Below are 49283 nucleotides of genomic sequence, written 5' to 3' on the forward strand. Positions count from 1 at the left end.
ACCTTTTGATACAGCTTGAATATCGCGATCATACATTGCTTCACCATAGGCTGGTGGAATTGCATATTCGCCGATATTGGTGGCTTTAATCTGATATTTGAAGGTTTGTAAATTATCGCTAGCGGTGGAACCATAAATAATCACACGATCTTCCCGCACATCAGTGTAATCTGGATACCAAGTATAGTTACCTGTTGCGATAGGTGAAATCCATTGTTCACCATCATAGTCATCATATTCCTCTTCGCTGTCTTCATCGTTCTCACTATTGTTAGGTGAACGATTTAAGGCATTTTGTTGCACAACTTCAAAACCAGCTGGTAGTAGATCGACAATGGCAATATTCGTTTGTCCTTCTTTGGATAATGAACGGATTCTTACAGTAACATTAATAATATCACCTAATTTAACCGTGCTTATTTCTTTACCATCTTTATCGGTGTATTCTCGATAAACTTCGAGACCTTTAGTTATCGGCTCTTGTTGAACAGTGCGATCATAACCCTTTTGCGATAACAGATACCAAGCTGGTAAATTTTGCATATTATGGAAACTGATAGCCGATGATTCATCACTAAATTTACTTTTAGCTAACAATTTTTTCAATTTTGCGATCGTTACATTTTTACGCTCATTTTCATTTGATTGTATGGTACTAGTAATCGTGAGATCATCTTCTTTTAAGTCAAGTTCCTTGATTGATGATATGTAGCTGTCTAAAGCTAACATTGTCATTGCTGCTGAATGGGTTGTATAACGTTCTTGATTCAACATTAAGGCAATATTTTCAAGCGCTTGAGCAGGTATATCTTTTACTTTTTCATTAAAATGTTTAGCAATCAAGTAAATTTTACCTGTATCCATTACTAATGGATCATAAAAATTATTTGTCCACCAGGCTTTATTATAAGCTTTGTCTAGTTGTTTCCAAACGGGCGATAATATTTTATCCGCTTGCTTATCCATTTTTAGCATTTTATAAGACGATGCTAAATATAAAGCAGTAATATCAGTTTCCCACCATTGATTCTTATTGTTTTTGAGATCTTCCATAATTGAAGCAATGTAATTTGTCGTAATGATATTTTGTCTGGTTAACAAATAAATAGCATAAGCACGTAATCGTAGATTATAGCGACCAGTCAAACTTCCCTCAGCCACTCTTTTGGTATATTCATTAGCTTTTGTGAGTAAATCTTTTGGTAATACTAATCCCGCTTCCTTTGCCTCAAGTAAAAAATTAACCGTATATAGCGTTATATATGGATCAACGTTATAGGTGGCATACCATAAACCAATAGCGCCTTCGCTATTTTGACGGCTTTGCAGTTTTTGTAGTACCCCATTAAAAGGTAATGTTTTGTCGGTGACCAAGTTAAATTCAGGGTGCTTATTACCAATTAATAATGGTAAGGAACGACTGACAATTTGTTCTGAGCAATAGTATTCATAATTGTCCAGATAATCAGTAAGACCTTTAACTAAAATCATCGGTGAGTAAGAAACGGCCGCATCTTGTTCAGCAAACTCTGGATACATTTGGCGTATCTCGTTAATTGTCTGTGTTTTGCCATCCATACGACCCATTATTGTTTTTAAACGATAAGGATTGATAGGTCGTACTGAAGTACTTACTTGTCTCGATATTATTTTATCTTTATACGTTGCAGTAAATTGCAAATCACCACTACCAAGAATATCAGTCGCTTTTAGACGGTAAGTTAAAGTACCTTCTTTCATCGATGCAAGTTTGATCGTCTTGCTTGGTTCGTCTACGACCATTAAATGTGGTGTTGTAGCGAGTTTAACTTTAATTGGAATTTCTTCATTTCCTATTTCGGTTAAGTTATTTGCTACCATTAAACTGATTTCAAATTCATCATTAGGTGTAACAAAATAAGGTATATTTGGACTTAATACAAAATCATTACGAACAGTGGTACTAGTTTGTGCCGTTCCGATGGTATTTTTACCGACAGTAACAGCCATAATGCGTATTTTACCACTAAAATGTTCTGGTATTTTGTAAGAGAGATTCTTTTGGTCTTCAACATCTATGATTCCTGACCAATAAACTACCGGTTCATCTGTTTTACGCTTGAATGGATTTAAATGACCATTTAACATATCTTGGTCCTCCTTAAGCATATCATCACCACCTGGGGCGGATAATTTTAACAAACGATTATATTCCGGCAAAATCAGATCTAAAATTTGATCTGTTCTAACAGATAGTGTTTTTTTACGGATGAAGCTTTTCAGTGGATTCTTTAATTGATAGCCCGCAACTTGTAAAATACCTTCATCAACTGCAAATACAACGACTCGTTGCATACTATTTGTTGTAACGGTGATAGGAATTGTCTCACCAGGTTTAACCTGTTCAGGAGCAACTAAAGTCACTTTTTCGGTAAATTTATCGTTCGTTATTGTGAATGGAACGACCCCATAACTTAATGGGCTCATAAAGATTTCTTCTGAATTAGGATCCCGAACAAATTGTACATTAATGTAAGCGTTGCCTTCCACTTCTTTTGGTAAAGTAATTTTTTGTATGGAACTGGTCGTATCTGTTTTGAACCATTTCCATGCATAAACTTTATCGCGTTCAATAGTGATGATACCACTGCCTGTATAAGGTGCGGTAATTGACACTTCTATTTCATCACCAGGTTTATATTTGGTCGCATCAATCTTTAATGCAAGTTCTGCATTACGATCCAAAGAACGCGTAACATTGCCCGTGCCTGCGATAGAGTAATCAACTTGATAGACAATTTCATCGTGGTTATTTTTTATCTGTAAAATAAAGTTACCTGGTGTATCAGTTGGAATCTGATACGTGGTTCCTTTGTCGTTTATTTCAAAAGGTGTTTCTGAAATGACTACATTTTTTCGTTCTGATTCATATTTAAAGACTCCAGATGGTTGTTTTACCAAAACAGAGAGATATTTTTTCTCTAAAGTAATCAGTTTTAAATTATCTAATCTAATTTTTTCAAGTTCTGGATTAATAGCGATCAGATTTAATAAACGTTTAGTATCACGTTTAATATAATCTAATATACCATCAGCTTTACCTCCAACAAGATAATCTGCAGAAGAAATTAAAATAGTATCTGTTGCCGCGACACTTCGACCACTGTTAGGCTCAAAAACGTCAGCTAAGAAACGTGCTTCATATTGACCATCAAAATTTTCAACATTTAAGTTTACCGTAGCTTTGCCTTCTTCATTGGTATAGGTATCTTCGAGATCAACTTTGAAATCACTTTGATTGTTACCATACCTAAAGAAATCATAATCAAGGTATTGTTTAAAATAAAATTTAGTTGGATATAAATGTAAGTTACTTTCAACTAATCGGTCTTGCGCTGGTGTTCCAAAAAGATTATTTGCCGTAATTTGTGCTTTAAGTTCAGATTGTTTAATCCATCCTTTTTCACTTCGTGGCGTAATTTGTACTTTAACTGCTGTTTTATCAGGTTCAAATTCACGAATGATGACGGATGTTGAACCTAAATAAGTACGATCGTCTTCGTGGTTAGGCTTACTCAAATAAAGATATATATTCCAGTTACCTGTAGGTGAATTATCTTCTGTTTTGTATGAAATTTCATTGAATCCATATTCATCGAGTTTTATTTTTTTCGTTGTTAAAAGATTATTTTTAGGATCATAAATATCCGCTTCTAAGCGAATACCTTTTAATGATTTATTCCAATCATCGGCCTTAATTATGGTACCGATGTGAAATGTATCACCTGGTCGATAAATACCTCGGTCAGAGAAAAGATGTGCGCGAAGTTCACCACGATCCAGTGTTTCATATTCTCCACCAACATCAAATCTTGAATAATTGAGTTGTCTATCGTAGCCTCTATACCCCTTAGATATTGGTAAGAATGACATGTCACCATCTTTTTCAATTAAAAATAATAGCGGTTTAATTCCTTTGTAATATTCTGACAAAGGAGCAAAATGGACATGTCCAGTACTATCCGTTTGTTGAGCAGTAATTTCAATACCATTAGCACCCAACAGCGAAACTTTAGCATTTTCAATTGGATCTCCATTACTGATAGATTGCACAAACAGATCATAGGATTGATCAAGTGATTTTTTATTAATGATTCCTAAATCGGTCACGATAATAAAGCGCGAATCATAATAAGCGTACTTACCATTATTATCAGGATTGTCAGCATAAAGATTTAATAAGAAAATGCCACGTATAGCACTATCATTTGCAATATCCTTTTTAAGATAAGGTGTTAGATCAAAGTCAGTATATTTGATAGATTGTGGATTACCTTTGATTTCTTTCTCAATAGCGTATTTTTCAACGAAATTATCAGTATTTAAATAATCAAAACGCATTTGACTAAATTCATTAACATTATCCGAAACTAAATGTTGTAATTGTGAAGGAATGACTCGCTTAAGTTCTAACTTTAATTTTTTAGTATTACGAGTAACAACCGGGATTTTTTTCTCTCCTGATAAACTTAATAAAGATCCAGCAGATGCAAAATTGACAATTTGCGGATACCGTTTTATACGCAAGATTTTTTTATAGCCCTCTTTAAAGGCATAGCCACCTTCGGAGATTAAAGAAGGATCGATGGTAATATAGAGTTGCTGTGATTGTTCACCATTGATTTCAAAGCTAAATTGATTTTGATAAGTTCTGGTATCGCCGGTCTCAACATATTTTGTTGGTAATATTTTTGATTTATTTAAGGTATTTTTTCCAACAAGGAATTTTGTTTTATACTTACCATCTATTTTATCATAGTATTCTTCACTATATTTGAAATTAGCAAGCGGTAATTGCCATACTTTTATCGCTTTTTGTAAGTCATTAGCTTTAATATTATAGTTAGTTTTTATCGTCAATATTTGGCGTATTTCGTTTTGCGATATTTCGACTAATGAAACTTCGGCTGAATTAATATGAAGATGATATTTATTAGGGATTAGGATATGATCCCATCTATCTGATTCTGTTAGGTTTCCGCCTAAGCTACTTGTTATACCTTTTGTAATATCGAGGATTAAATATTGATCTCTTTCCGCAAATTCCAAAGGTTCACTTTTAATATAAGCGATGGTATTAGTTGAATTATAAGTTGTAGTTAAATGAACATTTTTTATGAATTTTCTGGTATTGTTTTTATCTTCAGTTGTTTCATAAAGCGCTAACTTGAGATTATTTTCAAATGATTTTTTATCAACAGGATGCGAAAAATGAACTTCAAAAATGCCTAATTTTTCAGTTGCATCAACTGGATTTTGATAAAATTCCTTGTTCTTTATATTTAAAATAAATTCTTTTGTTGTGAATGTAAAAGATTCTTTATTTTTAGCGATTAAATTATTGGCATCCAATAACTTTGAAGCATCCATTGTCACGGTATATTTTTCAGCTATATTCCATGTTGTTTCAGGTGTGAAAGAGATAGTTCTAGGATCATTCCACTTCCATGTACCCTTGATTTCAGGGGTAATTTGGATACCTTCAGTTATTTGTTTACCAATTTTGTCAATTGGAGCAGGTGAGCGTTTATTACCTGTAAAATGGATTTTTAAAGAATTATAATAAGGGTTTTGGTCGATAATAATACCGCTCTCGGTTGGTTTAGTAAAATCTACACCATACGTATTGATAATGATTGGAGCCGGCTCGATCGGTTTTGGTCTATTTAAATACCAATGATATGCATAATTACCACTTACATACGCCACAATACTCAGATAAATAACGCTTCCTATTAGGGTACTATGTTTGCTTATAGTTTGAATGGTCGTTTGGTAAACAACTTTTGAACGGGGATACCATTTGGGAATGGACCAGTCAATTTGACCAATTATCGGGCTGAAGAACCATAACATTCCTTTCAAGATTAATAATAAAAAATATAAAAAATATAAGCAAGCTTCTAAAATAATGTGAAGTAAAAGGTATGGCAGACGCAAAATGAATCGTATGGTATCCATTATATTTCCTGATCATCAATAAAATTTTTTTTAATTTGGATTTATAAAGTTAAAACTTAACATATACTTAACATATTAAGTTTTTTATTAATATCGATTTAATGAAATTTAACTAACCGATTTAGCGTTAGTATAAATTATATTCACTTTTTATAAAATAAAAAATTACTTTACAGCAGTAAATACCGCACGCATAGGTGCAGGATAACCTTCAATAGTTTTAGTATTATCGATAGGATTTAAAAAGTCAGCTAACGAATCCGATGTCATCCAATCTGTTTTTCGCTGTTCTTCTAAACTAGTGACTGAAACATCAACGATCTTAATATTGTGAAAGCCACATTTTGCTAACCAAATTTTCATTGTTGGAATTGATGGAATAAAATAGACATTTCGCATTTGAGCATAGCGTTCACCCGGCATTAATACTTGATTTTCTGCACCATCAATGACTAACGTTTCAAGAATTAGTTCACCATTAACTTTAAGTTGCTCTTTTAATTGATACAGATGATCTAATGGTGATCGGCGATGGTATAAAACCCCCATAGAAAACACAGTATCAAATGCAGCTAATTTCGGCATGTCTTCAATACCTAGCGGAATAAAGTGGGCGCGTTGGTCATTACCTAATAATTTACGGATAGCTTCAAATTGACACAAGAACAATGGCATTGGGTCAATACCAACTGCTAATTTGGCACCAGCACCGATCATCCGCCATAAATGATAACCACTATTACATCCTACATCTAATACTGTTTTATTAGCAAGACTACTAATAAAGGGAATAAGTCGTTGCCATTTCCAATCGGAACGCCATTCTGCATCGAGGTGAATATCATAAAGTGAGAAAGGGCCTTTACGCCAGGGTGATAAGGACATCAATAGATGAATTATTCTTTTTTGCTCTCCTTCCGAAAGGGGGATGCGATTTTTTGCCGTTACGCTGTGCAATAAATCGACATATTCAGGTGTGAGATTAGGTAAATGTTCAATGCAACGAAGCCATTGATGAAATCGATGATCCATGTTTTGTCTTTGCCAATGAGCTAATTGAGCCGGTAAGGTTTCAAGCCAAGGGGCAAGATGGTTTTTTGCAATAATCTGATAAAAATTACCAAAATCAATCATTTGTTTATTCACTTTAATTTATTTAGGTTAAAAATTCGTTGCTTTGTTAAAAACTTTGATTTTTACTATTGATATAAATACTTTAGTTAATTGAAGCTATCTAACTTCACGGTTATTAGCACAATTAAGGTTATTTAATCGCGATCATTGAACCAAAGTTAAAACATTGATACCAAGTACTGATGTGATTAAATCCTGCTAGCTTTAAACGTTGCTCATGCGTAGTAATCGAATCAGTAATCATGACATTTTCAAGCATACTCCGTTTTTGACTGATTTCTAATTCACTATAGCCATTGGCGCGTTTAAAATCATAATGCATATCAAACAGTAATTGATCAATGATAGGATCAGTAAAACTAAATTTTTCGGATACAACTAAAATTCCACCAGGGATAAGTGCTTGATAAATTTTATCGATCAATTTTTGCCGATTTTCAGGTGTTAAAAATTGTAAAGTAAAATTAAGTACAATCATCGATGCGTTTTGCATTTCGATGTCACAAATATCGCTACAAATTACTTTTACGGGGGTAACGGCTTTATAAGCGCTTAAATGGGTTTGGCAGCGTTTAATCATGGCTGGTGAATTATCAACGGCATAAATTGTACAATCGTTATAATCAAGGTTGCGTCGTATTGATAGGGTCGCGGCACCAAGAGAACAACCAAGATCGTAAATATTAGTACCTGATGTGATAAATCGTTTAGCTAACATGCCTATCATAGCGAGAATATTAGTGTAGCCAGGTACTGAGCGTTGAATCATATCTGGAAAAACTTCTGCAACTTTTTCGTCAAATGTCCAATTACCCAATTGTTCGATGGGGTTTAAAAAAAGTGTGTCTTTCTTATGTTCCATTATTAAATAATATTAACTGCTTATAAAATTCTGTTATGATAACACTATTCTTGGGTAATAGATGTAATTTTTATGGATTGGAATTTAATATTTGATGTTTTAGGCAGTTTTTTGGTTGCACTATATCTTGGTTTTAGATCAATCAATTTATTTAATATTCATCATGAAGGATACATTAATACTTTAGCAAAAAAACTTTATTGGTTAATTATTTTTATTGGTGCCTTCTCGTTTTTAGGTTGTTTACATTTCAGTAATTTATCAGATTACTGGCTACCATTAATTGGCTATCTATTATTTTCAATCATTATTTGTTTCTTTTGGGGAATAGTAATAATTGATATTATACGTTTTATCCGGCGATTTATTTTCCAGCGAGCTGATAACAAGAATATTGTCATTCAAGGGCTATTTATCGGCATTTCTTTCTCTTTATTTTTAATTGGACTCTATTGTTCAAGCCAGCCTAGGGTTGTCACATACGATATTAATGTGGATAAGCCCGCTAACGTTGAAAGTTTAAAAATCGTCCAGATATCTGATATTCATTTGAATGAAATTACCTCGAAAAAGTTTATTCAAGATATGGTTTCCCATATTAATGATCTTAACCCCGATTATGTGTTTTTTACCGGTGATACCCTTGATGGTAAAGTAAAACCTTTTATAGATAAAAAATTAGCGGAAGACTTTCGCCAAATTCATTCGACTTATGGTACTTTCATTATTTTTGGTAATCATGAGCATTATGGTATTGAACGTGATCATTACAATACCACTCAAGATGTTATTAATGCTTTCAAGGATGGAAATATGAAAGTTTTATTAGATGATGTTTATTATGATGAACAAACGGGAATTTCGATCATTGGCCGCGATGATCTTTCAGAACATCGTATGGATTTGCCATTCCTTATGAACTTTGTCGATGAAGATAAACCCATTATTTTATTAGATCATCAACCTGCCGATTTGATTGAACCCGAAAATCTTGGTATTGATGTTATGTTTGCCGGGCATACTCATGGCGGACAAATTTTTCCAATGACATTGGTTGTCAATGAAGTTTATCAAAATCCTTGGGGAATTTATCAGCCTAAAGATAATAAGCGTTTTACCAGTATTGTGACTTGTGGCTATGGTTTATGGGGACCTCCTATTCGATTAATGACACGTGCAGAAATCGTGGTTGCTGAATTACATTTTAAAAAACAAATAGAAAATAAGGATTAATTGTGTCTTACCAATTTATATCCAATGACTTGGCATTACGACAACTATGTACAAAGCTTCAAACGTCACATAGCTTAGCATTAGATACTGAGTTTATACGAACTAAAACATTTTATCCGCGTTTAGCACTGTTACAGGTTTATGATGGACAAAATTTAGCAATAGTTGATCCTTTATACATAGAAAATTGGCAACCTTTTATTGAAATATTAAAGAATAATTTGATTGAAAAATATTTTCATGCTTGTAGTGAAGATATTGAAGTGTTTAGCCATTATTTTAATATTGAATTAGAAAATATACTGGATAGTCAAATATTAGCGTCTTTTTTAGATAACCCACTGAGTACTGGTTATGCTACATTGGTCAATAAATATTTAGCTATTAAATTAGATAAAAGCGAAACCCTAACGGATTGGCTACAACGACCTTTAACTAAGAAACAATGCCAATATGCAGCAAATGATGTGTTTTATTTATATCCTTTAATACTCAAGTTAAAGTCATTATTATTTGATAAAGGGTGGCTTAATGCTGCTTATGAAGAGTGTCAAAATGTTGTCCGCCGCCGTTATTTACCCATTCAACCAAGTAATGCTTACTTATCGATTAAAAACGCTTGGCAACTTCGGCCAATTCAATTAGGTTATTTAAAAAAATTAGCCAGTTGGCGCTATGATTATGCTAAAACACACGATATAGCATTAAATTTTGTTATTCATCAGGAGATATTATGGCAAATAGCGCGTTATCAACCTAAATCTTTAGCTGAATTATCTTCTTTAGGAATGAAAGGTAAAGCATTACGTCTTTTCGGTGATAAAATTCTCGCTATTTTACATCAGACATGCGAATCTGCTGAACCCATCAAAAGATTAGTTGATTATCCAGATTATAAAATATGGTCGAATTTGATTAAGCAAGCCGCCAATGAAATATCTATGCAAACGGGACTCAATTTAGATTTATTGGTATCTAAGAGGCAAATCGAACAATTTGTTAAATGGCATCATCATGAAATAACTGAACAACCAGAATTATTAACTGGCTGGAGAGGCCTTTTATTTAAACAACGTTTAATGACAAATAATTAATTTGGGAGACCTAGCGATTGAAACTATCAATTTTATTCAATATTAACAGATATATATGTGTTAGATAATATAATAATGTGCTCCGTGTTCCTAGAACATTACCAGCTATAATATATTAATCATTAATATTCTAAAGTAATCTGTTTTACTTGTTTTCGATACTAGGTTTAAGAATACTGTGAAATGATCTACTTGAATGTTAACCATCATGTTCTAAGCATATTATCTTCACTATCACTATCTATTTTAACCAGTTAAATGTCATAATGCCTAAAATAGTCATGACTAACGATCCAATAACATGCATTAAAATTGTTATACAACCTAATCCTATTTGACCTCGTTGAAAAAATAATATTACCTCAACCGAAAAGGTAGAAAACGTAGATAACCCACCACAGAAACCAGTCATAATCAATAACCGCCATTCAGGCGTAATATTTGGATGATTAGTAAAAAACATCAGAGCATAACCAATTATATAACCAGCTAACAAGTTTGATAATAAAGTACCAAATGGGATAGTTAAAAGTGGATTGAATCGAGTAGATAATAACCAGCGACTTAACCCCCCCAAGCTTGAACCAATAATAATTGCCACGATGGCTTTTAACATAAGTGTCTATCCTTTATTATCTCGTTATTTTATAGGGATATTATTATACGATGTCATGCAATAGAATAACATGCTTTAAGTAAATAATATGTTGGTAAAGATGAATTATCACTTTGCTGTATGAGGTTATTAAAAGAGAAAAAAATGCTAAAATAACCTTATTACTTTTTTTAACAGGAATCGATATATGTTTACCGGTATTGTACAAGGCGTTGGGAAGATCATCAAAATTGTTGATCATGATAAACTACGTACTATCCAGGTGGAACTTCCACATCACTTAACTAAAAATATTGCAATCGGCGCTTCGATAGCAAATGATGGGTGTTGTTTAACCGTAACCCAAGTTACAGCTAATAGCGTGAATTTTGATATTATGCAAGAAACGCTTGCCATTACCACATTAGGTAATAAAAAAGCGGGTGATTTTGTTAATATTGAACGTAGTGCTAGATATGGTGATGAAGTTGGTGGACATATTATGTCAGGGCATATTTCTTGTACGGCTAAAATCAAAAATATCATGACAACAGCAACTAACTGTACTATGCGATTAGAGATGCCGCTGGTATTTATGAAATATGTCTTATATAAAGGGTTTATTGGTATAGATGGCGCTAGCTTAACGGTTGGCGAAGTTAAAAATAATCAATTTTTGATTCATTTAATTCCTGAGACATTAGCCATAACTACCTTAAAATATAAACGAGAGGGGGATTGCGTAAATATTGAGATTGATTCCCAAACGCAAGCTATTGTTGATACGGTCGAACGAATTATAGCTATGCGAGAAGATCGAAATTGAAGCGCTAATATTTGCATCAGGATATACAATTGATATCCTGATGCGATAGACTAAGTTCTTACGTTCTAATGACAAGACTAAAATAAACGGCTCTTTTTATGGGGCGATTCCATGATAAAGGTTTTCTAATTAGTAAACACAACCATCAGCAAAACAGACTATATCAATCTAAAATATTATCTTTCACTGGACAAATATAAATGTTGGATATTTTCATATTGTGATTTACTTACTATCTATCCTAAATGCTTTACATTCGCAACTCTTACACCCTGTTTGCCATTTTTTTCCACTATCATTTATTCCATTCCTTTCGCTATTGCCACCTCATCAATAGCTATCAAAAAATCTATTATGTCTAAAGTTATTGGAGATTTTGTAGCGAGAAGATGGATCAACCGAATTACTATTAATATAAAATTGTTTATCAATTGTTGAAAATAAAATATTACTCTCAATAGTATCATTATTAATCAAAAATAAGGGGTAATGGATCCACCGGTCTGCTTCAGATATTTTTGTTTCATCGAGCCAAGTTTGGGGATTATATAAAGCACGATCAATTAACACTGTTTCGTATTTATTATTATGAATTTTAGCAGATAACATTGCCAATGCTTTAACTGGAAATTGAATATGACTTTCATATTCTAAGTTTGGATCAGCACTTATTACAGATTGGGGGGCATCTATTATATCTAGAATTTTTTTTAACATGGTTGTAAAGCTTGGTTTATGATCAGACCATTTTATTTTATATGCCGCACTTAGTTTGCCATTCGTAGTGTCGAGAGAGATATTAGCAATATCTACTTCAATTTTGTTTGTTTGGTGGTTAATCTCCTGAGCGTGGTTTATATTAACATTACAGGTAAAATTGACTTCGCTATTAAATTGTCCAAGATTTTGTTTGCCATAGATAATTTGATCGATATCAAATTGAATATTCTTAATACTATTCATGCAATTTTTACCATTAGCATTAGTCTTTAAGCTAATATTGTTTAAATCTAAATTCTCCTCTCCAACCAATAGGCTTAAATTGTTCAATTGTAAATCTAAGTTAGTGTTAATATTTTGTTTAACCAAATCTACCATTTGGCTGCCGGTTAAGTATAAATCATCAATATTCAACTTTAAATTAAAGAAATGACTAGCAGTGAAAAGTTGAAACTTTTCAATATTCAAATTGATATGTTTTACAGACTTATTCATATCTGTGGTTTGATTTATTGTTAATTTATTTGCGCTAGAAATAAAGGTATTTCTTTCCATTCCATCCGATTTATAATCAATAGCAGGTGTCGTTAAAATGGTCGTAGTATTTCCACTTAAATCAATTTTGGTTTCCATAGTTAGTAACGGTTTATTACCTACCATATTTTGTAATTCTTTATTAAGTACATTTTTTTTTAATTGATAGGTGATCACTGCTTGTTTTGGAATAACATCACCGTTTAAAAAGCTGTAGATTGGCAATGGTCCATGGAATATAGTTAGCGCATCGTTAAAATTCATCAGTTCTGTTTCAAAGTCATAGCCTAATTCAGTTAGCTCAGCGCGTTGATGAAGTTCTAAACCATAAGTTTGGTTGAATGATAGTTTAAGCTTAATGTTACTGCTAAAAATGTTTTGCTCATACTCAGCAATGGATAATTTGACTTCAATATCATCAAACGAAGATGATGTATCTTTTAAAAATGAATTAAATTCTCTCTCGATTTGTGGCAATTTTTGGGTAAATTCACTCCTTATTTTATTACCAAAATACCAAGAACTTCCAGTGTATGCTATTCCTAGAGTGGCTAAAATTCCTAGGGTAATTAATTTTTTTTTCATTATTTTTTCCTTTTGTCATTCATCCTTTGTTATTTTTAAATTGCTCTAATAAACTCTCAATATAATCTATGCGTTGTTGTCTATCTAAACTGGTCTTGAGTAATTTTAAGCGATTTTGTCCGTCTAAACGGTAGCTTCTCGGATCGGTTTGAATAAGACTGATTAGATAATCGATAGCAATTTGATTTGCTGTTCCGAATTCAATATAACCACCTTTTTCCGTTAATTCTAACTTTGTAATCCCAAGTTGGTGAGCAGTTAGACGAAATTTTGTCGTTATTAATAAAAAAATGACTGGATCGGGTAGTTTGCCAAATCGGTCGATCATCTCGATTTTAATGTCAGTAAGCTGATCATTGTTTTCGACGGATGCTATACGTTTATATAGAGATAAACGAGTATTGACATCGGCAATGAAATCATCGGGAATTAACGTAGGTAACCTTAATTCGATTTCCGTTTGTTGATGATTTAATAGTGATTCTAAGGAGGGTTCTTTGCCTGATTTAAGTGATTTTACGGCTTCATCAAGTAATTCAATATATAAATTAAAACCTATTGATTCGATTTGGCCACTTTGATCTTCTCCCAACAACTCACCTGCACCACGTATTTCCAAATCGTGGGTAGCTAAAGCAAAACCTGCACCTAAATCTTCAAGTGAAGCAATTGCTTCAAGCCGTTTTTTGGCATCTTTGCTAAGCGCTTTCGGTGATGGTGTTAATAAATAAGCATAAGCTTGATGGTAAGAGCGACCAACTCGTCCTCTTAACTGATGGAGTTGTGCTAAACCAAATTTATCAGCTCGCTCGATAATAATCGTATTGGCATTGGGAACATCAATGCCCGTTTCAATAATAGTAGTACATATTAATAAGTTGTATCGCTGATGATGAAAATCATTCATTACACGTTCTAGTTCTCTTTCATGCATTTGTCCATGACCGACAGCAACTCTAGCTTCAGGGATTAGCTCTTGTATGTTTTCGCGTATTTTTTCGATATCAGCGACGTCATTATGTAAATAATAGACTTGCCCACCACGTAAAATTTCTCTTAATATCGCTTCGCGAATAACATAATTATCATATTCACGTACAAAGGTTTTCACAGCCAATCTTCTGGCGGGTGCTGTGGCAATAATGGACAAATCACGCATACCACTCATTGCCATATTTAGGGTTCTTGGAATTGGCGTTGCGGTTAAGGTTAGGATATCGACATTGGCCCGCATTGCTTTAATACGTTCTTTCTGTCTGACACCAAATCGATGTTCTTCATCAACTATCAATAAACCTAAATCACGCCATTTCACATCGGCTTGTAGTAGTTTATGTGTGCCAATTACAATATCCACTTTGCCTTCTTCTAGCGCTTGAATAATTTGTTGCTGTTGTTTTACGGTTTTAAAGCGTGATAAGGATTCAATTCGAATCGGCCAATTTGCAAAACGATCACAGAAATTTTCATAATGTTGTTGTGCTAGTAGGGTGGTGGGAACTAAGACGGCAACCTGTTTATGATTGATGACCGCTAAAAATGCTGCCCGCATTGCTACTTCAGTTTTACCGAAACCGACATCACCGCAAACCAGTCGATCCATGGCATAGGGAGAACACATATCACCGATCACTGCGCCAATGGCATTTAATTGGTCATCAGTTTCCTGATAATGGAAGCTTTGACAAAATAGTTCATATTGTTCTCGATCTTGCTTAAATGCAAAACCAGGTTTGGTTTCACGTTGAGCATAGATGTCCAATAATTCGGCTGCTACATCACGTACTTTTTCGGCCGCTTTAAGACGTGCTTTGCTCCAAGCATCAGTACCGAGTTTATTTAAAGGCGCATTTTCCTCATCCCCACCTGAATAGCGACTGATTAAATTTAATGATGAGACAGGCACATAAAGCTTTGTGTTATTAGCATAGAGTAATATTAAATATTCAGCAGTAATACCACCAGCTTCTAAAGTTGTTAATCCGGCATAGCGTCCAACACCATGCTCTAAATGAACAACGGGTTTTCCTGGTACTAGTTCAGCCAAGCTGCCAATTAAAGCATCGGTATTAATCGATTGTTTGCTCTCTTTTCGACGACGGATAATACGTCGGCCAAGGAGTTCATTTTCGGTAATAAGGGCAAAATTGTCAACGTGGTCAATAAATCCATTTTCGCTTGCACCAATCATTAAATAAAACTGTTTAGATGATAGAGGCGTGATTTCTTCGAAACGCTGTATCAATTTTGGAAAGATTTTAATACGATGAAGAATATCTTGTAATGCTTCACGGCGACCTTCTGATTCAACAGAAAAGACGATATTACCTGAAAAATTTTCAATAAATTGTAAGAAATTCTGGTAAGGTTCTTTCTGTTGGATTTGAATTGCTAAATTAGGTAATAGATCATAATTCAAATTTGTGGCATTTTTACCAGTTAATCGCTGTTGACTTAGGATTAGCCGTGGATATTGCTTAAATTTTGAAAATATTTCATCAACTTTATACCAAATTTCGTCTGGTCTGAGTAATGGGCGCATCGGGTCAACATTGCGACTGTCAAAACGCGCTTTAATATCTTGCCAGAATTTTTCAGCAAAACTTGATAATTGTTCGGTGGTGATTAATAAAGTATTGGTTGGCAGATAGTCAAATAAAGAAATCAGCGGTTCATTAAAAAACAACCTTTGCCAATATTCGATACCTGTAGGTAAGATATGTTTTGATACTTGCTGATATATACTTTCTGAATCAAGTCGAACTGGAAATTTTTCTCGCCATTGTGAACGAAATAGTTCGATCGCCGACTGGTCAAATGGAAATTCATGTGCTGGCAATAATTGGATCTGGTCAAATTCTTGCTGAGTTCGTTGCGTTTCAACATCAAAAATACGAATACTATCAATTTCATCATCAAAAAAGTCGATGCGATAGGGTGCTTGACTTCCCATTGGAAAAACATCAAACAAAGCGCCACGAGTTGTATATTCACCATGTTCCATTACCTGACTTACATGTCGATAGCCGGCATTTTCAAGTTGCAAAATTAATCCTTCACGCGATAAACGTTGTCCTTTTTGCATTATAAATACATGACCAGCCAAATAGGAGTTTGGACAAACTTTTTGCATTAAGGTATTGATTGGAATTATCAATGCACCTTTAGAAAGATGGGGTAATTGATAAAGGGTCGATAAACGTTCAGAAATAATATCTTGATGCGGTGAAAAACTATCATAAGGCAGTGTTTCCCAATCTGGGAATAATAATGTTGGAAAGCTAGTATTATATTGTTTTAATTCATCTTTCAAACGTGTCGTTTGTTGCATGTCATCGGTAATTATGAGAACCGGACCTTGATGCTGGGCAAGTACTTGAGCGCAAAAAAGAGAAAAGGCTGCCCCCACTAATTGCCCATACTCTTGTATTTGGCCAGATTTATGGGGTATTTTTATATTAGACATAATAAATTATCAAAATAAATCGTTAATTAATGTCTAATTATACAGTAAACGTTAAAAATTACAGTCAAATTTGATGGTTAAATTTGCATCTCTTTTATAGCGTTATTTAAGTTATTGTATATTTATACATATTTTAAGGTCTGAGCTATTTCTAGTTCATTATTGACAATTTAAAATATTCCATTGTTAGCTAACACTTGATATCAGGTTTATTTGCCGATATTATGAAGTCATTTTTATCACAACATCAAAGCAAGAAAAACTCATCTTTTTGATTTTAGAGAAATAAATATGTTTCATCCATTGCCGTTTTATATCGGCTTACGTTATGCTTTTAGTCGAAAAGCGGACAATTTTGGTCGCTTTGTTTCTTGGCTATCTATGATTGGTATTATGTTAGGTGCATTTGGCTTAATTGTCATTATGTCAGTTATGAATGGCTTTGAAAATGAGATGCAAAGAAATATTTTACAATTTATTCCTCAAGCGCAATTGACAACAGCGGACCATCGTTTGTCATTAACAACTTATCCCAGTTCAATAGTTCCTGCAAATAAACACATTATGCACATCACACCCTTAGTAACGGGTGATGCAATAATTCAAAGTCCAAACAATTTAACCATGAGTACGATGATTGGTATTGATCCTCAAGAATTTGATCCGATTGTTCCTTACTTGTATGATGGGAAATTGTCAGACTTAAAACAAGGAAAATATAACATTATTGTGGGTAGTAAGCTTGCTGAGTCATTAAATGTCTCTGTAGGTGATAAGTTACGATTAATGGTGACAGATGCTAGCCAAATTACACCAATTGGAAAAATACCCAGTCAAAGAATTTTTAAAATTAGCGGAATTTTCTCAGTAAATCGTGATATTGATCAGTCAATTATTTACCTTAATATCCATGATGCTGCCAGATTACTACGTTATCCTGATAATACCATAACCAGTTGGCGGTTAATGCTAGATAATCCATTAGCTATCGATAATATTGTTTCACAATCATTACCAAAAAATATGCAATTTGAAGATTGGCGTGAAAAGCGTGGTGAATTATTTCAGGCAATCAGCATGGAAAAAAATGTTATGGCTCTATTGATTAGTTTGATTGTTATTGTAGCAGCCTTTAATATCATTACTTCTTTAAGTTTGTTGGTGATGGAAAAACAGAACGAAATCGCGATTTTGAAAACACAAGGTTTAAATCGTCATCGAACAATGCTAATTTTTATTATTCAAGGTGCTAGTTCCGGAATTATAGGTTCGGTAATCGGATGCTTATTTGGTTTGATTGTTGCTTTGTATCTCGCAAAATTTGGATTAAGTTTTGCAGGAATTCCACTACCTTCAGATGTCAATTTTCAGCAAGTGCTGACTGTTTTTTTAGCCTTATTTCTATTATCAATTTTTGCTACTCTTTATCCTGCTTATCGTGCAGCTAATATTCAACCGGCAGAGGCATTGCGTTATGAATGATGTATATACTATGGAATGTCAACCGTTAATATCGACGTTAAACCTTTGTAAAAATTACCAAGAAGGTAAAGTCATTACTGAAGTATTAAAATCGATCACTTTTGATATCTATCCCAATACCTTAACATCCATTATTGGCAGTTCAGGCTCAGGTAAAAGCACATTACTGCATTTGTTAGGTGGTTTAGATAGTGCATCTTCGGGTGATATTTTATTTAGATCTCACTCAATTAATCAACTATCTGAAAATGAAAAAGCAAAATTACGTAACAAAGAAATTGGTTTTGTTTATCAATTTCATCATCTACTTTCTGACTTTAGTGCGCTTGAAAATATTGCTATGCCTTTAATGATAAGTGGAATTCCCAATCAAGAAGCTCAAGAACGCGCTTTGGCAATGTTGGAAGCGGTTAATTTATTACATCGTGCTAAACATCGCCCTTCGGAACTTTCGGGGGGGGAACGTCAACGTATTGCTATTGGTCGCGCATTAATTAATCATCCGTCGATTGTTATGGCAGATGAGCCAACGGGTAACTTAGATCAAGCCACTGCCGAATCTATATTTGAATTACTGATCGATTTGAATCAAAAACAAGGTACAGCATTTTTAGTCGTTACTCATGATTTACAATTGGCGCGAAAAATGCAGCAGCAATTTGTTATGACCTCAGGTTCACTATCATTATTAAAACAACAAGGATAATGCTATGTTGGCTTTGGTTTTGGCAAAAAGATTTAGAAAAGGGCGTAAACAAAGTGCTATGTTATCCCTGATTTCGGTTATTTCGACCGCCAGTATTGCAATTGGTATTGCTGCATTAATTATTGGGTTAAGTGCTATGAATGGTTTTGAACGGGAATTGCATAACCGAGTATTATCCGTAATTCCACATGGTGAATTTTTTGCAGCAAATGGACGATTAACTAATTGGCGAACTGTTCAACAACAAATTGATCAAAATCCAGAAATTATTTCATCAGCTCCCTTTATCCGTTTTACCGGATTATTGGAAAATGGTAATAAATTAAAGGCTGTACAAGTACAAGGAATCGATCTTGAACAGGAAGCACAAACTAGTCGCTTACCAAAGTATATTTTAGCTAATCGATGGCAAGAATTTAAACCAAATAGTAAACAAATTTTAATTGGTATTGGTTTAGCTCAATCATTGGCGGTAAAAGAAGGGGAGTGGATTACATTAATGATTCCCTCTTCTGATTCAGCAGGACAATTAAAACAACCTAGACGTATAAGATTGCAAGTGGTAGGTATCATGAATTTTAGTGGCAGTTTAGGTAATGAGCTTGCTTTGCTTCCTCTGATTGATGCTCAGAAATATTTACAAATAGGTGACACTGTCACGGGTATTCAGGTTAATGTTAAAGATATTTATCAAGCCAATTACGTTATTAATCGCATTAAGTTAAATCTCTATCAACCGATTTTAACCTCCAGTTGGGAACGTAGCTATGGTTATATGTACCATGATATTCAAATGATTCGGCAAATTATGTATCTTGCTATGATTATCGTTATTAGTGTAGCATGTTTTAGTATTGTTTCAACTTTGGTTATTGCTGTTAAGGATAAACAACGAGAAATAGCTATTCTTAAAACATTAGGGGCGAATAACCGACTGATTAGCCAAACATTTATTTGCTATGGCGTTATTTCAGGATTAATTGGAAGCTTAGTTGGTGTAGTATTAGGGGTAAGCATTTCCAGCCAATTATCACAGATAGTGAAAGGTGTAGAAGTATTACTTGGTCATTCGTTGCTCAATAGTCATATCTATTTTATTGATTTTCTGCCTTCAGAAATTCACCTAAGTGATGTAATCATAGTATTTTTTACTTCATTATTATTAACATTAATTGCCAGTTATTACCCAGCCAGAAGAGCCTGTAACGTTGATCCGGTTAAAATTTTAAATGGTTATTAATTTACTATTTCATTGGTTTATTTGTTGCTAAATTCAATAAGAAAGTCATTAAGTGATTTGTTTTTTCCCGAATTGATGGCAATCCGGATAGGTTTAGGCATTCTACCCTGGCCTGTCCAGGTTCTGAAATTGCCTGAATCATCAAAATATTTATATTTTGGTGGACGAATAGGTCTGACTCTGTGAATTTTTCGGAAAGAAGGAAAATCGGCTTTTTTTAACAAATCATTTAATTCTATTCCATCTTGTTTCATTTGCTGCAAATAGGTTTCGAGTTTTTTATCATATTTGATAACATTTTCTAGAGCAAGTTTGTTATGTTGATAACGTTCTTGGATAATTTGATTAAGTTTTTGATATATATCTTCTAAAAGCTCCAGCGACAAATTTTTTGTTTGAGCTCTTAAACTACGAATATTATTGGATATTAGGATCTTTTTAACCATAACAATTTTTTTATTTTTATTCTATTATAAAATTTAACTGCCAGTTTTTATTTTCTTGCCAATAGGTTTGTTCTTGCTCAAGATCAAGTAAAATCAATTGATTTTTTTCAGCAAAATTTCGCTCAATTATTAAATCAAGATGGAAAATATTATCATTTAAAGTCATTAATTTAAATACTTTTTCATCTAATGTCGCACAGCGTTGATTGTTGATTAAAACCGCTAATCTTAGAATTTGTAACATCACAATTACGTGTTTTTGTTCAAATAAACTGAAATTAGGAATATTTTCCAACTTGAATGCTTTGCGATGATAACGTATTAATGTTGCCATTAAAAATTGTTGTTCTTCATTAAACCCTGCCATGTTGCAATTTTTTATGATATAGGCAGAATGTTTATGAATATTGGAAAAATTAATACTTAATCCTATTTCATGTAGCCATGCAGCCCAATAAAGTAAAGATTCTAATTTTTCATCAATTATTATCTTGGAAGATTGTTGCCATTGGGAAAATAGCCATTTGGCGATATCAACCGTTTTGCTAGCATGTACAACATCAATTTTATAATGTTTAATTAAGAAACTGACCGTTTTTTGACAGATATCTTGATTTCCTTGGTTATGATTTGTTAATTCATATAATACACCTTCTCTAAGAGCACTATGAGTGTAATGAAGTTCTTGTAAAGCAAATGCATTAAATACACCATAAAATATGGCAAGGCCACTTACAAAAATCTGTTTTCGTTCGTTGGATAATGATGGAAAATCAATTTCAGAAAAGGTTTTAAATTCTAAAATATAGGCTACCAGATCATCAAGACGTTTTGGCGTAATGATGCCATCAGTTACTCCTAAATCAAGTAATATGTTATAAATACTTTTGATAGTACCTGATGAACCAAAAGCAACCGATACGTTTTTGCTTTTAACCGATGTAATCAATTTTTCGACTTGTTGTTCGGCAGCTAATTTTGCCCGTTCAAATGATGCTTTATTAATAATTTGTTTGGGAAAAAATTGTTTAGCAAAGGTTACACACCCCATAGGGCGACTTTCGACAAAAGACGGAATTTGGTCTTTTCCAATTGCAATCTCAGTCGAACCTCCGCCAACATCAATAACTAATTTGACATCAGACTGCTTAACTGATTCACTGTTAATTGCCCCTAAATAAATTAAGCGTGCTTCTTCTTGTCCAGAAACAACTTCAATAGGAAAGGGCAGAACACGGGCCGCTTGCATTAAAAATTGATAACGATTTCGGGCTATTCGTAAGGTATATGTACCAATGACTTTAACATGAGATGCAGGAAAATTTTTTAATCGTTCAGCAAATAAAGTTAAACACTGTATACCACGTTGAATAATCTCAGCACTTAACTGATTTTGGTCATCTAATCCCGTTGCCAATTGAACATGCTGTTTATTTTTATAAATGATTTGCAGTGAGTTATCCATTTTCTTAGCAATGATCATATGAAAACTATTCGAACCAAGATCCACAACAGCATATTCATTAAATGTTTGTTTTAAATCTTTCATTCAATTATCCTTAATGCTGGTTATCATTTTCTAAGCGATTTAAGTATTCATAGATAGCTGTTTGTGAACGTACTCGTTTTTTATTGCCACGTTGAAGATAAGCATTTTTAAGATCTTGATCGATAATCCTCGCTTTAACATTATCACTTGCTTGAATCATAAAAATATCTTGAATGATTTTCTTTAAGGAGCTATCTAACACTTTCACACCCACCTCAACTCGGTTATCAATATTACGTGGCATCCAGTCCGCAGACGAGATATAAGTATCTTTTTGACCATTATTTTCAAAAATATAGACGCGTGCATGTTCAAGAAAGCGATCAACGATACTGGTAACAAAGATATTTTCACTTAAATTAGGTACTTGTGGCTTAAGAATACACATCCCACGAATAATCATCCTCACTTTAACACCAGCGCTTGAGGCTTCATATAATTTATTGATCATCTCTTTATCTGTCATAGCATTAAGTTTTAAATAAATGCCACACGGTTTACCTGCTTTTGCATGGTCAATTTCACGTTGGACAAATTGCATAAATTTTAAGCGGGTATTTTGTGGTGAAACTAATAGATAATTGAATGTGACAGGCTTAAATGGGTTCTCAATAAAGTTAAAAACTTTTTTAACTTCTTCTGTAATCATAGGATCGGCGGTAAGTAATGAAAAATCTGTATATATTTTAGCGGTTTTTTCATTGAAATTTCCCGAACCGATATGGGCATAGCGCATAATTTTATCGTTTTCTTTACGTTCAATAAGAAATAATTTGGCATGAATTTTTAGTCTAGGTTGAGAATAAATGACTTTAACGCCTGAACTCATTAAGGTTTTTGCCCAGTGTATATTAATTTCTTCGTCAAATCGTGCTTGCAATTCAACGACAACTGTGACTTTTTTACCATTATTCGCAGCATTGATTGCGGCTTGTACAAATCGTGAATCTTTTGCTACCCGATAGATATTGACCCGTATGTGGGTAACACTGGGATCAAATGAAGCTTGACGCATGATTTCCAGCACATGGCTGAATGAATAATAAGGATAATATAGTAAAATATCTCGATCACGAATTGCATCAAAGGCATTGCGAAATTTTTTGAAACGGTTGTAAGTTAGACTTGGCAAGACTTTATTAAGTAAATTAATCCTACCAATACATGGAAACTCCATTAAATCTTTCAAATTTGGATAACGACCACCTTGCATCGCATCATTTTCAGTTAATTTTAATTTAGATAAAAGTAACTCCATCAATGTTTTAGGCATGTCTTTTTGATATATGAATCTTACTGGTTGTGCGGTGATGCGTTGTTTTAATCCTTGTGACATTAATTCTAATAAGCTATCCATTTCGCTACTAAGTTCATATTCTGCATCACGATTAAATTTGATTGAGTAAGCATTGAATTGCGTCGCATCGAAGAAAATTTTAAAAATATCAGGCAAACAAAAGCGTAAAATATTATCTAAAAATATTAGGGATTTATTTTTGGACGCGGAATCTGACGGGAGTAATACAAAACGTGAAACTTTTTCGGTAGGTAATTCTAAAAGTGCATATTTTATATCATTATTGTTAATAATTTCCACGGCAAGATAGGAATGATCATCTTTTAAAAATTGAATCAAGTCCGTATGACTATCGAGTAATATAGGGTTGATATATTGCCGTAAATTTTGTTTATAAAATTTTCTAATCCATTCTTCCTGAAGTGAAGTAAGTTGGCGTTCATTGATTAAGAAAATCTGATTTCTTGCCATTTCTAAAAGCAATTCATTATAAAGTGTTTCAAATTTCAATTCCGCTTGAATCACTTTCTGATGAACTAATTTAAGAATATTTTTGGCACTAGATGCATTACCTTTTTCTTGTTCAATTAGCACATTGCGTTTTAAATTAGCAAACTGAACTTTATAAAATTCATCCAGATTATTTGAATAAATTCCTAAAAATCTTACTCGTTCAATAAGTGGATTGCTAAGATCAGCCGCTTCTTGTAACACGCGTTCGTTAAACGCTAACCAACTTATTTCTTTTTGAAAATATAAATTTTCACTATTCATATTACTTTTAGATTAGTCTCTTAATCAAATTCTAACATGATTATACTTATAATATATTGATTTTGCACTTCGAATGTGATTTTAAATAAGATAAATATTGATTAAATACTGTTTAAATCGATTTAAAATTAATTCATTCAATTTATGTTAAGAACGTAATTTATAATTTATTAAATCACAACGATTAAATGGTTATTATTTGATATTAAAAATATAAAAGCACTATCGCAGTGGATAGTGCCTTAGTTTAGTACTATGCAACTTATTTACAAGCATAAGATCTGTCTCTAAATCCTGACCATGAACTCATATAAGAAATCATACCATCTAAGATAGAAACAATAATTGCTTCTTCTCCACCAAATCTATTCTTTCGTGTTTCGTTGACAAAAAACCAACCAGATACCCACTTAGATTTCGGGTAAGTGTCAGATGACTTAGCACCTTGTTGAACCAATCTTCCCCATTCCCCCAATACACCATTTCCAATCCCTCTTATAAATACATTAAATTGAATATCTCTATTTTGTACATTAATATCTGATGGGGTCTTATCAAAGTCCAAAGAGTTTTTGGAGTACCAAGTGTTGGCATTCAAGTCGTTACGTCCAACGAGTGATTTATTCTTTTTTGTGCATTTTTCGTTAAATTTGCTAACCTGATTCTCCGCTCGGGATGAGATTAGTTCGCCTGGATAAACCCACAACGAAATTTTAAATTTATATTTGAAGGTATATTCTGAATTTGATTTGAGAGCTGCTGTTATGATGATCTCATCTTCTGGTTGTGATTTGTCAACAAATGTAATCATACCATTTTTATCAACCGTAAATGTACCATTATTATAACTAATAGAATAATTATAATCTTCTTGTGATCCCCCCATTACCAATTGGAATTGTGCTCCATCAAATCCGGTTGTTGGGAAAGTTTTATCTGAAACAGTAGGTTTTACTTTAAAACCGAGATTAGCAACATAATCTGCTGTATATCCTCCACCGAATCGCTCATTTGGTCGATCTTGTTTAGAGCCATTAATACCAATGCCTGTGGGATTCCAAGCATCAGCATCAGTATAGTCCGCTCTAACGGCGCGCCATTGTGTATTAGGATCGACAATTAAACTATTAGGTTTTGCATAACACATGCCAACAAACGCAAGTTGATAAGCTTTGATTATAGAAGCTTGCTGAACAGGATCACTTGTATTGGGATGACCATATTTTGTGTGAACCTGAATATTTTTGCTGATAATTTCCAATGTTAAAGGCATTGCATATTTATTGTTATGGCATCCAATATTCTCGTAATCATTGGCGTCTATCTGTGTTTGGTTATTATCCCGCCAGATAAAGGTTAACTCTTGAGTAACCGGAATGTCAGCAAAACCATCCCCATCAGCATCATAATATTCACCAGTTGAATCATTTATCGCTTGACGTTCAGTAAAAAAAGTTTTCATCTTAAAATCGTTAAGATTAGTCATTGGGTTATCAAAATATAGAATTGAATCACTTTGTATATTACCGATAGATTCACTATAATCTGTTTGGTTATAGGTAAATCCTAATTTATTTTTAACTGAATCAGTTATAAAAAATTCTGGTGGATTGCCTTGAATTGATTTTGACGACGTCGAAGAAATTAATGCATTTGCTATATTGATATTACTGAAAACTAATAAAAGTAAGACAGGGGGTATTTGATAAATTAATTTTGGTGCGATAACAGTTAGCAATTTTATAATATAGTTTAATTTTATGAAGTTTGGGCTAGTATTATTTTTATATATTTCCATTCTAATATCTTCTTTTTATTTTTTTGATTTATTAGCTAAATACTGATTAAAATTATTGTATAAAGCGTTTATTAGAATCTCATCATAAGATTGTATGCGAAAGAATTCAAGTAGGCTGTAAAGTATTTGTTATTATTGTAATATTGTCTATAATCAGTTTGCTATAAATATTGATCTTTATTTTATTTTTGGCAGAAACTTCTTAAGTTATTATAAATAAATTTTTACAAATTTCCGATCCTTTAGTATCTAGCATAATTGCTGCTTTTAAGCCAGTCTCTAACATCACTTCACGTCAATTTCTAATCTAATCGCCTTGTTAATATAGTCACCATGTGAAAAGTTTAACCGCATAACATTAATCGCTGTATTTAAAGGTTTGGTTAGCATTTCTTTAGACTCTGATTTAAGTCCGATGATATATACAATTTTAGTTCTTTCGTAATGATTTCAGCTGTTAAGTTAATGTAAAAAATAAAATATTTATGGATTGTTTAAAATTAGGAATAAAAAAACAATGACCAAACATTGGTAGAATTAAATTATGGTTGTCTGTGAAATAATTACAAAGCTAAAAACACTGTCGATAAGGTTACCTGTTTTTTTGTTGATAATGTTTTCGCAAGATTAACTCGTAAACATTATAAATTATTGCTGCTTATTACATAACATTAATATATTGATTTGGCACTTCGAATATGGTTTTAAATAAGATAAATATTGATTAAATACTGTTTAGATTGATTTAAAATTAATTTATTCAATTTATGTTAAGGACGTAATTTATAATTTATCAAATTACAACGATTAAATGGTTATCATTTGATATTAAAGATATAAAAGCACTATCGCCTTGGATAGTGCCTTAGTTTATTACTCACGAACTGCTTGACAAACAAAAGATTTGTTCGAAAATCCGTTCCATAGACTTGGAAGAGAAACCATTCCATCGTAGCTGGATACTATTATTGGTTGAACTTTTCCACCAGTTTCTTTATTCTTTATAAAATCTCTGTTATAGTACCAAGCATATCCCCATTTAGATTTTGGATAAGTATCAGATGTCTTTTGACCTGGTTGAGCCAATCTTCCCCACTCAGTTATTACCCCACCGATAGACCTTGTCATTACATTATATTCGAAGTACTTAGTACTGCCACTTAAATCCCTATAAGTGGCCAACACTTTGTTATCGTTGATACATAATTGCTTCATCTCTTCAATTGTAAAATTAAACGATTCATCATCAAATATTTTCATCGGATATAGCCACTTGGCAATTTTGAAATTATATTTGAAGGTATAGTTTGGATCCGATTTGAGAGTTGCTGTCATGATGATCTCATCTTCTGGTTCTGATTTATCAACAAATGTAATCATACCGTTTTGATCAACCGTATATTTACCACTATTATAACTAATAGAATAATTATAATCCTCTTGTGATCCGCTCATTACCACTTGAAATTGTGCTCCGTCAAATCCTGTATATGGGAAATGACTAAGTGTATTATTTCCCGGTTTAAATTTAAATCCATGATAAGGGACATAATTTTTCGCATATCCTCCGCCATAAAATAGCACCGATTCAGTTTGACTGGCGCCATTAATATTAACGCCAGTGGGATTCCAACCAGAAAGACCGGTTTTGTCGGCTTTAACGGCGCGCCACTGTGTAGTAGGATCGACAATTAAACTATTAGGTTTTGCATAACATATGCCAACAAAAGCAAGTTGATAAGTTTTAATTATAGGCTGAACAGGATCACTGGTATTAGGATGACCGTATTTTGTGTGAACCTGAATATTATTGCTGATAATTTCCAATGTTAAAGGCATTGCATATTTATTGTTATGGCATCCAATATTCTCGTAATCATTGACGTCTATTTCTTTATTGTTATTATCCCGCCAGATAAAGGTTAAATCTTGAGTAACCGGAATGTCTGCAAAATCATCCCCATCAACATCAAAATAATCGCCGGTTAAATCATTAGTTGTTCTACGTTTAGTAAAAAAGGTTATCATCTTAAAGTCGTTAAGATTAATCATTGGCTTATTAAAATATAAAATTGAATCACTTTGTACATTACCAATAGATTCACTATAATTCTGGTGATTATATTTAAACCCTAATTTATTATTAACTGAATCAGTTATAAAAAATTCCGGTGGATTGCCTTGAATTGTTTTTGATGATGTTGTAGAAATTATTGCATTTGCCATATTAATATTACTGAAAACTAGTAAAATTAGGGCTGGGGATATTTGATAAATTAATTTTGGTGCGATAACTGTTAGCAAATTAATAATATAGTTCAATTTTATAAAGTTATGGCTAGTATTATTTTTATCTATTTCCATTCTAATACCTTCTTTTTATTTTTCGATTTATTAGTTAGAATCAACTAATTTAAATCTTATCATAATCATTGTTCAAGTTAGCTATTGAGGAATTTTTCATTATTGTGATGTTGCAGCAAGGTATTGTCTATATCGGTTTGATATAAATATTAACAATATATTTACAAATACATATAGAAATTAACATGAATAATCTATAAAAAAGAAAACCCGATGAAAACATCGGGTTTATTCACCAAAAAGATTAATAAGTTAAGTTAGTTTTATGAATGATTAGACGCGGTGAACAGAAGTTGTATTGGTAGTACCACTGGGAACTAATGCACCAGATACCATTACCACGATATCGCCAGATTTTACATATCCTAATTTAACGGCCATATCTTTTCCTAAACGATAGAAATCATCAGTTGATTTTATAGCATCGATAAGAACGGGTTCAACCCCTTTAGTGAGCAATAATTGATTGATGGTTTTTTGACTGGAAGATAATGCTAATATTTTTGCTTTTGGGAAATAGTGACGTACTTCTCGAGCTGATTTTCCGCTACGGGTCGCAACAATAATTAACGGCGCATTTAATCTTTCAGCAATTTCTACTGCACCACAACAAACCGCTCCAGTAATTCTAAGTTTTTCAAGTGCTTGTAATTCTAATGAAGCTGAAATTGTTTTATCCGTACGTTTACAAATTGTTGCCATAACTTGCACAGTTTCTAAAGGATATTTACCTTTAGCGCTTTCACCAGATAGCATTACGGCATCAGTGCCATCTAAAATTGCGTTAGCGACATCGCCAGCTTCAGCACGAGTAGGGCGTGGATTTTTAATCATGGAGTCAAGCATCTGGGTGGCAGTAATAACCGGTTTAGAGGCTTTAATACATTTTTTGATCATCATTTTTTGGGCGAAAATCACTTCTTCAACTGGAATTTCCACACCTAAGTCACCGCGAGCTACCATGATACCATCTGAAGCTTCTAAAATTTCGTCAAAATTATCCAATCCTTCTTGATTTTCAATTTTTGAAATGATCTTAATGTCTTCACCGCCATGGTTGGCTAAATGTTTACGAATATCTTCGACATCAGAACGTTTACGAATAAAAGATGCAGCAATGAAATCAACGCCTTGTTCACAACCAAAGATTAAATCTTGTTTGTCTTTTTCAGCTAATGCAGGTAATTTAATAGACACGTTTGGTAAGTTAACACCTTTGTTTTCACCTAAATCACCGTTATTTAAAACTTTACAAATTACTTCATTACCTTTGATTTCTGTAACTTCCATGGCAATCAAACCATCATCAACTAAGACTCGATTACCGACACTTAAATCTTCAGCAAAACCTTCATAAGTAACAGCTACACGTTGAGAATTACCAATTACCGATTTGTCCGTGGTAAATGTAAATGTTTGACCAGCAACTAAAGAAACATCGTTACCACCTTCAAGTTTAATAGTTCGAATTTCAGGTCCTTTAGTATCTAGCATAATTGCTGCTTTAAAGCCGGTTTCTTGCATTACTTCTCGTAGATTTTTAATTCTACCGCCATGCTCATCATAGTCACCATGTGAAAAGTTTAAACGCATTACATTCATACCTGCATTTAAAAGTTTGGTTAACATTTCTTTAGACTCTGATTTAGGCCCAATGGTACATACAATTTTAGTTTTTTTCATAATGATATCTGCTATTAAGTTAATGTTAAAAATCAAATATTTGCGGATTGTTTAAAATTAGGAATAAAAAAACCAATGACTAAGCATTGGTAGAATTAAATTATGGCTGTCTGTGAAATAATTACAAAGCTAAAAACAATGTCGACAAAGTTACCTGTATTTTTTGTTGATAATGTTTTCACAAGATTAACTCATAAACAATATTAATAATTGTTGCCTATTATATAGCATCAATTTTTTTTATAAAGAATTTTATGATGTTTATTCAACTAATCTTATTATAATTAGAACAATCTTTATACCATTATTGATAATAATAATTAATTTAAATGCGAATAATTAAAAGAAAAGATGTTTCCCTTTAATTAAAAAATCTTACATTAAATCTTTAAGTTCGAAATATAAATCATTGGTTTTATCTTTCAATTGTAAAAGGGTATTATCATAGCCTTGTTTAATTTCAACAGTTGCCCCATTTTTGAACATTTGATAAATAATGGTATCTAGATTATTCAATTGCTGATCGTCGCACAATTTTTGAGTAGAAGAAAAATCAGCACTTTTAATGACATCTCGATTTAAAGAAGCTTGTCCAAAAAACTCATTGCACATTTTTCCGTTATATGTCAGTTTTTCACTAAACTCGATGAAGGCTTGTTTTTCTGGCGCTACTTCTTCACCATTTGCTTTAATGAGAGTAAAACGATGATGTTGTAATTCAACAGTTAGGATCGATTGTTTATCTTGTTTATCACAACCATTTAGTAATACAGTCGTTGCGAGTAACACAAATAAACCATAAAATTTTTTCATAATTTTATTCCTCATCTAGCAAAATAAGTTAAAACGATTAAACCAATATAACATTACCATAAATCATTTAAATGAGAGTTAACGTTTTGCAAATTTCCCATTACTTAATTGAACTTTTGCAATAATTATTAATTAACTTAAAAAATTTATAACAACTTTATAAATACAAAATATGCTTTATTTTTATCAAATACAAGAAGAATTTCATAAATTAGGTACAAATTCTTAATAAAAAATTTATATTAAATAATGAGTTATGTTTTTAAGGTGGTGACATACAATAAAGCTGTTATTAAACATAATATGAAACTAGAGAAGAGCAAAAGTGGTATCAAAACATAAGGAGTAAGACAATGATAGATGATGATTAAGCATTATTTTTCACTATGTGATGTACAACCGGGTTAACATATTAACCATTAGCAGCAATTACCTAGTTATGCATTATAAAAAAGTTTGGTTAAAAACTTTGGCGAATTTGGTTGATTTATTCAAAGTTGAGCTGGATAAAATGGAATTTTTTATGAAACTGCGACAAAATTATTCTAACAATTAGTTATTACACATGGCGATTATTTAGTGGTTGAGTAAGTTATATCAGCGAATGGTGAGCAATTAAAATTTGCTATTTGTGATAGTCAGCGTTATCTTGGTTGTCAAATAAGAAAAGGGTAATATTGTAGAATAAACTAGAAATATAATTTAGCTGACAGTTGGTTTTTATTCAATTATTTGAGCGTAAACAGCGTTGCATACTAAACCTATTCAGCTCGGTAAGATGGAGATAAAAAGTGAAAAATATGCTTATTGTTATGATCTTTTTTCCTTTATTTTCTTGGGCTTCTATCGTGCCAAATTGTTCTGATGAGAAAGTAACCAATCGGATAAAACAATATATAACAGATAAAATGATAGCGGTCTTTTTGCAACAAGATCCAAGTTTAAAAATGATAATTTAAAATATGCTTTTCATATTTATGTTAACAATATAATAACTCAAAACATGGATAAAAAACTAGGTTCATATATTTGTAATGCTAATCTTGAAATTTATTTTTTAGATAAGGAATTTGCTAAATTTCCTATTAGCTATCGTGTAAAGGATCCTGAAAATAGTGATGAAGGTTTTTACCTTACTTTACGGTAAAATTTTTAAGTTAATACACCGCCCATAAATCAGCACTTTTTATATATTTTTTAACTTTTTTCAAATTATCTAAATTAAAATATAAATTTGGTTGTGATAATTTTGCTTATCCCCTAAGAGCTTATCGACAATCTAGAAATTTTCGGAATTATTTTAATATACTTATTATCAATTTTGCTTACTGCTATGAAATTCATAACAATAAGTTAATGGTTGCTCTACTTGTCAATACTTGAAAAGTAATGCCACATACTATTGTTGTTAAGGCATAACCCTAACCGCTACATTTTTGTTTAATTAGCGGCACTATATAATAATTTCAATAAACTAAATAAAATTTGTTATAATAATTAACAAATTTAAATAATTTATGAAGATTTGATCGATTTAAATTATGCCTTATTATCAACATATAAAAGAATTATTTGGTAAATTAGAATCAGTAACTCTAAAACAAAAATCAAAATTAAAAAAAGAGTTAATACTTTTATCAAAGCAAAAATCTTGCGATGAAGTTGCTTTCTTAGCCATTAAAGAACAAATTGAAATGGCCAATTGCGAATTTGCCAATCGCCAACAACGTATTCCAAAATCAATTAATTATCCAACTGAATTACCTGTAAGCCAAAAGAAATCTGAGATTTACAATGCTATTCGAAACAATCAAGTAATTATTATAGCAGGGGAAACAGGTTCAGGTAAAACGACACAGATCCCTAAAATTTGTTTAGAACTGGGATTAGGCGTAAAAGGGTTTATTGGTCATACCCAACCAAGGCGTTTGGCTGCTCGATCGGTTGCTATACGATTGGCCGAGGAATTGAAAAGCGAAGTAGGCGATCTGGTCGGTTATAAAGTTCGTTTCAGTGATAATGTACAAGAAACAACACTGATAAAACTGATGACTGATGGAATTTTATTGGCTGAAGTTCAACAAGATCGTTTATTAACACAATATGATACCATTATTATTGATGAAGCCCATGAACGAAGTTTAAATATTGATTTTATTTTAGGTTATTTAAAGCAGATTTTAAACAAACGTCCTGATTTAAAAGTCATTATCACTTCAGCGACTATAGATGTAGAACGGTTTTCACGCCATTTTAATCATGCACCGATAATTGAAGTATCAGGACGTACTTATCCAGTTGAAGTCCGTTATCGTCCTTTCGTCAATGATGAAGATAGTTCTGATGATTTTCAAGCAATAATTAATGCAATTGATGAGTTATCAGTTCAAGATAAACTTGGTGATATTTTGATTTTTCTCACCGGAGAAAGAGAGATTCGTGACTTAGCCGAGGTGTTGAATAAATTAGATCTACAGCATACGGAAATTGTACCATTATATGCTAGATTATCTGCTTCAGAACAGAATCGCATTTTCCAAACACATAAAGGACGACGTATTATTTTATCTACCAATGTTGCTGAAACTTCGTTAACAGTACCTGGTATAAAGTTTGTTATTGATCCTGGTAAAGCACGTATTAGTCGTTATAGTTATCGTACTAAAGTTCAACGATTACCTATCGAACCAATATCACAGGCATCAGCTAATCAACGTAAAGGTCGATGTGGACGAACATCAGAAGGTATCTGCATTCGCTTATATGATGAACAGGATTTTCTTAGTCGTCCTGAGTTTACGGAGCCAGAAATATTACGTACGAATTTAGCATCCGTAATTTTACAAATGATAGCGTTAGATCTGGGAGATATTAACGCATTTCCATTTATTGAAGCACCGGATAAAAGACATATAACCGATGGTAGTCGAGTTTTAGAAGAATTAGGTGCAATTTATAGTAAAAAAAATCGTCTTCATTTAACTAGAATAGGGCGAATATTAGCACAATTGCCAATAGACCCACGTTTTGCTCGGATGTTAGTTGAATCTCGCCAACATGCTAGTGTTAGAGAAATTATGATTATCACAGCAGCTTTATCGATACAAGATCCGCGCGAACGCCCGTTTGATAAACAACAAGCAGCAGATTTGAAACATCAACGTTTTGCAGATAAAAATTCTGATTTTATAAGTTATCTTAACTTATGGAAATACATTGAGGAACAACAGAAAAGTTTAACGAATAATCAATTTCGCCAGTTGTGTCGCAAAGAATTTTTAAATTACTTGCGCATTAAAGAATGGCAGGATGTTTATACTCAGATTAGACAAACGATAAAACAGATTAATTTTCCAATTAATACTCAAGATAGTGATTATCCAGCCATTCATAAAGCCATATTAAGCGGATTACTTTCTCATATTGGTATGAAAGATTTGGAAAAACTAGAGTATCTTGGTCCAAGAAATATGAAGTTTTCAATTTTTCCAGGTTCTGCATTGTTTAAAGTATCACCAAAGTGGTGTGTTGCTGGTGAATTGGTTGAAACAACTAAATTATGGGGTAGAAATATTGCTAAGATTGAGGTTGACTGGATTGAACCTTTAGCTGGCCATCTTATCAAAAAGCAATATAATGAACCACATTGGTCAAAAAAGCAGGGTACAACCCTAGCGATTGAAAAAGTAACGTTATTTGGTTTACCAATCGTTTCTAATCGATTAGTCAATTATAGTCAAATTGATCCTAAATTAAGTCGTGAATTATTTATTCGACATGCTTTAGTAGAAGGTGACTGGGACGGTAATTATGATTTCTACCATAAAAATTTAAAACTAATTGAAGAAGTAGAATTACTTGAACATAAATCACGTAGACAAGATATTTTAGTTGATGAATCTACTTTATATCAATTTTATGATGAGAAGATACCTTCGACGGTAATATCAGCAAAACATTTCGCCGTTTGGTGGAAAAAAGAAAATTTACGTCATAGCGATTATTTGGTGTTTGATAAAAAAACATTAATTAACCCTAAAGCAATTAAAGTCTCGGATCAAGATTATCCTGATTATTGGTTATATGACAATAATCTTAAATTAAAGTTAAGTTATCATTTTGATATTGGTGGTAAAAGAGATGGAGTAACCGTTACTATTCCATTAACTATTTTAAATCAAATTGAAAATACAGAAGTATTTCAGTGGCAAGTCCCTGGGTTTCGTCAGGAATTGATTATTGCCTTAATAAAATCATTACCTAAATCATTACGTCGTAATTTAGTGCCTGCACCTAATTATGCTAAAGCCTTTTTAGAAAGGTGTAGTTCTTGTCAACAGGACTTTTTATCAACACTTGAAAATGAATTTAGGAAAATGACGGGGGTCTCCATAACTAGAGAAAATTGGCAATTATCAGCAATCGATGATTATTTAAAGATGACGTTTAATATTGTCGATGAAAATAATCAAACCATTATTATGGGTAAAGATCTTCAATCTATTAAACAACAATTGAAAGATAAAATCCAAAAAGTGTTAAGTAATGTAACTCAAGTAACCAATAGTGAGATTGAGAAACAACATCTTACGCAATGGGATTTTGGTGATATCCCATCAGTTTATGAGAAAAAGCAAAAACATTATACTGTTAAAGCATACCCAACATTAATTGATGAAGGTGATTATGTAGCTATTAAATTAGTTGATAGTCAACAGGAACAGTATCATTTAATGTTAGCGGGTATTCGGCGATTAGTTTATTTAAATATTCCGTCACCAATCAGATATATGCATGAAAAACTTCCTAATAAAGTTAAACTCGGGTTATATTTCAATCAATTTGGTAAAATAGATGACTTAATTGATGATTGTATTTTTTGTGGAATCGATTATTTAATTAAACAGCAATCTGATGGCTTTATCTTTCAACAACATTTATTTCAACAATTATTAGTTTCGGTAAAAGGTACCATTAATGAATTAGTGGTTGAAATAGCCAAGCAAGTCGAAAAAATTTTAACCTTAAATTATGAATTAAATAAAAAACTGAAAGGTCGTGTTGATTTAAATATGGCATTATCTTTTGCTGATATAAAACAACAATTATCACATTTAATATATAAGGGTTTTGTGGCTGATTTAGGATTTCAAAAGTTGCATGATGTTTATCGTTATTTACAGGCTATTGATAAACGTATCGAAAAACTATTTATTGATCCCAAACGTGATAGCGCTAATTTAATGATCATTAATCGCGTAGTTAAGCGTTATACTGCGTTAATAAATAATCTGAGGCAATATAAAGGGCAGGAAGATAAAATTGCTCAGATCCGTTGGATGATTGAAGAGTTGCGGATTAATCTATTTGCTCAACAAATTGGAACAGCATTTCCTATTTCTGAAAAAAGAATCAATCAAGTTTTTGATGAATTTAATAAATAAAGAAGAGGGCAGAGCCTCTTCTTTTAGTTTTATTTATATAAGAAACGCAATGTCAACGGTAAAGATCAACATATATTGTTTTATTAGGTCCTCTGCTATCTTGAGCAATGCGTGATATGTGGTAGTATTTTGCGCCTTTTGCTAACGCTTTTTTACCAGCATTAAATGATATTTCTTGTTCAGAAACGTAATAACCTTTAAATTTGATGGTATCAAATGGTACCATTTTTGCTGCAGTCGCATCATTTAATTCTTCAATTTTAGAACCATCCGGTAAGGTAACAGTATAACGTGATGATCGTTGCTGAGGAAGAATAGACGGTTGAGTACTGTTTTCATCAGTTTTTGCCGTATTAGTTGTTGTGCTATTAATTGCCGCAATCTTGGTGTCTGTTTCAACTGAAGTGTTTTGATTCTTGGCTTTAGTTGTTGTTACATTTTCAACGGTATTATTAAACTTCTTAGCATAGAATTGTTCATTGAATGCTGTAGAGGAATAATAACCTGGGCGCTCAACTTGCATTGCAGCCTCTCCACCTTGTGCTAAAGCAAGCTGGCCGGCTTCAGAATCATAAGGGATTGCATTTTCTGGTTGAATTTTGCGCTCGGGAGCATCTTTTTTAAATAAATAAGCGGTAATGTTTTGGTTACCACCATTATCTTCGATTGAACGATCGATAAAGAAAGCATAAGCCTGTTTTTTAGCTGCTGCTTTTGCTACTGCGGTATTTATTTCATATTGAGTCGGAAAATAACCGCGCAATCTAACAATGTCAAAAGGTTCAAAATGTATAGCTGTGTCTTTAGGATACTCTAAAACCCCAGAAAAATTTCTAAAGTTATGTTCCGTTTTATCAATAGACTGGGCATCAGATTTATATAATTTTGCATAAACGATACGTAGTCCATCATTGCTTGGTGCTACATTGGTACTTGTGATATAAAAATAAGCAGCGCCTTGTTTATCTGCCGCTTTGGAAATTGCTCGCACTTTATCTAACTCGCTGTAATATAAACCACGAATAGAAATTTCTTTAAACGACTGTAATGAATTAGCTTTTTCTGGGGTGAGTTCCTGAGCTGCAAATACTATATTGGAAGATAAAGTAGAGAATAACAGGGCAGCCAGACAAGATTTCTTTAATTGTTTCATATAAAATTCATTTCCCATTTTTGTGACAATGTCACTTGTGATATTCTGCAAACTTTATTAATGCAGATAGATCCTTAATCGAAATATATTTTCCTCGTGCTGTTAGAATATTTAAATCTTGCATACGAGTCAATATACGACTTATGGTTTCTATCGTTAATCCTAAATAATTTGCTATATCACTACGACTCATGGAAAGTTTAATATTTAAAGAAATATGCCCACGGCGTGCATATCTTAAATAAAGTGAATAAATAAAGGTAGCTACTTTTTCTTCAGCATTTTTCTGGGAAAAACATAAAATTAATTGTTGATAATCTTGAATGTCTTCACTCATTAGTTTCAAAAGTGTGTTTTGCATATGTGTATTTTGAGAAACTAACCCTATCAGTTCATTATATTTTAGTTCACAAACTAAGGTATTCGTCAAAGCACAAACAGAATTATTATATTTTAAATTATGAATACTATTTAAACCGATGATATCACCAGGAAGATAAAACCCATTTATTTGCTCTTTACCATTAACTGTAATATAGGTTTTTACGGCTCCACTATTAATAATATATATTTTATCCAAAGGTGTACCTTCATCAACAATCACTTGATTTTTAGCGATTTCCTTTTTGCGATTAATAAAATTATCGAGGGTGTTTTCAAGCAACTTTGGTATACAAATAGACGGGCCTATTCGGCAAAACTCACATGAAACAGAATAACTTTTACTGCGTATTGGTTTATATATATCGTGCATAAAGAATCTATATCTTGTTGTGAAATATAATTTTTATGCGAACGAGAGTAACATTTTTTATTAGGTTTTTAAAGGATTCATATCAATATTAACGAATATTTTTAAATTTTATTAATAATTTGAAAAAAATACAGTGATATTTGGTCGGTTAAATTATGTATTTTTAGCCTCAGATGATTCAAGTTATATAACGGCAGAGACCTTTGGCGTGACAGGGGGAGCTCATATCAACTGATGTGAGTATATGTTAAGGGCTATTTATAGCCCTTAACGATAATAGGTAAGATTCTGTATACAAAAGAGATATAAAAAGAATCAACATTAAAGTTTTATAATTAAACAGATTGAATTTCAAACAAAAACTTGAAGGATATAAAGGATTTAATAGAAAATATAAAGTAAAGCTTAAATTATTAATTAATAGTCTATTTAACATAATATACATTATCTTAACTTTTCTATTTGATTTGTTTATATTTTTAAAAGAGTGGGGGGCGTTTTTTTCTGTATTACATTGAAAGATTTTTGATTTTTGCGAACAATTAGATGTTAAAGATTATGGTTATCAATTATCTTTAATAGCTCAAATGATTATTAACGCATTTTGGGCGAGTCTTTCCTTCCCATTTGACCAACAAAAAATTCACGAAACTTAAACTATAGTATTTCAGAAATAAATAATTAATGATATTTCATAACACTAACGTACAAAGTTAAATTATTATTTACATTTCTATTGTTTTCAATTTTAATTTTATGTGGTCTAATATTTTTTACAAAATAAATATCGAAGAAATTTTTTATGGCTAATTTCATTAACAAAACATTTGGTGGGTTAGAAAAAAGATATTTGCTCCGACAATATTTTTTCGGTTTAGTTTATGGTATCTTTTTGTTAGTTATGCCTATAACTCACTTTAAAATACCTGAAAGTATTTTGGCAATTATATTGGTTTTGATCATGTGGGGATTATATCCATATTCTAGGTTTGTTTATGAAAGCATTATAGATTTTATAATGGGAGATAACATAATTTTCTCAAATCTGATTTTATTTTTATTTGTAAAAATAATCACCATGGGATTATGCTTCGTGTTCTCTATTTTTATAGCTCCTTTTGGATTATTGTATTTATATTTTTATCATTCTAGATTAGAAAAGCAATCCAAATCTAATATCATTGATAATGAGTTATAAAATATATCTCAACTAAAAGAGGAAAGACTAACAAAGTGATTATTTCCTCTTGGATGTCATAAAATTATTTACCAATAAAAATAAGATCGTTTATTAAGTTTTCATTTCATTATCATTGAGTTTTTTGTATATTCCACAAAGGTCATGGTTAAATTTTTTGTATTAAATGGCAACTGACCTTTTTAACTTAATTTATTAATATAGTTTTCGATTTACTTTTCTATAAATGATTCAGAATTCCCTTGTTAAAGTATAATCATACTTTACAGCTAAACTCTTTAATAAAATAAAAACTGAATCTTCAAATTCTATTGGATCATTGATTAATTTTAATTTATTAAATGTATCAATTAGATAAGATTTAGTAACTTAACTATTAATTCGCATAATGTATATTATGTTAAATAGACTATTAATTAATAATTTAAGCTTTACTTTATATTTTCTATTAAATCCTTTATATCCTTCAAGTTTTTGTTTGAAATTCAATCTGTTTAATTATAAAACTTTAATGTTGATTCTTTTTATATCTCTTTTGTATACAGAATCTTACCTATTATCGTTAAGGGCTATAAATAGCCCTTAACATATACTCACATCAGTTGATATGAGCTCCCCCTGTCACGCCAAAGGTCTCTGCCGTTATATAACTTGAATCATCTGAGGCTAAAAATACATATAAACTAGCTAATTCAACTGGTTGGCCTGCTCGTTTCAAAGGTGTTTGTTTACCAAATTCAGGTATGGCCTCACTAGGTTGACCACCACATATTTGTAATGGTGTCCAAATTGGCCCAGGAGCAACACTATTGACACGGATACCTTTATGAGCAATTTGTTTAGCCAAACCACGGGTGAATGCGATGATGGCGGTCTTAGTTGAGGCATAATCTAATAAATTTGCACTTGGTTGATATGCCTGAATAGATGATGTGGTGATAATGGTTGAACCAGGCTTTAAATAACCTAAAGCAGCTTTTGTAACCCAAAACAAAGAAAAGACATTAATTTCGAATGTCTTACGTAATTGTTCCGTAGTAAGTTGCATAATATCTTCAACTGCTGTTTGTTTACCCGCTACAAATGTTACATTATCTAATCCACCAAGTTTTTTATGGGCTTCTTCAACAAGTTTTTTACAAAATGATTCATCACTTAAGTCACCAGGAATAAGTACTGCTTTGCGACCTACTGATTCAATTACTTTAGCAACCTCTTCCGCATCTTTTTGTTCATGAGATAAATAATTTATCGCTACATCAGCCCCTTCTTTAGCATAGGCTATTGCTGCAGCTCGACCGATACCGGAATCCCCTCCTGTGACTAACATTTTTAATCCTTCTAAACGGTGATGACCTTGGTAACTTTTTTCACCACAATCAGGAATTGGCTTCATGTCACATTGTAAACCTGGGGCTGATTGTTTTTGTTTGGGAAATTTTTCGTGATAATATTTTGTCAATGGATTGTGTGTTTGTTTACTCATGATTTTCTCCAAGTTTTGGTAAGTGATTGTTTTAAAATGTTTTTTTAATATAACTTAAATAAAATAAATTTACTAATCACAAAATCCTATTACTGAATATATATTAATTGCTAAAATATCTAATTAATTCAATTAATTAAATTAGAAATCGTTTTGCTATTTAAGATAATATAAATTACGATGGCTATAACGATTTTTAACCATCGAAGCAAGGTTATTGATAACAACTAAACATTTAAACAGATATAAAAATAGCACCTTTTTTACAAGGTTCCATTGTGAATGGACTTCTTCATTAATCGATTTTGCTAACAATCAGTTAGTTATGCTTATTCTAAATACCCAGAACTTATTTGGTCATATACCAAATAATTAATGAAAACTGACTTATTTAGCTAAATTCAAGTTATACATCCATCATAGGTGTTATTGAAATTATTTATATACAAAACAGCTCTTTTAGTTATTAAGTCATTTAGTAACAAATAAGATATACTTATTATTTGAAGCCGCAACATATTGAATTATGGTAAAATGAATCGAAAATTCTCTGTTGAAAGCGTTATAATGGTTTTAATTAATAACATATATTTTTGGCGGGAATAATGTAATAATACTTGTTTTATAGTCATTGGCAGCATCAATAGCCTGCCCTATTGTTTTTAATCTTGATAAGATTGAAATAAAAAAACCCGTCAAATTTGCGGGTTTTAACAAGATTTATATTGGTCTGATTATAGTTTTTTTATTGCTGCATAATGATCAATTAACTTATTTTTATCGTTTTGATAACCTTCTAACTTCTCTTTTTCTTTTGCAACAACCGCCGCTGGCGCTTTATCGACAAAACTGCTATTGCTAAGTTTACCGTCGATACGGGCAATTTCGTTATCGATGCGTGCCATCTCTTTTTCCAGTCGAGCTAATTCATCTTCTTTGTTAATTAACCCAGCCATTGGAATAAGTAGTTCAGCACCGTCAACTAACTTAGTGACCGATAATGGCCCGGTTTCACCTTCATCTAACAGAACAATTTCTGCTAATCTTGCCAGCGATTCAATAAAGGTTATATTATCACTGATAATACGATGAACAGCAGGTGAAGCTTGGCGAATCAATAATTGTAATGGTTTGCTCGGTGCAATATTCATTTCAGCTCGAATATTACGCACGGCAATCACCGCCTCTTTGATCCAGTTAATATCGGCAACAGCTTGATCGTCAATATGTTTACTATCAAAAGTCGGCATCGGTTGTAACATAATAGTATCAGCCTTGATACGCATTAGTGGTTTAACACTTTGCCAAATTGCTTCAGTAATAAATGGAATAATTGGATGTGCTAAGCGTAACAATGCTTCCAATACCGTCACTAAAGTATGACGAGCAGCACGCTGTTCAGATTGCTCACCATTTGCCAGTACTGATTTGGTTAACTCTAAATACCAGTCACAGAACTGATTCCAAGTAAATTCATATAAAATATTAGCGGCTAAATCAAATCGATAAGTATCGAACGCTTCTCGATAGGTTTTCACGGTATGATTAAATTCAGCTAATATCCATTTATCCGCTAATGAATAGGCTAAATCACCACCAGTAAAGCCACAATCGTGATCTTGCGTGTTCATAAGTACATAACGGCTGGCATTCCAAAGTTTATTACAGAAGTTGCGGTAACCTTCCAAACGTTTGAGATCCCAATTGATATCACGTCCGGTTGAGGCTAGTGCCGCTAAGGTGAAGCGTAATGCATCGGTACCGTGCGCTTCAATGCCGTTAGGGAACTGTTTTTCAGTACGTTTGGCAATTTTTTCCGCCAGTTGTGGTTGCATCATATTGCCGGTACGTTTTTCCAGTAAATCAGCAAGTGAGATGCCGTCAATCATGTCTAAAGGATCGATAACATTCCCTTTAGATTTCGACATTTTTTGCCCTTCTTCATCACGAATTAAGCCAGTAACATAGACTGTTTTAAACGGAATCTGCGGCTTACCGTCTTTATCTTTGATAAAGTGCATGGTCATCATAATCATTCTAGCGACCCAGAAGAAGATGATATCAAAACCGGTGACCAGTACATTGGTTGGGTGGAAAGTTGCCAAATCATCGGTATTTTCTGGCCAACCTAATGTAGAGAAAGTCCAAAGTGCAGATGAGAACCAGGTATCAAGCACATCTTCATCTTGTGATAATACCACATCATCAGCGATATTGTTTTCCCGACGGACTTCGGCTTCGTCTCGCCCAACATAGACATTGCCTTGCGCATCATACCATGCCGGAATACGGTGACCCCACCATAATTGGCGTGAAATACACCAATCTTGAATATCATTCATCCACGAGAAGTACATGTTCTCGTACTGTTTTGGCACAAATTGGATATCGCCATTTTTAACGGCATCAATAGCAGGCTCGGCCAATACTTTCGCTCGCACATACCATTGGTCAGTTAACATTGGCTCAATCACCACGCCGCCACGATCGCCATACGGTATGGTTAAATCATGTGGTTCAATCTTTTCTAAAATGCCTTGCGCTTCACAGGCGGCAACGACCGCTTTACGGGCGGCAAATCGTTCTAAATTTTGCAATTCAGTCGGAATATCTCCCCCATAAACATCACTCGGTTCGCCGTTTGTGTCAAACACTTCGGCTTGTGAGCGGATCTCACCGTCAAAGGTGAAGATGTTGATCATCGGTAATTGATGACGGCGACCCACTTCGTAATCATTAAAGTCATGTGCCGGAGTAATTTTTACGCAACCGGTACCTTTTGTCATGTCGGCATGTTCATCACCAATAATCGGTATACGACGATTAACCAAAGGTAAAATAACAAATTTGCCGATCAGATCTTGATAGCGAGGATCAGCCGGATTGACCGCTACCCCAGTATCACCTAATAATGTTTCCGGACGCGTTGTGGCGACAACTAAATAATCTTTACCGTCTGCCGTTTTGGCGCCGTCAGCAAGTGGATAACGTAAATGCCACATTGAGCCTTTTACTTCACGATTTTCAACTTCTAAATCAGAAATCGCGGTGCGTAATTTTGGATCCCAGTTGACCAAACGTTTACCACGGTAGATCAAATCTTCCTGATAAAGTCTAACAAATACCTCTTTTACCGCATTTGATAGCCCTTCGTCCATAGTGAAGCGCTCACGATCCCAATCCACCGAATCGCCTAAACGACGCATCTGTTTGGTAATGCTACCGCCTGATTGCGCTTTCCACTCCCAGATTTTTTCGATAAACATTTCACGACCATAATCGTGACGGGTTTTGCCCTCTTCGGCAGCAATTTTACGTTCAACCACCATTTGCGTTGCAATACCGGCATGGTCGGTACCCGATTGCCATAACGTATTGTTACCTTGCATACGATGATAACGTATTAATGCATCCATAATGGTTTGTTGGAATGCGTGCCCCATGTGTAAACTTCCGGTCACATTCGGCGGTGGGATAGCGATGCAGTAGCTTGGCTGTGATTTGTCGCCATTAGGCTTAAAATAGCCACTTTGTTCCCAATGTTGATAAATTGGTTGTTCGATTTCTTGTGGATTATAAGTTGTATTTTTCATAATAAATGCATAAATCCTGATTCAAGGCATAAAAATGCTATCTATTCTACAGTAAAATAGCCAAACAATAAATTGGCTAAGTAAGAAACCGTGGATTAAATCTACAGGGAAACTTGTGTTAGAAGAAAACGTTGGCAACAAAAGACCACGACGTTATAAGTGGTCTTTTAAAGCTTTACTAACCGCTATATTATGTCTATTTTCTAAATAACTTGATCTATTTATATGTCTTGATTGTTGTGCTTATAGAATATTTTAAGTTTGTTTAAAACAAAAAACCTTAAACATAAAATAGTATAAGGTTTCACTGATATACATCATTTTACTGTGATCGGCACTGAAAAATCGAAAAATAAAAAGATTTGAAACTTTTTTATTAGTCATTATAGCAAATAAACGTAAATGCCTGGTTTATTATAACTGAAGTATTTTTCATTTTTTTTATATTATTAATTATTGGTACCCTTACTCACACAGCCTGTGTAATATCTAACATCATTAGTTCCTCGGTTACCCACATAGCCGAGTGTGGATTCAACAACATAATGGTCATTTAAATCTTTAATGTTTTTAGTCCAATAATAAGCAACATTATATGTGTCGGTTGTGTCATTTGACCAATCACTGTCTTTATAATATTGATTGGTTACAGTACCCCATTCTGAGAATAATCCTCCCATCCATTGACCATCACTTTGTTTATAGCTAATTTTTCGTCGATAAACTTCCTTAACCCCAGGTATACCATTTTTCCAATCAATTTGTATACCATTTCGATCTTTCTCACGGTTAGAGTTTGTAAAATCCCGAACATCAGGTATATCATATTTTAGTTTTTGACAACGGGTTAGAGTTTCTGAATAATCATTTGAAGCGTTTTCAAACCCTATATACCAACGTTGTATTTTGAACGAATAGAAAGCAGTGTTTTTAGCGTTGTCGGCGTATAATTTAAACGTTGCAGGATTAAAGGAAGTATTTGTGCTTGTATATGTTGGCCCTTTTAAGGTGACTCTTAATTTTCCATCCTTTTTACTTAAGGCTAGACTTATGCCATTTCCGCTAATAGGTGTGACGTTAGTACCATTGATACGGATAATATCGTCAACAGTTAAGCCGGCAAGTTTTATATCAAAGAATAAGTTATTTGCCCCTGTAGTTGGGAAATTATTTTCTGGGTTGTTTTTATCATAAGTGACAAAACCTTTGTTTTTTTTCCAACTGTCCGTATCCACATTATCCTGATTATTAAGATTCGGTTGCGCATAACAAAATTTAACGCCTGAAGGAACTTGAGGGGAAAAATAATAATTATGAGTCGTAAACTGATATCCTTTAATACGAGGGTTACCATATTCAGTTTGAAAACTTGTACCGTATGCGTATACATTCAAATGAAATGGAGCCATACAAGGATCTAATTTCATATCCGGGTTAGAATGAATTGAGCTTACCAGACTTAAACCTTCATTATCGTACCAAGTTGTCATTAAATAATCATTATTGCTTATATACATAATAACATCTTCGTCTTTATCAACAAAAGAAAGATTGGGAATTTTTTTTATTGGAATTTTTGGGTAGTCATAATTTTCAGGTGGTAGTTTTACAAAAGTTTTTATATCCGAAAACTTAATCTCGCTAGCTAATATTATTGGGTTTTGAGCACTGGATTCAGTATCTATATCAAGAGTAGTAATATCACCATTAGGGGGTAAAGGCAATGTAACTGCCAATAAGGGATTTAAATCTTGCAATATTTTTCCTTCAAAAATTATATAAGGCGAAGAGCCTTGGATGCTTTTTAAAGAAGTGGCAGAAATTGGTGTGGCTTCATTTGTAACAAAGAGCAAGCTTAAATTAAATAGTAATAGTTTTTTCTTTTGAAAAAGGCAGGTGTATTTAAACATATTTTAATCCTTTTTGTTATTAATCTTTTTATAATTTTAAACCTATCATGGCTTAGATAAAGTATAAGTTAACCATAGTTATTAATCAATAAATATAGCTATTACAATAGGTTATAAATTATCACCTGTTTTGATAATCAATTTAGTCAATTAGATATATATTTTCCATACTAACATTTTCATTTGCTCTTTTACTGACCAGAGGTCAACATATCATAATATGTGCCCGATAACATTAGCGATTGATTTGCGAATTAATGAGCAATTTAAGCGTAATGTTATAATATTTGGCTACCATAGATATTTTTGCCCCCTAATTGGAATGATTGGCGAGGCAATGTTACCTATAATTCATAGAAAAAATGAAGTGACGGATTGCAGTTTACCGAAGGTTATCTTCATTTGTGTGTTGTTTATAACATAAGGAAAATTTAGATTGTTTAACTAGATATAATAAAAAACCTTATACCATTTTATGGTATAAGGTATAGCTGCTATTGCGATATAGTAAAAAAGAAATAATAAAGAGATTTTACAAAATATTTATATTATATGCCATAACAATTATAATTGTTAGTTACCAGAACTCACACAGGCAGTATTATAGTTTTGTTCACTACTTTGCCGGTTGCCAACAAAACCGGTCTTGGATTCAACAACGAAATAATCATTGGTACTTCTTAGCTGTTTAGTCCAAAAATAGGGAACCTTAAATTCGTTTTTAGTATCTTTTGGCCAATCACTATTTTCATAATAGCTATTATATACAGTACCCCACTCTGAAAATAATCCTCCCATCCATTTACCATCATTTTGTTTATAGCTGATCTTTCTTCGGTAAGGTTCTCCAACTCCAGGTATACCACCATTCCACCCAACGCTTGTAAGACGATTAGAGTTTGTAAAATCCCGAATATCAGGTATAGCATATTTTAATTTTTGACAACGGGTTAGAGTTTCTGCATAACCATTTGAAGCGTTCTCAAATCCGATATACCAGCGTTGTATTTTGAACGAATAGAAAGCAGTGTTTTTAGCGCTGTCGGCGTATAATTTAAACGTTGCAGGTTCAAAGGAAGTATTTGTGCTTGTATATGTTGGTCCTTTTAAAGTGACTCTTAATTTTCCATCCTTTTTACTTAAGGCTAAACTTATGCCATTTCCGCTAATAGGTGTGACGTTAGTACCATTAATACGGATAATATCGTCAACAGTCAAGCCGGCAAGTTTTAAATCAAAAAATAAGTTGTTTGATCCTGTTGTTGGGAAATTATTTTCTGGGTTGTTTTTATCATAAGTGACAAAGCCTTTGTTTTTTATCCAACTGTCCGTATCCACATCATCCTGATTATTAAGATTTGGTTGCGCATAACAAAATTTTACGGCTAAAGGAACTTGAGGGGAAAAATAATAATCATGTGCGACAGATTGATAATTAGAATCTCTAGGTACGCCATATTCTGTACTTAGAGTAAATTGGTCTGCAGATAATGTTAATTTAAATGGCGCATCACATGGTTCTAATTCCATATTCGGGTTCTTTTTTATTTTCTCTGTCAGATTATGCCCCTCATTATCGGACCAAGATAACGTTAAAAATTCTTCACTGCTTATAGACTTAACCACATCTCCGTCTTTATCACCCCATGAATTAGCGAGAACATCACTTAATTGAATTTTAGGGTATTTGTTATTTTCAGAGGGTAGTTTTACAAAAGTTTCTATATTCGAAAACTTAGTGTTGCTGGCTAATATTATTGGGTCGTTAGCACTGGAATTAGTATTTTTAGTAATAGTAGTAATACCATCAGGAGCGGGCAATTTGACTGTCAATAAGGGGGATAGATCGTCCGATTTTTGCCCATCAAAAATTAGATAAGGCGCAGAGCCTTCAATGTTTTTAGAAGAAGTGGTAGAAATTGGTGTGGCTTCATTGGTAAAAAAGAGCAAGCTTAAATTAAATAGTAATAGCTTTTTCTTTTGAAAAAGGCGGGTGAATTTAAGCATATTTTAATCCTTTCTTCTTATTATTATATTAGTAATATTATTTTTTTATTTTAACCTATTAGGTCTAACTAAAGTATAAGATATATGGTAATCCTTAATCAATAAATAAGTATAACCTACCTTGGTTAAGGAAATCATACTTTTAGTATTTTTATAATCAATCTTGTCGCTTTTGGCTTTATCTTTTTTCAGCGAACTTCCCTACTAGCTTATTAATTGTGCTAGACGTTAATGAGCAAGATAAATACCCGAACCGTTTTGCTTAGTGAACAAATCGCTAACGAGTATCGCTACTGCATTTTTATTAATAAATTTAAAACAACGAACTGCTTTCATCACTTAACCAACACAATTATGTGGTATAAAATTTTAAGTATTTTGTTGACATAGGCATTTAATTTTATATGAGCTGGTAAAAGATAATGATAGACGATAATTATTCGATGCTTTGTTTACTAACTGAATTTTCATAAAATAAACCACTAGTTTCATAATTCTCAGCTCATAGCCAATGAATAAGAACTGAGCATTATGAGC

Annotated in this window: 28 protein-coding genes and 1 pseudogene (1 of these 29 only partly in view); 9 read left to right on the forward strand and 20 right to left on the reverse strand. The window is 32.7% G+C overall.

All coding sequences use genetic code 11. The annotated features are described in order from the left end of the window. From JMI89_RS08025 to cmoA, 3 genes are all read right to left on the reverse strand, one after another. Positions 1–6000, reverse strand: the 5' portion of a protein-coding gene (locus JMI89_RS08025) for an alpha-2-macroglobulin (protein ID WP_187755282.1). Its footprint begins 30 nt before the window's first position; 6000 of the gene's 6030 nt are visible here — the first part of the coding sequence; its start codon is at positions 5998–6000; its stop codon lies beyond the left edge, outside the window. Positions 6001–6165: 165 nt separating this feature from the next. Next, positions 6166–7134 (reverse strand): tRNA 5-methoxyuridine(34)/uridine 5-oxyacetic acid(34) synthase CmoB, encoded by a 969-nt coding sequence (cmoB, locus tag JMI89_RS08030; RefSeq protein ID WP_255562876.1) that lies wholly within the window; start codon positions 7132–7134, stop codon positions 6166–6168. Between the two features lie 130 nt (positions 7135–7264). Further along, positions 7265–7996: a carboxy-S-adenosyl-L-methionine synthase CmoA gene (gene cmoA, locus JMI89_RS08035; RefSeq protein WP_220679763.1), complete on the reverse strand. Its 732-nt coding sequence runs from the start codon at positions 7994–7996 to the stop codon at positions 7265–7267. A 72-nt stretch (positions 7997–8068) separates the two neighbouring features. On the opposite strand from cmoA, the gene JMI89_RS08040 reads away from it, so the two are divergent. Together JMI89_RS08040 and rnd are read left to right on the forward strand one after the other, a co-directional pair. After that, the gene (locus JMI89_RS08040) at positions 8069–9229 is read left to right on the forward strand and encodes a metallophosphoesterase (protein WP_220679764.1); all 1161 of its coding nucleotides are present in this window, start codon (positions 8069–8071) and stop codon (positions 9227–9229) included. 2 nt (positions 9230–9231) lie between these two features. Next, the gene (gene rnd / locus JMI89_RS08045; protein ID WP_187755278.1) at positions 9232–10323 is read left to right on the forward strand and encodes a ribonuclease D; all 1092 of its coding nucleotides are present in this window, start codon (positions 9232–9234) and stop codon (positions 10321–10323) included. A gap of 241 nt (positions 10324–10564) precedes the next feature. Here the strand turns inward: rnd and crcB are convergent, their stop codons facing one another. Continuing rightward, positions 10565–10939, reverse strand: coding sequence for a fluoride efflux transporter CrcB (gene crcB / locus JMI89_RS08050; RefSeq protein WP_187755277.1), 375 nt, complete (start codon positions 10937–10939; stop codon positions 10565–10567). A 187-nt stretch (positions 10940–11126) separates the two neighbouring features. Here crcB and JMI89_RS08055 point away from each other — a divergent pair, with 187 nt between their 5' ends. Continuing rightward, on the forward strand, positions 11127–11744 hold the full coding sequence (locus tag JMI89_RS08055) for a riboflavin synthase subunit alpha (RefSeq protein WP_187755276.1): 618 nt from the start codon (positions 11127–11129) through the stop codon (positions 11742–11744). Between the two features lie 330 nt (positions 11745–12074). On the opposite strand, the gene JMI89_RS08060 is transcribed toward JMI89_RS08055, so the two are convergent. After that, positions 12075–13583, reverse strand: a complete 1509-nt coding sequence (locus JMI89_RS08060) for a DUF945 family protein (RefSeq protein WP_220679765.1) — start codon at positions 13581–13583, stop codon at positions 12075–12077. A 19-nt stretch (positions 13584–13602) separates the two neighbouring features. After that, positions 13603–17049 carry a transcription-repair coupling factor gene (gene mfd / locus JMI89_RS08065; RefSeq protein WP_220679766.1) on the reverse strand — a complete coding sequence of 1149 codons (3447 nt, stop codon included), beginning with the start codon at positions 17047–17049 and terminating at the stop codon, positions 13603–13605. 291 nt (positions 17050–17340) lie between these two features. On the opposite strand from mfd, the gene lolC reads away from it, so the two are divergent. The 3 genes from lolC to lolE are packed head-to-tail and all read left to right on the forward strand — an operon-like array spanning position 17341 to position 20477. Further along, positions 17341–18531, forward strand: coding sequence for a lipoprotein-releasing ABC transporter permease subunit LolC (gene lolC, locus JMI89_RS08070; RefSeq protein WP_220679767.1), 1191 nt, complete (start codon positions 17341–17343; stop codon positions 18529–18531). 10 nt (positions 18532–18541) lie between these two features. Beyond that, positions 18542–19237, forward strand: coding sequence for a lipoprotein-releasing ABC transporter ATP-binding protein LolD (lolD, locus tag JMI89_RS08075; RefSeq protein WP_220679797.1), 696 nt, complete (start codon positions 18542–18544; stop codon positions 19235–19237). Between the two features lie 4 nt (positions 19238–19241). Beyond that, a complete protein-coding gene (gene lolE / locus JMI89_RS08080) occupies positions 19242–20477 on the forward strand; it encodes a lipoprotein-releasing ABC transporter permease subunit LolE (protein ID WP_220679768.1) in 1236 nt (411 codons plus the stop codon). Between the two features lie 17 nt (positions 20478–20494). Here lolE and JMI89_RS08085 read toward each other — a convergent pair whose 3' ends face one another. The 8 genes and pseudogenes from JMI89_RS08085 to JMI89_RS08120 all read right to left on the reverse strand — a co-directional run bounded on the left by JMI89_RS08085 (position 20495) and on the right by JMI89_RS08120 (position 31201). Beyond that, entirely contained in the window at positions 20495–20923 is a 429-nt protein-coding gene (locus tag JMI89_RS08085) for an H-NS family nucleoid-associated regulatory protein (RefSeq protein ID WP_220679769.1), read from the reverse strand. A gap of 16 nt (positions 20924–20939) precedes the next feature. After that, entirely contained in the window at positions 20940–22472 is a 1533-nt protein-coding gene (locus JMI89_RS08090) for an exopolyphosphatase (RefSeq protein WP_220679770.1), read from the reverse strand. 10 nt (positions 22473–22482) lie between these two features. Further along, positions 22483–24543 carry a polyphosphate kinase 1 gene (ppk1, locus tag JMI89_RS08095; protein WP_220679771.1) on the reverse strand — a complete coding sequence of 687 codons (2061 nt, stop codon included), beginning with the start codon at positions 24541–24543 and terminating at the stop codon, positions 22483–22485. 262 nt (positions 24544–24805) lie between these two features. Then, complete coding sequence (locus JMI89_RS08100; protein WP_220679772.1) at positions 24806–26341, reverse strand: hypothetical protein; 1536 nt, start codon at positions 26339–26341, stop codon at positions 24806–24808. A gap of 229 nt (positions 26342–26570) precedes the next feature. Further along, positions 26571–26731 (reverse strand): annotated as a pseudogene (locus tag JMI89_RS12065) (pyruvate kinase); the annotation flags it as partial. Between the two features lie 483 nt (positions 26732–27214). Beyond that, the gene (locus tag JMI89_RS08110; RefSeq protein ID WP_220679773.1) at positions 27215–28705 is read right to left on the reverse strand and encodes a hypothetical protein; all 1491 of its coding nucleotides are present in this window, start codon (positions 28703–28705) and stop codon (positions 27215–27217) included. A gap of 273 nt (positions 28706–28978) precedes the next feature. Beyond that, positions 28979–30388 carry a pyruvate kinase PykF gene (gene pykF / locus JMI89_RS08115; protein ID WP_220679774.1) on the reverse strand — a complete coding sequence of 470 codons (1410 nt, stop codon included), beginning with the start codon at positions 30386–30388 and terminating at the stop codon, positions 28979–28981. A 375-nt stretch (positions 30389–30763) separates the two neighbouring features. Further along, positions 30764–31201 carry an META domain-containing protein gene (locus tag JMI89_RS08120; RefSeq protein ID WP_187755265.1) on the reverse strand — a complete coding sequence of 146 codons (438 nt, stop codon included), beginning with the start codon at positions 31199–31201 and terminating at the stop codon, positions 30764–30766. A 791-nt stretch (positions 31202–31992) separates the two neighbouring features. On the opposite strand from JMI89_RS08120, the gene JMI89_RS08125 reads away from it, so the two are divergent. Then, positions 31993–32160 (forward strand): hypothetical protein, encoded by a 168-nt coding sequence (locus tag JMI89_RS08125; protein ID WP_220679775.1) that lies wholly within the window; start codon positions 31993–31995, stop codon positions 32158–32160. A gap of 582 nt (positions 32161–32742) precedes the next feature. After that, the gene (hrpA, locus tag JMI89_RS08130) at positions 32743–36645 is read left to right on the forward strand and encodes an ATP-dependent RNA helicase HrpA (RefSeq protein WP_220679776.1); all 3903 of its coding nucleotides are present in this window, start codon (positions 32743–32745) and stop codon (positions 36643–36645) included. 52 nt (positions 36646–36697) lie between these two features. Here the strand turns inward: hrpA and JMI89_RS08135 are convergent, their stop codons facing one another. Next, positions 36698–37798 (reverse strand): YdgH/BhsA/McbA-like domain containing protein, encoded by a 1101-nt coding sequence (locus JMI89_RS08135; protein WP_220679777.1) that lies wholly within the window; start codon positions 37796–37798, stop codon positions 36698–36700. A gap of 31 nt (positions 37799–37829) precedes the next feature. Then, on the reverse strand, positions 37830–38552 hold the full coding sequence (locus JMI89_RS08140; protein WP_187755261.1) for a cyclic nucleotide-binding domain-containing protein: 723 nt from the start codon (positions 38550–38552) through the stop codon (positions 37830–37832). Between the two features lie 802 nt (positions 38553–39354). Here JMI89_RS08140 and JMI89_RS08145 point away from each other — a divergent pair. Beyond that, positions 39355–39750: a hypothetical protein gene (locus JMI89_RS08145; protein WP_187756466.1), complete on the forward strand. Its 396-nt coding sequence runs from the start codon at positions 39355–39357 to the stop codon at positions 39748–39750. Between the two features lie 598 nt (positions 39751–40348). Here the strand turns inward: JMI89_RS08145 and JMI89_RS08150 are convergent. The 4 genes from JMI89_RS08150 to JMI89_RS08165 all read right to left on the reverse strand — a co-directional run bounded on the left by JMI89_RS08150 (position 40349) and on the right by JMI89_RS08165 (position 48746). After that, positions 40349–41236 carry an SDR family oxidoreductase gene (locus JMI89_RS08150; RefSeq protein WP_220679778.1) on the reverse strand — a complete coding sequence of 296 codons (888 nt, stop codon included), beginning with the start codon at positions 41234–41236 and terminating at the stop codon, positions 40349–40351. 734 nt (positions 41237–41970) lie between these two features. Beyond that, the gene (locus JMI89_RS08155; protein WP_187755253.1) at positions 41971–44829 is read right to left on the reverse strand and encodes a valine--tRNA ligase; all 2859 of its coding nucleotides are present in this window, start codon (positions 44827–44829) and stop codon (positions 41971–41973) included. 449 nt (positions 44830–45278) lie between these two features. Beyond that, on the reverse strand, positions 45279–46739 hold the full coding sequence (locus tag JMI89_RS08160) for a hypothetical protein (RefSeq protein WP_220679779.1): 1461 nt from the start codon (positions 46737–46739) through the stop codon (positions 45279–45281). A gap of 573 nt (positions 46740–47312) precedes the next feature. Further along, on the reverse strand, positions 47313–48746 hold the full coding sequence (locus JMI89_RS08165; RefSeq protein ID WP_220679780.1) for a hypothetical protein: 1434 nt from the start codon (positions 48744–48746) through the stop codon (positions 47313–47315). Positions 48747–49283 lie beyond the last annotated feature (537 nt).

It is taken from the genome of Frischella sp. Ac48 (genome assembly GCF_019641635.1).
Taxonomy (GTDB): Bacteria; Pseudomonadota; Gammaproteobacteria; order Enterobacterales; family Orbaceae; genus Frischella; species Frischella japonica.

Coding starts and splice junctions, on each gene's coding strand:
- cmoB (WP_255562876.1), bottom strand. CDS start 7,134: ATGATTGATTTTGGTAATTTTTATCAGATTATTGCAAAAAACCATCTT.
- cmoA (WP_220679763.1), bottom strand. CDS start 7,996: ATGGAACATAAGAAAGACACACTTTTTTTAAACCCCATCGAACAATTG.
- JMI89_RS08040 (WP_220679764.1), top strand. CDS start 8,069: ATGGATTGGAATTTAATATTTGATGTTTTAGGCAGTTTTTTGGTTGCA.
- crcB (WP_187755277.1), bottom strand. CDS start 10,939: ATGTTAAAAGCCATCGTGGCAATTATTATTGGTTCAAGCTTGGGGGGG.
- JMI89_RS08055 (WP_187755276.1), top strand. CDS start 11,127: ATGTTTACCGGTATTGTACAAGGCGTTGGGAAGATCATCAAAATTGTT.
- JMI89_RS08060 (WP_220679765.1), bottom strand. CDS start 13,583: ATGAAAAAAAAATTAATTACCCTAGGAATTTTAGCCACTCTAGGAATA.
- mfd (WP_220679766.1), bottom strand. CDS start 17,049: ATGTCTAATATAAAAATACCCCATAAATCTGGCCAAATACAAGAGTAT.
- lolC (WP_220679767.1), top strand. CDS start 17,341: ATGTTTCATCCATTGCCGTTTTATATCGGCTTACGTTATGCTTTTAGT.
- lolD (WP_220679797.1), top strand. CDS start 18,542: ATGGAATGTCAACCGTTAATATCGACGTTAAACCTTTGTAAAAATTAC.
- lolE (WP_220679768.1), top strand. CDS start 19,242: ATGTTGGCTTTGGTTTTGGCAAAAAGATTTAGAAAAGGGCGTAAACAA.
- JMI89_RS08085 (WP_220679769.1), bottom strand. CDS start 20,923: ATGGTTAAAAAGATCCTAATATCCAATAATATTCGTAGTTTAAGAGCT.
- JMI89_RS08090 (WP_220679770.1), bottom strand. CDS start 22,472: ATGAAAGATTTAAAACAAACATTTAATGAATATGCTGTTGTGGATCTT.
- ppk1 (WP_220679771.1), bottom strand. CDS start 24,543: ATGAATAGTGAAAATTTATATTTTCAAAAAGAAATAAGTTGGTTAGCG.
- JMI89_RS08100 (WP_220679772.1), bottom strand. CDS start 26,341: ATGGAAATATATAAAAATAATACTAGCCCAAACTTCATAAAATTAAAC.
- JMI89_RS08110 (WP_220679773.1), bottom strand. CDS start 28,705: ATGGAAATAGATAAAAATAATACTAGCCATAACTTTATAAAATTGAAC.
- pykF (WP_220679774.1), bottom strand. CDS start 30,388: ATGAAAAAAACTAAAATTGTATGTACCATTGGGCCTAAATCAGAGTCT.
- JMI89_RS08120 (WP_187755265.1), bottom strand. CDS start 31,201: ATGAAAAAATTTTATGGTTTATTTGTGTTACTCGCAACGACTGTATTA.
- hrpA (WP_220679776.1), top strand. CDS start 32,743: ATGCCTTATTATCAACATATAAAAGAATTATTTGGTAAATTAGAATCA.
- JMI89_RS08135 (WP_220679777.1), bottom strand. CDS start 37,798: ATGAAACAATTAAAGAAATCTTGTCTGGCTGCCCTGTTATTCTCTACT.
- JMI89_RS08140 (WP_187755261.1), bottom strand. CDS start 38,552: ATGCACGATATATATAAACCAATACGCAGTAAAAGTTATTCTGTTTCA.
- JMI89_RS08145 (WP_187756466.1), top strand. CDS start 39,355: ATGGCTAATTTCATTAACAAAACATTTGGTGGGTTAGAAAAAAGATAT.
- JMI89_RS08150 (WP_220679778.1), bottom strand. CDS start 41,236: ATGAGTAAACAAACACACAATCCATTGACAAAATATTATCACGAAAAA.
- JMI89_RS08155 (WP_187755253.1), bottom strand. CDS start 44,829: ATGAAAAATACAACTTATAATCCACAAGAAATCGAACAACCAATTTAT.
- JMI89_RS08160 (WP_220679779.1), bottom strand. CDS start 46,739: ATGTTTAAATACACCTGCCTTTTTCAAAAGAAAAAACTATTACTATTT.
- JMI89_RS08165 (WP_220679780.1), bottom strand. CDS start 48,746: ATGCTTAAATTCACCCGCCTTTTTCAAAAGAAAAAGCTATTACTATTT.